Origin of the sequence: Arthrobacter sp. 9AX, assembly GCF_902506095.1 — a bacterium.
Taxonomy (GTDB): Bacteria; Actinomycetota; Actinomycetes; order Actinomycetales; family Micrococcaceae; genus Arthrobacter.
Genome location: NZ_LR733293.1, coordinates 284272 through 341942, shown reverse-complemented (window position 1 = coordinate 341942; position 57671 = coordinate 284272). Strand labels below are relative to the sequence as shown.

General features: G+C 62.1%; 49 protein-coding genes and 4 pseudogenes (2 of these 53 only partly in view). 26 read left to right on the top strand and 27 right to left on the bottom strand.

Features of this window, described 5'->3' with window-relative positions; genetic code table 11:
- Positions 1-494 carry the 3' portion of a YceI family protein gene (locus BACI348_RS01565; RefSeq protein WP_159823644.1) on the top strand. The gene continues 52 nt to the left of window position 1, outside the view, so 494 of the gene's 546 nt are visible here — the last part of the coding sequence; its start codon lies off the left edge, out of view; the stop codon is at positions 492-494.
- Between the two features lie 428 nt (positions 495-922).
- Positions 923-1051, top strand: a pseudogene (locus BACI348_RS21055) (hypothetical protein); the annotation flags it as partial.
- A 28-nt stretch (positions 1052-1079) separates the two neighbouring features.
- Here BACI348_RS21055 and BACI348_RS01560 read toward each other — a convergent pair.
- The 4 genes from BACI348_RS01560 to BACI348_RS20970 form a co-directional block, all read right to left on the bottom strand.
- Positions 1080-2231, bottom strand: coding sequence for a GGDEF domain-containing protein (locus BACI348_RS01560; RefSeq protein WP_159823643.1), 1152 nt, complete (start codon positions 2229-2231; stop codon positions 1080-1082).
- Between the two features lie 543 nt (positions 2232-2774).
- Positions 2775-3887, bottom strand: coding sequence for a LacI family DNA-binding transcriptional regulator (locus BACI348_RS01555; protein ID WP_159823642.1), 1113 nt, complete (start codon positions 3885-3887; stop codon positions 2775-2777).
- 16 nt (positions 3888-3903) lie between these two features.
- Positions 3904-4911, bottom strand: a complete 1008-nt coding sequence (locus BACI348_RS01550) for a hydroxyacid dehydrogenase (protein ID WP_159823641.1) — start codon at positions 4909-4911, stop codon at positions 3904-3906.
- 44 nt (positions 4912-4955) lie between these two features.
- Positions 4956-6506, bottom strand: coding sequence for an acyltransferase (locus tag BACI348_RS20970; protein WP_201298353.1), 1551 nt, complete (start codon positions 6504-6506; stop codon positions 4956-4958).
- Between the two features lie 391 nt (positions 6507-6897).
- Here BACI348_RS20970 and BACI348_RS01540 point away from each other — a divergent pair, with 391 nt between their 5' ends.
- From BACI348_RS01540 to BACI348_RS01510, 7 genes are all read left to right on the top strand, one after another.
- Positions 6898-7779 (top strand): sugar phosphate isomerase/epimerase family protein, encoded by an 882-nt coding sequence (locus BACI348_RS01540; RefSeq protein WP_159823639.1) that lies wholly within the window; start codon positions 6898-6900, stop codon positions 7777-7779.
- Between the two features lie 99 nt (positions 7780-7878).
- Entirely contained in the window at positions 7879-9315 is a 1437-nt protein-coding gene (locus BACI348_RS01535) for an ABC transporter substrate-binding protein (RefSeq protein ID WP_159823638.1), read from the top strand.
- Between the two features lie 131 nt (positions 9316-9446).
- Positions 9447-10280 carry a carbohydrate ABC transporter permease gene (locus BACI348_RS01530; protein ID WP_159823637.1) on the top strand — a complete coding sequence of 278 codons (834 nt, stop codon included), beginning with the start codon at positions 9447-9449 and terminating at the stop codon, positions 10278-10280.
- A complete protein-coding gene (locus BACI348_RS01525) occupies positions 10270-11151 on the top strand; it encodes a carbohydrate ABC transporter permease (protein WP_159823636.1) in 882 nt (293 codons plus the stop codon). The genes BACI348_RS01530 and BACI348_RS01525 overlap by 11 nt, the downstream gene beginning before the upstream one ends.
- A gap of 51 nt (positions 11152-11202) precedes the next feature.
- Positions 11203-12771, top strand: coding sequence for an ADP-ribosylglycohydrolase family protein (locus BACI348_RS01520; RefSeq protein WP_159823635.1), 1569 nt, complete (start codon positions 11203-11205; stop codon positions 12769-12771).
- Between the two features lie 55 nt (positions 12772-12826).
- Entirely contained in the window at positions 12827-13345 is a 519-nt protein-coding gene (locus BACI348_RS20870) for a LacI family DNA-binding transcriptional regulator (protein WP_159829683.1), read from the top strand.
- A 168-nt stretch (positions 13346-13513) separates the two neighbouring features.
- Entirely contained in the window at positions 13514-14557 is a 1044-nt protein-coding gene (locus tag BACI348_RS01510; protein WP_159823634.1) for an AraC family transcriptional regulator, read from the top strand.
- A gap of 2336 nt (positions 14558-16893) precedes the next feature.
- On the opposite strand, the gene BACI348_RS20965 is transcribed toward BACI348_RS01510, so the two are convergent.
- The 5 genes and pseudogenes from BACI348_RS20965 to BACI348_RS01490 form a co-directional block, all read right to left on the bottom strand.
- On the bottom strand, positions 16894-17049 hold the full coding sequence (locus BACI348_RS20965; RefSeq protein ID WP_328699901.1) for a hypothetical protein: 156 nt from the start codon (positions 17047-17049) through the stop codon (positions 16894-16896).
- A 203-nt stretch (positions 17050-17252) separates the two neighbouring features.
- Positions 17253-17735, bottom strand: coding sequence for a FadR/GntR family transcriptional regulator (locus BACI348_RS01500; RefSeq protein ID WP_236557666.1), 483 nt, complete (start codon positions 17733-17735; stop codon positions 17253-17255).
- 15 nt (positions 17736-17750) lie between these two features.
- Positions 17751-17978: pseudogene (locus BACI348_RS21050) on the bottom strand (winged helix-turn-helix domain-containing protein); the annotation flags it as partial.
- Positions 17979-18428: 450 nt separating this feature from the next.
- Positions 18429-19790 carry an ABC transporter substrate-binding protein gene (locus tag BACI348_RS01495; protein WP_442858520.1) on the bottom strand — a complete coding sequence of 454 codons (1362 nt, stop codon included), beginning with the start codon at positions 19788-19790 and terminating at the stop codon, positions 18429-18431.
- Positions 19791-20110: 320 nt separating this feature from the next.
- On the bottom strand, positions 20111-20791 hold the full coding sequence (locus tag BACI348_RS01490; protein WP_236557341.1) for a GntR family transcriptional regulator: 681 nt from the start codon (positions 20789-20791) through the stop codon (positions 20111-20113).
- A 109-nt stretch (positions 20792-20900) separates the two neighbouring features.
- On the opposite strand from BACI348_RS01490, the gene BACI348_RS01485 reads away from it, so the two are divergent.
- The 4 genes and pseudogenes from BACI348_RS01485 to BACI348_RS01470 form a co-directional block, all read left to right on the top strand.
- Entirely contained in the window at positions 20901-21827 is a 927-nt protein-coding gene (locus tag BACI348_RS01485; RefSeq protein ID WP_159823631.1) for a dihydrodipicolinate synthase family protein, read from the top strand.
- Positions 21824-22774, top strand: a complete 951-nt coding sequence (locus BACI348_RS01480) for a hydroxyacid dehydrogenase (RefSeq protein ID WP_268892323.1) — start codon at positions 21824-21826, stop codon at positions 22772-22774. Before BACI348_RS01485 ends, BACI348_RS01480 begins: the two co-directional genes overlap by 4 nt.
- A 26-nt stretch (positions 22775-22800) precedes the next feature.
- Positions 22801-23859, top strand: coding sequence for an Ldh family oxidoreductase (locus BACI348_RS01475; protein ID WP_159823629.1), 1059 nt, complete (start codon positions 22801-22803; stop codon positions 23857-23859).
- A gap of 274 nt (positions 23860-24133) precedes the next feature.
- A pseudogene (locus BACI348_RS01470) lies at positions 24134-24970 on the top strand (IS110 family RNA-guided transposase); the annotation flags it as partial.
- Between the two features lie 555 nt (positions 24971-25525).
- On the opposite strand, the gene BACI348_RS01465 reads toward BACI348_RS01470, so the two are convergent.
- Positions 25526-26608 carry a hypothetical protein gene (locus BACI348_RS01465; RefSeq protein ID WP_201298351.1) on the bottom strand — a complete coding sequence of 361 codons (1083 nt, stop codon included), beginning with the start codon at positions 26606-26608 and terminating at the stop codon, positions 25526-25528.
- Positions 26609-26693: 85 nt separating this feature from the next.
- Between BACI348_RS01465 and BACI348_RS01460 the strand changes: the two genes are divergently transcribed.
- Positions 26694-27308 carry a TetR/AcrR family transcriptional regulator gene (locus tag BACI348_RS01460; RefSeq protein ID WP_159823628.1) on the top strand — a complete coding sequence of 205 codons (615 nt, stop codon included), beginning with the start codon at positions 26694-26696 and terminating at the stop codon, positions 27306-27308.
- A gap of 73 nt (positions 27309-27381) precedes the next feature.
- Here the strand turns inward: BACI348_RS01460 and BACI348_RS01455 are convergent, their stop codons facing one another.
- Positions 27382-28056 (bottom strand): TetR/AcrR family transcriptional regulator, encoded by a 675-nt coding sequence (locus BACI348_RS01455; protein WP_159823627.1) that lies wholly within the window; start codon positions 28054-28056, stop codon positions 27382-27384.
- Positions 28057-28150: 94 nt separating this feature from the next.
- On the opposite strand from BACI348_RS01455, the gene BACI348_RS01450 reads away from it, so the two are divergent.
- From BACI348_RS01450 to BACI348_RS01435, 4 genes are read left to right on the top strand one after another with little or no spacing between them, the layout of a single operon-like run.
- On the top strand, positions 28151-28648 hold the full coding sequence (locus BACI348_RS01450; RefSeq protein ID WP_159823626.1) for a 2Fe-2S iron-sulfur cluster-binding protein: 498 nt from the start codon (positions 28151-28153) through the stop codon (positions 28646-28648).
- Positions 28648-29637 carry an FAD binding domain-containing protein gene (locus BACI348_RS01445; protein WP_159823625.1) on the top strand — a complete coding sequence of 330 codons (990 nt, stop codon included), beginning with the start codon at positions 28648-28650 and terminating at the stop codon, positions 29635-29637. The genes BACI348_RS01450 and BACI348_RS01445 overlap by 1 nt, the downstream gene beginning before the upstream one ends.
- Positions 29634-31904 carry a xanthine dehydrogenase family protein molybdopterin-binding subunit gene (locus tag BACI348_RS01440; protein WP_159823624.1) on the top strand — a complete coding sequence of 757 codons (2271 nt, stop codon included), beginning with the start codon at positions 29634-29636 and terminating at the stop codon, positions 31902-31904. Before BACI348_RS01445 ends, BACI348_RS01440 begins: the two co-directional genes overlap by 4 nt.
- 19 nt (positions 31905-31923) lie before the next feature.
- Positions 31924-33006, top strand: coding sequence for an XdhC family protein (locus BACI348_RS01435; RefSeq protein WP_159823623.1), 1083 nt, complete (start codon positions 31924-31926; stop codon positions 33004-33006).
- A gap of 92 nt (positions 33007-33098) precedes the next feature.
- Here the strand turns inward: BACI348_RS01435 and BACI348_RS01430 are convergent, their stop codons facing one another.
- The 8 genes from BACI348_RS01430 to BACI348_RS01395 form a co-directional block, all read right to left on the bottom strand.
- Positions 33099-34592 carry a CoA-acylating methylmalonate-semialdehyde dehydrogenase gene (locus tag BACI348_RS01430; RefSeq protein ID WP_159823622.1) on the bottom strand — a complete coding sequence of 498 codons (1494 nt, stop codon included), beginning with the start codon at positions 34590-34592 and terminating at the stop codon, positions 33099-33101.
- 2 nt (positions 34593-34594) lie between these two features.
- Positions 34595-35620, bottom strand: coding sequence for a Gfo/Idh/MocA family protein (locus tag BACI348_RS01425; protein WP_159823621.1), 1026 nt, complete (start codon positions 35618-35620; stop codon positions 34595-34597).
- Positions 35617-36504 (bottom strand): sugar phosphate isomerase/epimerase family protein, encoded by an 888-nt coding sequence (locus BACI348_RS01420; RefSeq protein ID WP_159823620.1) that lies wholly within the window; start codon positions 36502-36504, stop codon positions 35617-35619. Before BACI348_RS01420 ends, BACI348_RS01425 begins: the two co-directional genes overlap by 4 nt.
- Entirely contained in the window at positions 36501-37286 is a 786-nt protein-coding gene (locus BACI348_RS01415) for an SDR family oxidoreductase (RefSeq protein WP_159823619.1), read from the bottom strand. The genes BACI348_RS01420 and BACI348_RS01415 overlap by 4 nt, the downstream gene beginning before the upstream one ends.
- Positions 37287-37290: 4 nt before the next feature.
- Complete coding sequence (gene iolG, locus BACI348_RS01410; RefSeq protein ID WP_159823618.1) at positions 37291-38304, bottom strand: inositol 2-dehydrogenase; 1014 nt, start codon at positions 38302-38304, stop codon at positions 37291-37293.
- On the bottom strand, positions 38294-39346 hold the full coding sequence (locus tag BACI348_RS01405; RefSeq protein ID WP_159823617.1) for a Gfo/Idh/MocA family protein: 1053 nt from the start codon (positions 39344-39346) through the stop codon (positions 38294-38296). The genes iolG and BACI348_RS01405 overlap by 11 nt, the downstream gene beginning before the upstream one ends.
- Complete coding sequence (locus tag BACI348_RS01400) at positions 39343-40275, bottom strand: hydroxyacid dehydrogenase (RefSeq protein ID WP_159823616.1); 933 nt, start codon at positions 40273-40275, stop codon at positions 39343-39345. Before BACI348_RS01400 ends, BACI348_RS01405 begins: the two co-directional genes overlap by 4 nt.
- Positions 40276-40345: 70 nt before the next feature.
- On the bottom strand, positions 40346-41359 hold the full coding sequence (locus tag BACI348_RS01395) for a LacI family DNA-binding transcriptional regulator (protein ID WP_159823615.1): 1014 nt from the start codon (positions 41357-41359) through the stop codon (positions 40346-40348).
- A 343-nt stretch (positions 41360-41702) separates the two neighbouring features.
- On the opposite strand from BACI348_RS01395, the gene BACI348_RS01390 reads away from it, so the two are divergent.
- Positions 41703-41915, top strand: coding sequence for a hypothetical protein (locus tag BACI348_RS01390; RefSeq protein ID WP_159823614.1), 213 nt, complete (start codon positions 41703-41705; stop codon positions 41913-41915).
- On the opposite strand, the gene BACI348_RS01385 is transcribed toward BACI348_RS01390, so the two are convergent.
- The 8 genes from BACI348_RS01385 to BACI348_RS01350 all read right to left on the bottom strand — a co-directional run bounded on the left by BACI348_RS01385 (position 41912) and on the right by BACI348_RS01350 (position 51341).
- A complete protein-coding gene (locus BACI348_RS01385) occupies positions 41912-42928 on the bottom strand; it encodes a LacI family DNA-binding transcriptional regulator (RefSeq protein WP_159823613.1) in 1017 nt (338 codons plus the stop codon). The genes BACI348_RS01390 and BACI348_RS01385 overlap by 4 nt on opposite strands.
- A gap of 3 nt (positions 42929-42931) precedes the next feature.
- Entirely contained in the window at positions 42932-44143 is a 1212-nt protein-coding gene (locus BACI348_RS01380; RefSeq protein WP_159823612.1) for a Gfo/Idh/MocA family protein, read from the bottom strand.
- Positions 44140-44946 carry an HpcH/HpaI aldolase family protein gene (locus tag BACI348_RS01375; RefSeq protein WP_159823611.1) on the bottom strand — a complete coding sequence of 269 codons (807 nt, stop codon included), beginning with the start codon at positions 44944-44946 and terminating at the stop codon, positions 44140-44142. Before BACI348_RS01375 ends, BACI348_RS01380 begins: the two co-directional genes overlap by 4 nt.
- Positions 44943-46883: a 3D-(3,5/4)-trihydroxycyclohexane-1,2-dione acylhydrolase (decyclizing) gene (iolD, locus tag BACI348_RS01370; protein WP_236557336.1), complete on the bottom strand. Its 1941-nt coding sequence runs from the start codon at positions 46881-46883 to the stop codon at positions 44943-44945. Before iolD ends, BACI348_RS01375 begins: the two co-directional genes overlap by 4 nt.
- A 20-nt stretch (positions 46884-46903) precedes the next feature.
- Complete coding sequence (locus BACI348_RS01365; protein ID WP_159823609.1) at positions 46904-48334, bottom strand: aldehyde dehydrogenase family protein; 1431 nt, start codon at positions 48332-48334, stop codon at positions 46904-46906.
- Positions 48335-48347: 13 nt separating this feature from the next.
- The gene (locus BACI348_RS01360; RefSeq protein ID WP_159823608.1) at positions 48348-49262 is read right to left on the bottom strand and encodes an ATP-binding cassette domain-containing protein; all 915 of its coding nucleotides are present in this window, start codon (positions 49260-49262) and stop codon (positions 48348-48350) included.
- A gap of 14 nt (positions 49263-49276) precedes the next feature.
- Positions 49277-50332, bottom strand: coding sequence for an ABC transporter permease (locus BACI348_RS01355; protein ID WP_159823607.1), 1056 nt, complete (start codon positions 50330-50332; stop codon positions 49277-49279).
- Positions 50333-50396: 64 nt separating this feature from the next.
- Complete coding sequence (locus tag BACI348_RS01350; RefSeq protein ID WP_159829679.1) at positions 50397-51341, bottom strand: substrate-binding domain-containing protein; 945 nt, start codon at positions 51339-51341, stop codon at positions 50397-50399.
- 164 nt (positions 51342-51505) lie between these two features.
- Here BACI348_RS01350 and BACI348_RS01345 point away from each other — a divergent pair, with 164 nt between their 5' ends.
- From BACI348_RS01345 to BACI348_RS01320, 7 genes and pseudogenes are all read left to right on the top strand, one after another.
- Positions 51506-51778, top strand: a complete 273-nt coding sequence (locus tag BACI348_RS01345) for a hypothetical protein (protein WP_159823606.1) — start codon at positions 51506-51508, stop codon at positions 51776-51778.
- 307 nt (positions 51779-52085) lie between these two features.
- A pseudogene (locus BACI348_RS20555) lies at positions 52086-52262 on the top strand (recombinase family protein); the annotation flags it as partial.
- Positions 52263-52837: 575 nt separating this feature from the next.
- On the top strand, positions 52838-53056 hold the full coding sequence (locus tag BACI348_RS01340) for a helix-turn-helix domain-containing protein (RefSeq protein ID WP_159823605.1): 219 nt from the start codon (positions 52838-52840) through the stop codon (positions 53054-53056).
- Positions 53057-53753: 697 nt separating this feature from the next.
- Positions 53754-54782, top strand: a complete 1029-nt coding sequence (locus tag BACI348_RS01335) for a UDP-glucuronic acid decarboxylase family protein (RefSeq protein ID WP_159823604.1) — start codon at positions 53754-53756, stop codon at positions 54780-54782.
- A 63-nt stretch (positions 54783-54845) separates the two neighbouring features.
- A complete protein-coding gene (locus BACI348_RS01330; protein WP_159823603.1) occupies positions 54846-56165 on the top strand; it encodes a UDP-glucose dehydrogenase family protein in 1320 nt (439 codons plus the stop codon).
- Between the two features lie 27 nt (positions 56166-56192).
- The gene (galE, locus tag BACI348_RS01325) at positions 56193-57236 is read left to right on the top strand and encodes a UDP-glucose 4-epimerase GalE (RefSeq protein ID WP_159823602.1); all 1044 of its coding nucleotides are present in this window, start codon (positions 56193-56195) and stop codon (positions 57234-57236) included.
- On the top strand, positions 57233-57671 hold the beginning of the coding sequence (locus tag BACI348_RS01320; RefSeq protein WP_159823601.1) for a glycosyltransferase family 2 protein. Its footprint extends 1433 nt past the window's final position; only the first 439 of its 1872 coding nucleotides appear in the window; it begins with the start codon at positions 57233-57235; the stop codon falls past the right edge of the window. Before galE ends, BACI348_RS01320 begins: the two co-directional genes overlap by 4 nt.

The window sequence follows — 57671 nt, the reverse complement described above, 5'->3', positions numbered from 1 at the left end:
ACAGTGAGATTGCATTCACGGTCCGGCACGCAGGCATCAGCAAGGTACGAGGCCGCTTCCTCGAAGCTTCCGCCGAGGCCCGAATTGGGGACTCTCTGGCCGACGCTTCGCTGCATGCCACTGTCAAAACATCCAGTTTCGATTCCGGTGACGCCAACCGCGACGCTCACGTGAAGGGACCGGACTTTTTCGATGTGGAGAAATATCCGGAGATAACATTCCGCGCCACATCCATAGAAGGCGACGGTGAGGACTATACGCTGACCGGTGATCTCACCATCAAGGGAGTAACCAGGCCAGTGGAACTGGAAGTAGAGTTCGCTGGTGTGGCTGTGGACCCTTTCGGCGCCACACGCGCAGGCGCCTCGGCCGAAGCCGAGATTAGCCGTAAGGACTTCGGCCTGACTTGGAACGCGGTACTGGAGGCCGGCGGTGTGCTGGTCAGCGACAAGGTGAGGATCAATATCGAAGCAGCGCTGGTCAAGCAGTCCTGACGGGTTTCACCGCCTATTCCAGAACGCCGATAATGAAGATTCTGTAAAGCTCGGAGCAGGGGAGGGTTCTTGTCGACGGACTCGAAGCAAAGGGCGGTCTCCAACAGCTCTCTCGATCCCGAGGAATCGCCAGGGGAAGAGTTGTTATCGAACGAAAATCGACAGAGTCCATCGGAGTTCGCTACCGAGCTCTGACGGAAAAGGGCGGCGGTGCTGCTTTCCTACATTTGCATGACCTCGGGGCGCTGCAGATGGCACGGGCCACGACAGCTGAGACTGGCCAAAGGTCAGCTGTAGGTGCTGCCGTGCTGCGGTGCTGGCGTGAGATTCGGTAGTGCGCGGCGGGTGAGTCATGCCCGCCATTACATTGCTGGTTAAGTGGCGGGGCATAGAAACCAGCGATGTGAACTACAGATTGGTGGCGAGACGTTGGGCGCGGGCTCTTCGCTGGCGGCGCCGTCTCGGGGACGATCCTTTCGTTCGAACTGGAACTGCTGTGGCCGGGCCTGATGGGAGTAGACGGCGAGGTGATCGGCCTGCTTTTCCCTTATTCGTAACGGCGCTGCAGCGGGTGGGTCGTGAAAGCTAAGGTTTCCTGTCGCTGTGGGCGGCACGGTTTCTGCCCAGTGCTTTGGCCGTGTACATGGCCTCGTCAGCAGCACCAATGAGCGCGTCCACATCGGAGGCCCCGTTCCCATACGTTGTAATCCCGTAGCTCACGGTGGGCATTCCTACTCCGGCGTCGGCGGGGAAGGCAGCCAGGCGCCGGCTGATCTCCTCTACCGACAGCTGCGCCCGGTCCCGACCAGCTCCCGGAAGGAGGAGAATAAACTCTTCACCGCCATAGCGCCCGACAAGGTCTGTGGGACGGACCGTGGCCGTGCACGCTTCCGCGAACCGTTGCAGCGCGAGGTCTCCTGCAGCGTGGCCATAGGTGTCGTTGACCGTCTTGAAGTGGTCGAGGTCGGCCAGGATCAGGGCCCCGCTGTGTGGGGTCAGGCTGTGGTCGGCCAGCCGTTCGGCGGCCAGGTCCATGAAGGCCTTGCGGTTCAACAGGCCAGTGAGATCATCGCGGGAGGCCGCGACACGCAGGGTCCGGGTCTGCTGCTCGCTGCTGAGTGCGGCCATGCTGAATGAAACGACGACCAACAGGATCATGGTCACGAGAGTGGTCACGGCGGAACCGAAGACGGTCACAAAGATTGGCCCGTTCCGGCCCTCAATGATGAATGCCAGGAAACGGAAGAAGTAGAAGACGGCCAGGCCGCCGGCGGCCGCGACCATCGGGATCCGCATGCGGGAATAGCTTCGATCCAGGCGCCAGAGCTCGAGTGATGCCAGCCCGATGCTGATGCTCATGGTTGCCAGGAACACGGGACCGCCAGCCCACGTGTTGGTGGCCGGATTGTCCGGGACGGCGGCGATCAGCGTGACAGCGGGAAGACCTACGGAGGGCCACTTGCGCGGCGGCAGCGTCCTAAGGGAGCGTGCACCGGTCCACACTGCCACCGCTCCCAGCACGAGCAGCACATTGCCCAGCGGGTTTGCCCAGATCTGATGCGCGGTCCCATTCAGCAGGAAACACGCCGACCCGGTGAGGAAGAACAGCAGCGCAACGCACCACCAGCCACTGTAAGGGGATCGGGTGACCCTGTAGGCAGAGAAGTAGAACAGGACTACCAGAACCAGCGCCATCAGGCCAAAGGCAATCCGAAGGGTCGTGGTATCCAAAACCATGTTCCGGTGAAGTCCCCTCCAAGAAACCCGAAATGCCGCTGGTCCAAGTATCGCATTTGGGCCACTGCCGCGCGTCAAGCAGTATCAGCCCAGACCGGAGAACATCATCATCCCCATGGCCAACCGCATGCTCTCAGTCATGGGCACCTGCGCCGAATCCGAACGCTCCTTCAGTTGGGAACGCCGGAGGGAAAATTTCACTCTAGCCAAAGCAACGGGGCGCTGACAAAGGCCGGAAGAAGACACTGGCAAAAGGGCGGCCGAGTGGTCAAGCGCATCCGCAGGGGTGTTCCGAACGTTGTCCTTGCCCGTGATTACGGGATCAGCATGCGCATCTGCCTACCAGTACCTGCGCCAAGAAGCCGGAGTGAGAGTTCACAAGCCGGGGCCGCCTTCATGCCGAATCCGGACGTCGCCTAGATTGGTGGAAGGTCCTTGCCGGCGTTCTGTCTTGATCGGCACTGGGGAAGAGAGTCACGCATCTGACTAAGGAATGGCGCATTCCCGGTCGAGAACGGGCGGTGTACACATTCCCGTGGAGGGCTATTGTTGGGCAGCCGTCGGGCTGATCGCGTGCCCGGGGGCCAAGGCGCTCCCTGTTCCCACGGTGCTCTCACGTGCGATCAGGTTCGGTTCGAACCAGATGTGCCGGTGTTCGTGCTCCGGCTGTTTGAGTTTCTGGAGCAGCAGGTCCACGGCTGTTTCTCCTATCAGCCGGGCCGGTTGTCGGATTGAGGACAGCGGTACCACGGCAGATTGGGCAAAATCGATGTCGTCATATCCGATGAGCGCTATATCTCCGGGAATGCTCAGCCCACGTTCTTGAAGAAGTGACTGCATGACTCCTATTGCCAGAAGATCGTTTGTGCAGAACAGGGCGTCGGGCCTTTCCTGCCGTTCGCGACCCATAATGCGGTTGCCGATTTCCCGGCCGGCAATCACGCTTTGGTCGGACGTAGCGAAGACCTCCAGCGCCGCGCCAGCGACTTCGTCTACTGCCTTTTTGCTCCCGTTGAGTCGGTCTTCCACGCCCCGGAGCGCGACGGGGCCGCCTATGAATCCGAGTCTTCGTCGGCCGAGGTCGAGCAGGTGCTTGGTTGCGAGGTATCCCCCCGCAATGTTATCCATCGACACGGAGCTGTACGGCGTTCCGTATTCCGGCCTTCCCACGACGACTGCAGTTATTCCACGCCGTTTTAGCTGTTCGATCCTGCCGGTGATGTCCCCTACGGGTGCGATCAAGAGTCCCTGGACGCGTTGTTCTTCGAAGAGGTCGATGTAACGGGACTGCCTTTGTTCGTTGTGGTCGCTGTTTCCTACGATCACTGCGCTGCCGTGTGCAAGGGCGCGGTCTTCAGCCCCGCGGGCCATGGCTGTGTAGAACGGATTGTCGGCGTCCTGGACGATGAGACCGATTGTGGTGCTGTACCCTGCACGGAGTTGCCAAGCGGCAGCGTTACGTACATACCCCAGATGCTCAATCGACTCCATAACGCGTTTGCGGGTCGCTTCCGAGGTCCTTCCCCAGTCGTTTAGGACGTTCGACACGGTGGTCACCGAAACGCCAGCATGCTTGGCGACATCCTTGATGCGCACGCCGCCGCCATTTTCCCGAACAGGCGCGTCGGTCTGCCATCCGTCTGATGGTGTCGGCATGCCGGGCCTCCTTTGATCAGGCGTTGGTTCGGTAGCGTTCACGGGTCACCTCATACATGAGCGGCTCGCCGTGAAGCAGCCTGCGGATTTCGTCGACGGCGCGCTGGCCGATTCTATGCAATTCGATTCCTCGTGATCCAGCCACGTGTGGGGTCAGCACCACGTTCTCCAGTGTCCAGAGGGGTGATTCCGGTGCGGGTATTTCGGGGTCAGTGACGTCGAGAACTGCTCGGATGCGCCCGGCGACGAGTTCGTCAAGCAGCGTGTCCTGGTTGACGACTGCGCCGCGGGCGGTATTGATCAACACCGCCTGATCGCGGAGCAGCGACAGCTGTTCGGCGCCGATCATGCCCCTGGTTTCCGGGAGCAGCGGAGCATGGATGGAGACCAGCTTTGAAGAGCTAAGGAGTTCAGGAAGATCCATCTTTTTGGCGCCTAAAGCCGCGGCTGCGTCTGCGTCCAGATAAGGGTCGTATACGGCGATGGCCAGGTCGAAGGGCTGGAGTAATTCGATCACTCGGCGGCCGATGTTTGACGCGCTGATGATGCCTACCTGCGGTCCGTAGTTGCCGGCTTCGGCCAGGATGTCGTCTACATCGATTGCTTTACGGGCCGCGCGGTAGGTGTGCTCTGTAGCGCGCACGCCTTTGAGTTCGAGCAGGATCATCGCCAGGGTGTATTCGGCGACGGGAAGCGCGTTTGCTTCTGCTTGGGAAGAGATTCTGATGTCTCGATCGTAGACGGTGTCCTTGACGATGGGTCGTACCGTTCCAGCTGCGTGAACAATGGCCTGCAGCTTCGGCGCGAGGTTCAGGATGCTCTCATCAAGCATCCCGGATCCGGTTCCGGTCAGTATGACGTCGGCGTCTGCGAGTATTTCCGCTAGGTCTTCCGACTGGGGATCCGGTGACGCCGGCACATCCGAAACGTTCCCGAGAGTGTTCAATTGCTGACGTATGGGGACCGGCAGGGTGCGCGCGGCGTGGTCCTCGGTCATTGCTATGACGATGTTGAAGTCCTGCATTTCGCATATTTCCGTTTCTGTCGCGGGGCGGGATTCTGAGGCCTTTAGGGGCGCCCGGCCAGGGGCGAAGCGGGTTCGGGGCGATGGATCCCGCGGGGCCGGTAGCCGAGCGCGTCGCTGATCCCAAGATAGTCAGCCAGAAGCCAGGTAATTGACAACCACATTTCTGTTCCCAGCAGGCCCGGGGTCCGAGTCGGACCGTACCCTTGCTGCAATGTGAAGCTGAAGCCCGCGCCGTCGTTCCAGGACCCTAGTACTCGTTCGAGCTGCTCCTTTGCCCAGGCGTCCGCATCCCGCCTGCGATGTCCGGTTTGCTTCGCCGCCAGCCATAGTGGATGGATGACGTCGAGAACATTGCAAGCCGTCCCTTGTCCCGGCCCAAAATAGTTCGCGTCTGCTGAGTGGGTCAGCACGCTGTCGATCGTACGCTCTGCGTACGGGAGGGGTACGCCGAACTGGGCATAGGTGCCGCGGGTGAGCCGATAAGTCCCGTTAACGGATTCGAGCAGCCCCGTTGAACTGTCTCTTTGGCCCCAGAGGCCGGTAACAGGATCGCAGTGCAAGGTCAGCCAGCCGAAGAGAAACTCCAGTTCCCCTGCGAGCGCAAAGTTCTTCTGATCCAGATACAGGGCGGTGCCTAGGGCGTCTACCCACGCGCCGGAACGCCAGCTTTCGCCTTCCCAGGGCAATCGTGCGAGCGAGTCCTTCAGAGTAAGGCACGTCATATCCTGGAACGATCGGATCGGGTGCTGAAACTGCGACCCCAGCAGGTCGAGCGCATAGCCGGTCGACAGGATGTTGTAATTGACAGCTGCGTGACCGTCGAGTGTTGGAAGGGCGGAAGCGGCTTCGCCTTCCAGGTGCCATTCAGGGGTGAGCCCCGTCTGCGGATCCTGGCCGGCGCGCAAGACGTCAATGAGCTTCTCGGGAGAAATCTGAGGAGGTGCCGAGCCCCGCAGGATGTCGTACAGCTCAACCGCATCGCCCCAGGCCCGCACGGTGGGCTGAGCTCCGGGGATGTCAACGAAACTTCCGCAGTTTCCAGCCTCAGGGTTCCAGCAACGACCCACCAGCTGGTCTGCCTGCTCGCGGGCCCTTTCTGCCAGTGCATGCAGGCGCGTTCCTAAATCTTGCCGAGCTGCCGTTCCCGTCCCCCGCCGGTCCCGCAGGCGTTTGGCGGGGTTTCCAGCCACGATCGACCACTCCGGAACGTCCTTGGTCACCACGGACCCGGCGCCGATGATGCTGTGAGCGCCGATGGTGACGCCATCGACGACCACGACGTGGGAGCCCACCCAGACGTCGTCACCGATGACGACACCCTTGGATGTAAGGGGCTGTTGGTAGATCGGGGAGTCGACCGACATGGCGTGGTTAAACCCGAGAATCGATGTGTGGGCACCCACCCGGACGCCGTCTCCCAAGATGACGTTGCCGCGGAGTTCAGAAAAAGGGTTCAGGGTGCAATCGGCACCGAGCTGAAGTTCGCCCCACAAACAGACGTGCGCAGCCACATATGACCGGGCTCCAAGTATGAATTGGTCAGCGTATACGGCCGCGAGGGGCGAGATGAACGATCCATCCGCGAACACCATCTCACCCCTGGACATCAGGCACGACTGCCAGTGTCGCTGTTCATCCTGCTCGTCCTGAGTCGCTGTCTCCCAGAAGGGACTGACTCCCAAGTCGTATCGCGTGAAGGCTGGTGAGGTGTTCTGCTGCCGTGGGGACATCCTTGCTCCAATTTCATTAATCAAGGCCAGCGGTCGCACCTGACCGCAATGGAATCAGGCTAGCAGGGTTTATCGATACATCACAGGTCGAATACCCGTTGACAAGGCGCCAACCGCTCAAATAGAGTGGCGCCAATCACGTAGATGCATCGATAAACCGGCGGAGTCTGGTTTATCGATACATCAGGAAATCTTTCCTCTCGCAAAGGCGCAGCCCTCCGACTCGCGCCGGGAGGGCGCCCAAGGAGACCCCATGGCTTTCAAAATCGCCGCGTTCAGCGACGACCTGTCCTCGGTATTCAGTGAGGCGGCCGAGCTAGGAGCCCGGGCCGGCATCCAGGGCCTGGCGGTCCGGAACGTCGCGGGCCGCCCCGTGACTTCCCTTACCGATAGTGAAATTCGGCAGGTCGCCAGGGCAGCTGCCGACGCCGGGCTGGCGATATCGTGCATCGGTTCGCAGTTCGGCCGGAACCACTACCTGGATCACGAGGACTCCCCCCGCAAGGCGGCTGCGTTGCTGCAGGACGCCCTCAACTGTGCTGAAATCCTCGAGACCCGGTACGTCCGGATCTTCGCACCCTGGCTGTACGGAATGGATCCCTTGGAGACCTGGGCTATCAGGCCGGACCTTGGGAGGAGCCTGGACCGGATGACGGAATGGTTTGCGCCGGCGGTGGCACTGGCGGAACAATCCGGAATCACGCTTATGGTCGAGTTGGAGGGGGCGAGCTACGTCGGCCAGGTCGAAGAAGCCCGGCAGCTGATCAACACAGTCGACTCCCCTGCTCTGGCGCTTTGCTGGGATGTCTGCAACGGATGGTGGTCGGGCGAAGATCCGCTGCTTCAGGGTTGGCCGTCCGCCCGTGGTCTACCCATCGTGGACGTCCAGGCCAAGGATGTACGCCACCAGCCACACGACACCTTCCGGCCCATGTTCAGCCAGGTAGTGCTGGGCCAGGGCGACATCCCTTACGCGCGCATCATCAGGAACCTGGCCGAAGCAGGATACAGCGGCTGGTTCACGGCGGAGCGGGTCTATCACCCGCGGAAACCCGAAGAGGATCTGTCCCTGCAACATGACACCTTGGCCGATATAGCGAGCCTGCACCAACTGCTCCGGGAAGCCTACACCTAACCCTTCTCGCAGCAGCTGACAACGGCCGCACTGGCCACCCCACCCATCCCGCTCGTCTGTAACGCAGCAGAGAGAGCATCAACGCAACAGGAGTACGCAATGACGCAACACCCATCTTTCCCCCAGGCCACTGAAACCACCGGAAATTCCATCAAAGGGTTGAACACGCCGATGTCCCGACGTGGCCTGCTTAAACTCAGCGGCCTCAGCGTCGCCGCAGTGACCGGCTCCTCGGTCCTCGCCGGCTGCAGCACAGGCTCGGGATCCGGCAGCGGAGGCGGCAAGGAAATCACCGTGATGATCTCGCAAAGCCCCACAGCCCCGGAAGGACAGAAGCGCATTCTGGACCTGATGCGCCGCAAGTTCGAGGCCGCCCATCCCGGTAACACCGTGAAGTTCGACGTCGTTCAACTGGGTTCCGCTGTCTCAAGCGCAGTCGTCAACACTGCTGCCACCAAAGAGGGCCCCGATATTTTCGAGATTGGTCCGAACGGGCTGCCCACCGGGGCGGCAACAGGCGTATTCACGCCGATTTCTGATAGCGAGTGGTCCGATCTGGGCGGCAAAGACAGGTATCTTCCCTCCATGCTTGCTGTGACGGGCAAAGACAACACGGACCATGTCGCCATTCCCTACTACGCCTCCACAATGGCCATGTACTACAACAAAAAGATGTTCGCGGACGCTGGCGTCGCCGCAGCACCGACCACCTGGGACGACTTTGTAGAAACCGGTCAGAAGCTCTCCGACGCCAGCCAGGGACGCTTCGGCGTTGGCGAGGCCGGGGCGGAGCCCTCCCACGCCTGGCATGTCATCTGGCTGCTGACAACCCAGCTCGGCGGCCGCTTGATCAGTGCAGACGGCAGGACGGCGCAGCTGAACACCCCCGAAGTTATGCAAGCCGTCGGTTTCTGGCTGGATTGGATCGCGAAATACAAGATCGTCAACCCGAAGGATGCCACCAACAGCTCCGCGCAGCAGATCCAACAGTTCGTCCAGAAGCAGAATGCGATGTTCCCGTGCGGCTTTACCCAAGCCATCAGCAGCATGCCCGGCTCACCGGTCGAAAACGAGTGGGCGCTTGCCGGAAACCCGACAGTCCCCTATGGCCAGCAGCAGCTACAGGGCGGGGCAAAGCCTGTCCAGTCTTACCTGGGCGGGGCCACGTGGGCTATCTCGAAATTCAGCAAAAACCGGGATCTGGCCCTTGGCCTGGCCAAGATCATGGGCGAACCTGACGTCCAGCAGCTGACGTGGAAAGAAGTGGGCGGCCTGCCCACAACAAACGAAACCTTCACCGCACACCCCGAAACCAGGGAAGGCGATTGGAAAGTCATCTATGACGCTGCCGCCGGAGCTCAAGCAACCCCGTGGTCCCCGTCGTTCGGGCAGGTTTCTCCGCTGCTGGCAGCGGCCGTGAAGCCCAGCTTCTCAGAGCTCGCAGCCACCGGCACCTACAGCGCTGATCAGCTGAAGGTGCAACTGGATACCGCGAATGAAAAATTGAAGGCTGCCCTGAACAGCGAGAAGCGCTAATGTCCCCACAGGCTTTACAGGCCCCACCTGCGGCCGGTCTGCCGCCGCGGCGGCCGGCTACGCCACCCCGACGTCGCCGGTCCGCGTCGGGAAGGGTGCCCTTCTGGCTCATGGCGCCTAGCTTCGCGCTCATGACTGTGGTCAGTTACATCCCGCTGCTGCTGGCTGTAGTCATCAGCGTCACCGCCCTGAGCATTTTCACAATCGGCGACGTCTGGCAGGCCGGCCTGGTCGGACTAACCAACTATCTGGACGTCCTAAACCCGTCTGGTCCGCTTTCGGTCCTTGGTCCGCTGCGCAACAGTGTCCTGTTCACCGTCATCACAACCCTGGTGGCGGTGCCGCTGGGCGTCGCCGCAGCAGTGCTCGTGAATCAGCAGTTCCCCGGCCGGGCCCTGCTGCGGACCGTGATGCTCATACCCTTCATCCTGCCGGACTTCGTGACCGCCCTGATTTGGCGCTTGATCTTCCAGTCAGGCACCGGGGCAGCGGACCAAGTGCTGCGCTTCCTGGGCATAGGGGCGGACTACAACCTCTGGCTGATCGGACCCAATGCGTTCTGGGCACTGACGATCGCCAGTGTCTGGTCTGCGTGGCCGTTCGTGTACATCATGGCACTGGCCGCATTGCAGGCGGTGCCGGCCGAATATTACGACGCCGCGGAAGTCGACGGAGCCGGCCGGCTCCGTCGATTCTGGTCGATCACCCTGCCGGCGATCAAGCCCACCCTCGTTCTGGCCCTTTGCCTGTCGGTGATTAACCAGTTCAACAGCTTCACACTGCCCTTCGTCCTGCTGGGGCACCCTCCGGCCGAAGAAGCCAACGTTCTCCCGGTCGAAATCTACACAACGTCGTTCACCGCAAATGACTACGGGCACGCTTCGGCCATAGCAGTGGTCAACCTGCTCGTGCTCCTCATTCCGATCGCGTACTACCTGAAGAAAGCCCGCAGCGATGAGAACTGACATCCGACCCAGCAAGCCAGGTGTAAGAAACCGGGGACCGGCCAAGTGGATCCTGTACCTCTGCGGCGGAGCCTTCGCCCTCGTCGTACTCCTTCCCGTGGCCTACATGTTCCTCGTAGCCCTGCAGCCCATTGAAGTTGCCGGGTCCACTCTGGCCCCGGACCGGCTGAGCCCGAGGTCTTTCATTGATGTTTGGAGCGCCATCGATCTGGCAAGCTACCTTGCCAACAGCCTCGTCATCGCCACTATCACCGCTTTGGCCTCATCGCTGGTCGGTTTCGGCGCAGCGTACGTCCTCGCCCGCTTCAAGTTCCGGTTCCGGAACTTCCTGCGGCTCTCCCTGCTCGCTTGCTACACCACGCCAGGAATCGTCCTCCTCATCCCCCTCTACGTCATCTACGTCCAGATCCAGAACGCTGTGAGTGTCCAGATCATCGGATCCCATGCACTGCTGATCCTGACATACATGTCGTTCAGCCTTCCCTACACGATCTGGATGCTCAGCGGCTATCTCACCACCCTGCCCGCCGACGTCGAAGAAGCCGCCGCAATCGATGGAGCAACGCGCTTCCAAACCCTCGTCCGGATCATCCTCCCGCTCACCCTCCCGGCCCTCGTCGTGACCGCCATCTTCTCCTTCGTTCTGGCATGGAACGATGTCCTCTTCGCCAGCGTGCTGACCAAGAACGACACACGGACAGTCGGCATCGGCATGCAGCTCTTCGTCAGCACCGCCGCGGATGGAGGCCTTCCGCAATGGAACAACTTGATGGCGGCCGGCATCATCACCGCGGTCCCGGCGGTCGTCCTTTTCATCATCATCCAGCGCTACCTCATCAGCGGACTCACCGCAGGGTCCGTCAAAGGCTAGCCCCGCTGTCCCCGGTCTTCCGCAGACCCACCACCACAGGAGAACCAGACAATGCTTGACGTTTCTACGGCCACCACGCCGCTCATTTTTGACTACCGGGAGAAGATCCTGGGCTGCTGGCTAGGAAAGGCCGTTGGAGGCTCACTTGGACAATCCTTTGAAGGCCTCCCCGGACCGATAACCGCAGACTTCTACACACCCGTCCCCACAACGATGGTCCCGAACGACGACCTTGACATGCAGGTCGTCTATGCCTCGGTCCTGAGCCAAATGGAGCACCCGACAATAGACCGTCATGTCATCGCACAAGCCTGGCGGGACCACATCCGCTTCCCGTGGTGCGAATACGGCGTGGCAAAAAGGAACCTCGCAGAAGGGCTCGTGCCTCCCCACACGGGATCCTTTGACAACTGGTACACCTGCGGTGAAGGTGCCGTAATCCGTTCTGAGCTGTGGGCCTGCCTGGCTCCCGGTGAACCGGAACGGGCCGCCGCCTACGCGTATGAGGATTCCTGCTTCGACCACGCCGGAGACGGGATCTGGGCCGCCGTCTTCATGGCCGCCCTGCAGTCGCAGGCCTTCACGGAGACCCGGCCCGATGTCCTCCTGGACACGGCGTCCGCCCTGATCCCCATCAGCAGCGGCATCCGCCAGGTGGTTCACGACACAAGGGTGTGGGTTTCCCAGGGCCACAGCTGGGAAACGGTGATGGATAAGATCGTTGACAAGTACGGCAACGGCGACTTCATGGACACCCGCATTAACACCGGCTTCGTCATATTGGGATGGCTCGCCTCTCAGGGTGACTTCGAAAAAGCCATTCTCATAACCAACGGTTGCGGTGCAGACACGGACAGCTCCACAGCGTCCGTCGGGGCACTCATGGCCATCATCGATCCTGACTCGATCCCTGCCCGGTGGCTTGCTCCCATTGGACGTGAACTGGTCCTTAACAAAGAGGTTGTGGGCATCGACGCCCCCGCATCACTGGACGACTTTTCCGACCAAGTTGCAGCGTTGCGGGACGCCCTCGCAGGACAATGGCCTACCAAGTACGAGGACGACACCTTCAACGCCGACGAATACGCGATACCGGTGACTGTGGGCTGGGGCTCTCCCTATGGCCAGGTCTGGGGCCAGCGCGACATCTCATCGCTGCCCCTCGAAGGCTCCGCCGAACCTCCGATGCCGTCTAACAGCACCGAAATATCCCTTCCTGGCACCTGGACCCGGTGGCCGCGGGAAGAGTTCAAGGACCTGATCCTGTTCATCAGGTACAACATCCACCTTGACCACGCCGTCGAAGGGCGACTGATGTTCAACTGCTCCGAAGACATCAGAGTCTGGCTCGACGGCGAATACTGCTTCGGCGCACAGCCCTCGATGATCATGCCCACCCAGCACCGGCCCCCGGCCGGATCAGGTACCGACGTCTCTCTCTCCGCCGGCAGCCACTCGCTGCTCGTAGCCGTCCGAAAACCACCAAGGGAACGCGAGACCGCCGAATGGATCGTCGCACTGGCCGAGCACCCGGGCTTGGAATGGGTACCGAACGCGTTCCGTCCCCGCCGCTCCCCCAGCGCGTCGGCCCCTGAAAAGCCCTCAACTACTAGTAGGTGACACTGACTTAAGGTAACCACCGGACGTGGCCACAACTCGTGTGAAAGGTAATGAAATGTCCGATCCATGCCGAATGGTGGACGTTGCCGCAGCCGCAGCGGTTTCAGTCAGCACTGTTTCCAACGCAATCAACGCACCCCACTTAGTTAAGCCGGAAACTCTGGCCAGAGTTCGGGATGTAATAACTGAGCTGGGATATGAGCGCAATGAACAAGCGTTTTTACTGCGCCGTGGAACGTACAAAATGCAGGGGTCCGGACAAAGGCTTGCCGCCACGAAAACGTCATCGCCGGCGATTCCTCCGAGCCCGCAAGCGCGCTGCACCAGCGACGCTCCCTCCGCACCCGCCAATGGCGACGATCAAAAGGTCGTACCGCCACAATGGTCAGATGTCCCGCCGGGAAGCCACATACGCCTGGTTGGCCCTGGATCATCTAGTACGGGAGCCATCATCGACGAATACATGCCGGATGGATCCTGTTTCTGGGTTTGGCTGGACCACGGACAGGGACGAAAACTAATCCATCGAGCCGACGACGTTACGATCCTATTAGCCGAGCAAGAGACAAACTGAGCCCTGACATTTGTATGGGCGAGGATCCCCATTTGAGTCTCAGGTCGTGAGGTTGCGGACTCCCCAACCTGTACGTGACTCCTCATTCTGTTTGATTGATGCTGAAGTTACACTGCAGATGTTCGCAATTTGAATCTTAATTTGCTACAGCCGGGAGGTCCCAATCTTATGCAAGACCCGCCGTATGCCAGCCTGGATGCTGGCCCTCGGGGTGCGTCTCTTGACCGGATCAGACGCTATAGTGTTCCCGACGGGCTGACCCCCGAGGAAAAATTCGAACACTGGCGCACTTGGTACGGCAGCGCCATCGATACTCCGGTACGGTTGGAAAAAACCGAGAATCCAATACGCCCGGGTTTTAATCCAACCGCCTTAAGCCTGGACGGTCCCGGGTTCAGCCTTGTTGATGTCAACAATGAACCGGCCGCTTGCTATTGGAAGGGCGATACGTCTTCCGGGCACTGGCTGGTGCATTTCAGAACTTCGTGCGCTGGATTCAGCTTCTCGGGGCGCTCCGAAGAAGTTTCTCCTGGCGCAGTCAGGTTTCTTGATCTTTCTTCCCCCGGCAACTTCCATGCGCCGACCGGCCTAAGCGCTGTGCGGATCCAACTCGATCGGTCCCTGCTGGGTTTAGACGGCAAGTTCATGAAGCGGTTGGAGGGATTGGCCGACATCAGCGAGCATCCTTTGGTGCGGGGGTTGATTCTTCCTGTCTTGTCCGGCTGGCAGCGGACTGGCATGGACCAGGAGATGTCCCGTCTCCAGCCGGTCGTCAGGTCCATGATGACTGCCCTTGCCAGCTCGCTACTCGAAGCGCCTGCCGGGGACGGCGACCTGCAACCGGCGCGTATCGCGGCGGTCAAGAAGTTCATACACAATAACTTCAGAAACCGGGCCCTTGATGTGGACGGGGTTGCGGCCTCCTCGTTCCTTTCACGGCGTGCCCTTTACTACCTCTTCGAAAAGGAAGAGTTCCAAGTCAGCGGATACATCCGCGCGCTGAGGACCTTGGCGGCCCTCGAGCTGCTCACCGACGCGAGCCACTGGAAACGTTCTCCGGCGGACGTAGCGGACGCCAGCGGGTTCACAAGCCTGCGTGCCATGCGGCGAGCCGTCAGGGATGCAACCGGTTCCTCCCTTGGGGATGTGCAGGAGAACCCGGACGTAGTGCGAATTCGAGCCGCTGAACTAAGAAAACAGATAGGGATCTAGAACCGAGGCGTATCACCCGGCCCGGCAAAATGTTCTGCGCGCTTGTACTCGCTATCCGCGGTCTCCGCCTTGGTGTCCGGCGTCTGGTGCGAATTCCCGTCCAGCATTCATTCACAGGGAGTCCCCTGTTCAGTTCTTCGAATCGCCAAGCCGCTGCCAGCAGAATGTCTTTCTGAGTGGCTTACGGTGTCTTCCGGAGAATTGCCCGATCTGGTTTCGTGTCTTGGATCGCGCGGGAATTGGACCCGACGGGAATTAACCACTGTCAGCGATGGTCGAATAGTGAGCCATTTCGTGGGCTTGGCATCCAGCGGTCGTTGCAACACCTAAGCGATGTAGAAGTTGCCATTGGCAGAGACGAAAAGGTCAAGAAGACACTCCCATCCCGCTCCGGAGGCCGACGGTCATCTCCGCCGGGTTCCTCCCGGAGTCGGAACGGATCACGATCGCAGACCTGCTGCAGAGCGGCCGGAGTATCTGTGCCATTGCCAGGTAGCTCGGACCGCTCAACGAAGTGCCGAGCGCAGACGGAGCGGGAAAATCTCCGGCAACCCGGCACCGCGCGAAATTGTAAAGGAACACTTGGAGCAACGCTGGAGCCCCCTTCAGGCAAGCAACCGTTATTAGGGCTGAATTCGCCGGACGACCAGAGAGGCAGGTGGTGCCTGAGACCGTGTAACGGACAACCCGGTTTATTGTCCTCGCGCATTTAGCGGGCACCGCGGTGCCGAGAATCTCCGCAACCGGCTGGCAGGCACGCTGGGCGCCCTTCCGGCCTTTCTCCGGCGTTCCCTTACGTTGGATCAGGGCTCTGAAATGGCCTGCCATCAAATTTCACCCGGCGCACACGCGAGATCCTAGGTACGCAGAGCCCTGTAGAACGTCTAGCTAGACTGTCGTCATCCGCGGTAGAACCATAAATTGGTGCAACAAATGCTGGATTTCGCCGCCGTCACAATGGCTCACTTTTCGACCATCACCGACAACTACGTCCTGTCTTGTCTTTAAAAAATGGGTGATGGAGGCACGTGCCCGGGCTTATCGTTGCCGAACAGTATGCCTATGCACAAAATGGCCCGCATAACGTAAAAGACTGCACGAAAGGCCCATCCACCACGCGGTCGCCCCCGACGGCCACCCTTAGGATTTCTACGAAGCCAGTCCGCAGTGTCACCGATGCTAGAGACCGAAAACAAAACACTGCAGTAAATTTCCGGCGTCATAGGAGGTCCGGACGATGCGTCTCAATTCACCGGCGTTGCTTAAAGCCGCCGCCTGGTCTCATCGAGCCAATTTGCGGGGAGCGCGGCCTCGAAAACGGGGTCCATCGATGACATCGCGGACGCAGCTACTGGATTCCGTCATATTAGGCCACGGAGAGCGGGCCCGTTTTATCTCGTGTCACGGGAGACAGGCCGCGTTTGATCGACGAGGATGCGATCGTGGCATCGAATCCGTCAGGCAGCACGCCACAGAGGATCGTGAACACGTTGGCTTTGTCACCAAGCAGAGGCCGACATCCTTCACGGCGGCCGCGAACTCCGACATCCTCCATGAAATCGCCGAGGAACGCGAGTACTTGCGCGTGGTCAAGCCGGCAGACGGTCGCAACCCAATTGGCCAACAGATGTCACGGCGCCCTAAGGGTTTGTTACGCCTCACGTTAGTTCAGGAGAAACGAAATTAGACCGCTGAATTCCTTGCAAGCTCGGCAGGACCCTGGCCGAAGTCTGTACTCCCCCATCTCTGACTACAGAGTGGTGGTCCTTGCCGTGATGTACCCGAATGTCTTTCCACACCAGACCTCCAATCCCGTCAACGAGGAGGCAGCGCATCTCGTCCAAGAAATGGTCGACGACAGGCAACACACAGCCGTTATCTTTTATGACCCGTTCTCTATGGACGGAAGCGGGAAGCCTACACAACATCGCCCGTCAGGAGGAAATGGGAGGGGCCAAGAGGAACTTAGACGCCGAAAGGCAGCAAAGGGTTGGCAAGGGACTCGTAGTGAAGCAATCCAGGCTGTGGTGAGCGATCTGGCTCGTCTCCGGCGAGAAACCAGGATCGCGACAACGGAAGATGCCAGCGGCCCAGGAGTCCTATTGGCAAGGGGTTCTTGTGAACAGCACACGACGTAAATTGACGCCCAAATAGCGTGTAATGCGTGGCGTGAAACCGCAACGGCCCCAAAGCAATTCCATGGGTGTCCTTCTAAGGGCGGTGCTGAGTAGATAGCGCTCTGCGAAAGTTTGAGCTGAATCTGGACTCTAACTTCCGACGAAGGATACCCCCGGCCAAATGACCAGCGGGATCCTTCGTCTTTTCGGCGCGGTGACCTACAACTGGGTGGCTGTGAGTGCCTGGTCGTAGATGGCCAGGGCTTGGGCTACTTCTTCGGGGGTGACGACGGCGGGAGGCACGACGTGGAGGCGGTTGTCGGCGAGGAAAGACAGCAGGTCCAGTCGCAGGAGTTCGGCCTTGAGCCTGCCCATGTACTCGGAGGTTACCGGTGGCGGGTTTCCCGGTCCGAGACAAGTTCAAGGGCCCAGAAAACACCACGGCCGCGGACTTCACCCAGTCGCCTGTGGCTGCTATCGCGGCGCCGGTGTTGTCGTGGTAGGAACGATACCGAATGACCTTCTCGCGACCGGTGTGCAGGCGGGCCACGCGCATGGCGTTTTCGTTGGCGTCTGGGTCACTCGTTGCGGGAGAGTCGATTGCGGGTGCCGGCCAGGTGCAGTCGCATGGCAGCTCGGGCCGAGTCAACGTCGCCATCAGCAATAGCCTCGGCAATGGTTTCATGCTCCCGGCAGATGACCTCATCCGGCCCAATGTGATTTGTCTGGTCAAGGGGTGGCAGCCGATGGGCAGGATATGCGATCATAGCCGGTCCAAAAGATTCAAGCAGTTCGCCATAAAGTCTGTTGCCAGTTGCCCGGGAAATCTGCCGGTGGAAGTCGAAGTCCGCCTGCAGCAACTGACTCGTCTGCGCAGGAATGCGTCGCAACGCCGCGGCCGCCCTGATTATGCTGTCAGCTTCAGCATCGGAGCGTCCCGCCGCGGCAAGCCCGGCTGCCTCAACCTCGACGCCCAGTCGGAGCCCGATTAGTTCAGCGATATCGTCGGGCTTGTTCGCGACGGACGGCTTGATTCCGGCACGGTGATCAGGGGGGACCATGAGCACGAATGATCCCTTTCCCTGATGGCTTTCAACCAGGCCTGCCGCCTGAAGCCGGGAACCTGCTTCCCGCACCACAGTTCTACTGACCCCAAAGCGCGTTACGAGGGCGCTCTCAGACGGCATTTTCATCCCAGGCCTCAGGACCCCGGATCGGATGTCGGCCATGAGTACTTCGACTAGCTGTTGGGCAAGGTTCAGCCTGGGCCGTCCGCTGAGTCTGTTCTGGGTAGCCTCTGTCATTCCTAACTTCCAAAAGAGATCGTCGCGTGCACCGAGCTGAACCTTGATAAACCAACGGCAGAGCCCTACGCGGTCATGTCCCGCCCGCCGCTGCCCGAGCCACGAAGACCCGACAGGACCAACGTCGTCGGCGGCGTTGGAGCTGGCCCCGGAAACCCGGTTTACACGAAAGTATTAGACGAACTAGGCCGTGAGCCCGTTGTCAAGGGAGCCAACTGCACCTCCCCGCGTTGTAGCCAGCTCCTTCGCCCACACCGCGAGACGCGGTATCAAGTCGACGGGCACTACAGTGATTAAGACGCGGGCTGAGAGTCATCGTTGTGAACCTCCTCGGACAAGAACCACAACTTCAACGCACCAGTATGCCCCGATGACACGAAGTGCCCCGAACGGATTGTTTGGATCCTTTCGGGGCACGCGTGCGTGGCGCGCTACTTGCTGCAGATGAGGTTACTTGCTGATGGCAGCTGACATCTCGTTCACTGCTTTCTGGCCTGCTTCTTCCGGCGTCAGCCTGTTAAACAGGACCTCGGAGGAGTAGCGCTTGGCGATTTCCTGGATGGAGCCGGCACCCCTGGGCGGCGGGACCGGGGCCTCGCCGAGTTCGGGTTTGATTTGGTCGATGAATTTGATCACTTTGTTGTCGGCCGGCGTTAGCTTGCTGGAGATCGCTTCACGCACCTCTGAGTTGGGGTGCACTCCACGGTCCGCTAGTAGAATCTCCCCGGCCTTGACATCATTCGCGAGGAAGTTGATGAACTTCGCGACTTCCTCTGGGTGCTTGGTACGGGATGAAGCCGACCAGAACTGTGACGCTTTGTACCAAAGCTTCGCGTCCGAAGCCGCGCCGGTCTTGGACGGAAAGCGCAGTACTTCCAGCTCGCCCCCGACTGCCTTCTCTAAAGCCGGCAGCTGGTTGGACCACCACACGCCAAGGCCATTCTTGCCCTTGGCCAGTCCGCTTTGATCCAACGGCGTTGCCTCCTCCTCAACTATCTCGGAAGCGGTGGGAACCGCCTTCTTTTCACTCAGCTGCTTGAGGAACTCCCAGTATTTTGCAATGTCCCCCGGCTCGAAGCCAAGCTCACCATCCGAGGTGTAAAGAGACTTGCCGTTCTGTCGAAGCCAGACACCCAGCGCTATCTCATCGCTGGTGTAGGCGGCCGCCCCGTAGGTCCCCGCCGGCGACTTTTGCGTTACCTCCGCTGAGATCCGTTCAAAGTCATCCCACGTCCATGTCTTGTCATCGGGCATCGGCACGCCGGCTGCCTCGAACACCGCCGGGTTGGCGAGAATCGTACCCGCGTTTATCCCCGCCGCGATACCAGTCAGGCCGTCTTCGCTCTGCCCCGCCTTCAGCACCGCTTCGTCGAACTTGGAGGTGTCAATCTCGTACTTGGAGAGATCCAGCAGGGCGCCACGGCTGGAGTACTCAGTGATGTACTTTTCGTCCATCTGGATAATGTCCGGGGCATCATTGGCCGCTACCTGGGTCGCCAACTTGTCCCAGTACCCGCCCCAGTCGCCGTATTCAGGCTTGATCTTGATTTTGGGATTCTCTGCCTCAAAGGCGGCGATGGCGTCCTGGGTCAGCTGGGCCCGCTTGTCCCCACCCCACCAGGAAAACCTGAGCTCGACACTACCGTCGGCACTCTCTGCGGGGGCTCCCCCACCGCAGGCGCTCAAGGTCAAAACGCCCGCAATTGCTGCCGCGACGAAGCCACTTGTGCGGGTCCTGCGCAGGAAGACAGCGCCTGCTGGACTCGTTCTACCGGAATTGGCATGAGGGACAGGGCGGGAAAAGAGTGGCACTGTGTACTCCGATCTTCTTCGATCTTGCTGAATTGGGATAGTGCGGATGGGGATTGGGAAAGAAAAAGCCGCGCCTGTTGTGGCCGTCGTTGATGCCATTGTTGAGGAACTGCGGAAAGGGAACCGAAAGGTGGAACGGCATGTCTGAAGACCGAACTTGGTCTCTTCAACCCAACCGGAGGAACCGCTTTCTCAGATAGTACATGATATATGAGGGGCCTGGCCAGTGTTCCTCCCTGCGGCCCAAGAGATGCTCGATGCCGGCCACAAAGGCGTGAAGGGTGACCGTGGAGGAAGCGGGCCCCGCGCCCGCGGCAATCCTATGTTGAGGAAAATGAGGCCAGGGTTCGGTCGAAGAAGCCCTGTATATGCGCGCGGAGAAGCTCGGCTGCCCGGTCGCCGTCGCCATCCATTGCGGCATCGAGGACCGCTGCGTGTTCCTGCCACTCGATCTGCCATGTGGGGGAACCTGCCCAGCCCACCACGCTGATCAAGGCTGCCCGGTCCCTCACGTTTTCGAGGATGCTGATCAGGATCGGGTTTCCGCAGTGGGCGTACAGCTCAGCGTGAAGGCGTCGATTCAGGAGGCTCAGCGTTCCGCGGTCATCGGCCATTGCCGCTTCTTTGGCCTGGGCAAGAAGGTCTGCAGCCAGTTGGTGGCTTTGCTTGACGTTCTGATTCACGGAACGTCGGACTCCCTCCGGCTCGAGGAGCAACCGCACTTCATAGACCGATCGAATAAATTCTTCATCCACTATCGTCACTGAGGCACCCTTATAGGGGACGAAGGTAACCAGGCCCGACTGCGACAAGATCTTCAGTGCCTCCCGTACCGGCGTCTTTGACACTCCCATAGCCCGGGCAAGCTCGGTTTCAACCAGCGCCTGTCCAGGCGCCAGGCGCCTGGTAAGAATTGCGGTTCGGATTTCGGCAATAACCTGATCGATACGCGGTTGCGGTGCATCGAGCTTCCGGGCAATCGGGCCTGTTTCTTCAGCCAAGGCGGCACTTCCTTCGACGCGTAGACGGTTCCGACAATCCTACCGCGTTGACGATATGCTGCGCCGTATCTAGTATATGAGATATTACCGCCGAACGAAAAGGTCACTCATGGATCTGCATCACCTGCGCACAGTCCTGGCCGGAATTGTCGCCATCCCCGTTACGCCATTCACCGAAGACGGCCTAGTTGATGGGCCGGCCTACAAGAGGGTCTTGGATAACATGGTCGACAACGGAATCGACGTTGTGACCCCCAACGGCAACACCAGCGAGTACTACGCCCTGAGCCCGGCCGAGACGCGCCAGGTCCTTGATGCGACCGTCGAAGCTGTGGGAACCAAAGCGAAAATCGTGGCAGGTGTCGGCGGACCCGTCCCCCAAGCGATCGAGGCCGCCGAGTATGCCCGGGCGGCAGGGGCCGACGCCATCATGATCCATCAGCCCGTGCATCCCTATGTAAGTCGTTCAGGCTGGGTTGACTATCATGTGGCAATCGCGTCTGCTGTTCCGGAACTCGGGGTCGTCACCTACCTGCGCAATCCCGTTATCGAAGGCAGTGACGTGAACAGCTTGGCCGATCGCGCCCCTAACCTCGTCGCCGTCAAGTACGCGGTCCCTGACCCTGTTCGTTTCGCCACGGTCATGCAGGGATGTCAGAGCAGGGGCATTGTGTGGATTGCAGGACTCGCTGAGAGCTCGGCGCCGGGCTACTTCGCATACGGCGCGACCGGGTTCACTTCCGGCCTTGTCAATCTCGCCCCAAAGCTGTCGCTGGACATGTTGGAGGCCCTTCGCTTGGGTGACCGGGACAGAGTCATGGAAATTTGGGCCATCATCCGTCCTTTTGAAGAACTGCGGGCCCGCCACAACTCCGAGAACAACGTCAGCGTCGTCAAGGAGGCCCTCGCGCAGTTGGGCCTGTGCAGTCGGGACGTCCGGCCCCCGATCTCTACCCTCAGTGAAGACGACCGCGCGTTGGTCCAGGGCTTCCTTGGTGCGCTTGTTGGCCGCGAGCTGACCAAGGCCGCCTCGTGACGCTACGTGTCCTGGTCCCCCAGAAGGTTGCTCACGAAGGTCTCGCCTTGCTTGAGGCGGCTGGCCATGTGGTCGTGGAACCGTCGGGCACGGACATCCCCACCCTGCGGAAATACATCAGCACCTGTCAGGCAGTCCTCACGCGCACGCTGCCCTTGCCCAGAGCGGTTTTGGAAGCTGCACCGGATCTAAAGGTGATCTCCCGCCACGGAGTCGGCGTCGACCATATTGATTTGAACTATTGCCGCGAGCAAAACATCATTGTCACCAATGCACCCGAAGCGAATGTTGTCGCGGTGGCCGAACACGCACTGATGCTTCTCCTCGCTCTGGCAAAAAACCTCATAGCCTGTGACAACGAACTGCGCCGCGGCAACTTCGAAGCACGCAACTCGCTATACGGCATCGAAGTGGCCAACAAAACCCTGGGTGTGGTTGGCCTCGGCAAAATTGGCCAGGCAGTGGCCGCCCGCGCTGCAATCGGCCTCGGCATGAACGTTGTGGGATTTGATCCCTATGTCGATGCAACAAATCTTGACCCTGCCATCAGGGTCGTGTCACTGGAAGATCTCTTGACCACGGCCGACGTCGTAAGCGTCCACGTGCCACTTACCACCGCAACCCGGGGGCTCTTCGATGCACAAAGGTTTGACCTCATGAAACCGGGCAGCTACTTCATTAACTGTTCCCGTGGCGAAGTAGTAAACGAAAAGGCCCTCGAGAATGCCCTCCTGTCGGGGAAGTTGCGGGGTGCTGGGCTGGATGTCTTCGAGGAAGAACCACTGCCGGTTGGCCACCCGCTTACGCACCTGACCAACGTCCTGCTTACCCCACACATGGCCGCCCACAACAACGAGTCAATGATCCGGATGGCTGTCCACGCAGCCCAGGGAATCATTGCCGTGGCAGAGGACCGTGAGCCACAGTGGCCGGTCATGCTTCCGTAGGACCAATCAAATGCGAAAGGGTAGAAATGCCTGAGAACGAAACCCACACCATCGACGCGGGAATTCTCACCAGCTTCTGCACCGATGTATTCACTGCGGCCGGAGTCCCGTTCGATGAGGCGTCAGTAATTGCCACGTCGTTGGTTGACGCCAACCTCATCGGCCTTGATTCCCACGGAGTCTCCCGTGTCACCGACTACCTTGCCCGCCTCGACCAAAACCTCGTGAATCCAAAAACAGACCTCACCGTCGTCGCTGAAACCGCGGGAACCGCGCTCCTTGACGCCAACAATGGCTGGGGCCAAGTCGCATCCGAAAAGGCAGTTGAGATTGCCATCGATAAGGCCCGTGCAGTAGGTACAGCCTGGGTTGGCGTGACCAACTCCAATCACAACGGAACCGCCGCGTACTGGACCAGGAAGATTGCAGAGGCCGGCATGATCGGCATCTCCGGTACGAACAGCTCCCCTGTCATGGCTCCATTCGGAGGCAAGGACGCCTCCCTGGGAACGAACCCGATCTCCATCGCCGTCCCCACGAAGAACGGCCCCCCAGTTGTCCTTGACATGGCCACAAGCGCTCAGGCCCGGGGAAAAATCATTGTCGCGGCAAAAAATGGCGAAACAATCCCTCTGGGATGGGCCCTCGATGCCAGCGGGCACCCGACAACAGACGCGAAAGACGCGCTGGACGGCACGCTCCTGCCGATGGCTGGACCGAAGGGATCGGGCCTGGCCATCATGGTGGACATACTCGCCGGAGTCCTGAACGGAGCCTCTTTCGGCGCTGACATGCCACGCATGTACGGCGATTCCGCCCCTCAACTGCTGGGGCACTTCTTCATAGCGCTGGATATTTCCGCGATGACTCCACTCAGCGCATTCCTGAACCGCATGACAATCCGGGAGCACCAAACACGGGACAGCACCCCCGCAACGGGGTACGAAAGCGTTCTGATGCCGGGCGATCTCGAAGCCCGAAAGAGAAATAACAACCTTCGCACAGGCCTGTTACTCAGCCCGTCCATCTTGGACGAGCTTCTCGCCACCGCCCGGTCAAGGGGAATCGAAACACAGCTGGTCTAGACGATATGGGTGAAGGAGTGGCGCCGCTGGTCGGGCCCCCTTCTGAAGGCCATTTTCGCCCGTTCCGGACCCGGGAGCGCCCTGTTCGATAGGGCTGACTTAAGAGGGTTCGGCGCTCCGGCTCCTTTACCGGGCGCTGATGGCCTCTATCAGAAGGGGCCCCTCGGGGGACTGTGTTCCAGAAGGCTGGAACCTCCTTTTCAAAGCAAGACGTGGGTTGCCTGCCACACTTGGCGGCAGGTAGAGCCACATTTGAAATTCGGAGGTTCCAGCTATGTTCGAGCGTACAAGCGTTGGCCTGGACGTCCTGCCCGAACTGCCGTAGCCTGCGCCTTGGACGGTCTGACCGGCGAACTTTTCCGGCATCGTTTGACGCCGGACCGGAATGAGATTCTTGCTTGGATCGTTTCGCTTCCTCCGCCGGCGAAGGTTGTTTACGAGGCCGGCCCGCCGGGTTTCGGGTTAGCCAGATTCCTGCTTTCCGCCGGGATCGATACAGGGGTCGCGGCCCCGTCGAAGCTTCAGCGCCCGTCCGGCGACCGGGTAAAGACCGATACCAGGGATGCCCTGCATCTGGCCCGGTTGCTCAAACTCGGCGAGATCACCGCGGTCCAGGTTCCCCCGGTGGAACAGGAAGCAGCCCGGGATCTGGTCCGTTCCCGTGAGGATGTCCGCGGGGAACCTCATGCGCTGCCGGCACCGGATCTCCAAGCTCTTGTTGCGTCAGGGCATCGTATATTCCGGCGGGCAGGCCTGGACTGGAACCCACGAACTATGGCTGCCCCGCCAGCACTTCGACGCCCCCGCGCGGCAACTGACCTATGAGTCATCGCTGGAAGCGATGCATGAGATCTCTGACCGCCGTGACCGCCTCGATCGGGCGATCACATCAATCGCCTACGCAAGCGAATACACCCCCGTTGTCCGGTCGCTGCAGTGCCTGCGCGGGATCTCCACGCTGACTGCGTTTGGTCTTGCGGTGGAGATTGGTGAATGGGACAGGTTTACCGGTTCAACGATTGGCGCCTATCTGGGCCTGGTCCCTACCGAGCATTCCTCTGGAGTGTCCCGGTCCCAGGGCTCAATCACGAAAAACGCTAACCACCGAGCCACTGCCTCCCTCCGACTAACAAAAGGAAGCCAGTCCCAGGACGCCCCCCGGGACTGGCTTCGCCATGCCCTTGACAACGGAATCTACATATCAGCTGTACTGCCTAAACAGGTTGGTTAGCGGATGATGATCTGTCGGTCTCCGATTGCGGGGTTGGGCCCGTGGTGATGTAGTGGTGCAGCGACGCCGAAGGGCGGTTTTGCGGGCTAACCCGGGGCGAAGAACGTTTGAATCCCACCCATGGCGGGGAATCCGGTGGAACCGTTCAAAGGCCAGCTTCTCGATCGAGCCTCAGAGCTTTGACTCAGCTAGGCACCAAGGTCCTGCCCAGCACGAGCACACCCCAACCTGACGAGCGGGCCCCTCCACAGCTTGACTGAACCTTCATTATCGGAAACAAAGCACGAGAGTGGAAGTAGCTGCGAGAACTCCCTTGTCCGTTCTCATTCCTGGGTTCGTTGGGCATGCTTCATTAGGTTGGGCATGCTTCATTAGCAGGGATGACCGTTGATGAGGCGGTCCCGCGTCGCGGTGGAGGGGCGAGCGGCAGCTCTGCTAGGCCACAGCACCGCGTTCGGCTGCACTGGGTGCGGCCGATTCGTGCTCGATGGTGGATTCCGGGACGTGCATGCTGGGCTGGGCACGGAAATGCCCCACGAGCGCGAGAACCACACCCCCCACTACCCAGGCGACCAAGGTCCACCATTGCTGCGCGGTGTTGGCGTCGGGGAAATAGCTCAGCGTCCGGATGAGCGCGCCGGACGCACCGGGAACCAGGTACTGGCCAATGGCACCCCACGGTTCCGCCAGGAACTGCCACGGCGTTGCTGCGGCGGCGAGCGGGTTGCCGATGAACATGGTCACTACCGCGCCCACCCCGATGCCGGCCCGGCCCAGGAGGGAGGTGCAGCCGATGATGAACGCGGATGTTGCCAGCATGGTGAGGCCCATGGCCAGGGCCGTGACCCAGAAATCGCCCAGCAGGTACTGGAACCAGGTCTGCATGATGAATGCCAGCACCAGTCCGGCAGCCACGGCGAACCCGGCGGCTGCCACCAACCGCCGGATCACCCCCACCACCAGCAGAGAAATGATGATGCCGCCCATCATGCCGCCGATGGCCAGCGGGAAGGATGCCGCGGCCAGCCCGGTACCGGCGGGATCGCTTGCAGACAAAGGTGCGACGGCGGTCACAGTCACCTTGGCTGTGGCCGGGTTGCCGCCCGCGGCCGTGATCAGCTGTGCCCGCTGGGCCTGCAGCTGGGTGGCCACCCCGTTGAGGATCTGGGCCGCCACGGCACTTCCGGCAGGAGCGGTGAGGACCTCAGGTGCGTCCGTGGGCGATGCACCCAGGACGATCGCACCGTACGTCTCGCGCTTCTTGATCTGGTCCACGGCGTCGGCGCGGTCGTCGGCGGCAACGAAGTCGAACGTTCCGCTCGCATTCGCCGCATTCTCGACAGCGGCCACCGACGCCGCCGGCCCCGTGATGCCGACCGGAAGGTTGCGGGTTTCAGCGGTCTTGCTGGGCCAGAGGAAGGCCAGGACGACGACGGCGAGCAGCACCGACGCAAGGACGCCGGTCAGGGCGGCAACAGGCCACTTGGTGTGCGGCGGTGGGGTGGTTATAGCGGCCATACGGCGTCCTTCCGAAGGTGAATACTGCGAGTGTACTTTAATTCCACGAATGAGGAAATCCTCGGATGTAGAGTAGCGTGGATGGGTGACCGAATCTGGACAGAACACACGTAAGCGGCCCACCGGCCGGCGGACCGGGGACAGTGGCACCCGGGATGCGATCCTGGACGCTGCCCGGGATCTCTTCGCGGACCTCGGTTTTGACGGTGCCTCCATCCGAGCCATCGCCGCTGCCGCTGGGGTGGATCCGGCGCTCATTCGTCACTTTTTCGGGGACAAGGAGACTCTCTTTGCTTCTACCGTGGCCGACCGGACTGCCATTCCCCAGCGGCTCGTGGACGCCCTGACCGGTGACCCCGCCCAGTTGGGCCGGCGCGTCACGGACACGTACCTGAAGCTGTGGGAGGATCCCGAAACCCAGCCCGTCCTCCAGGCTCTGGTGCGCTCCGCCACCACCTCGGACCGGGCTGCCGCCATGCTTCGCGAAGTGCTCGGCGCGCGCCTGCTCAGCCAGGAGATCCTCCCCGGGTTCGACGAGGACAGGATCCGGCGGCTGGCCATCTGCGCCTCACACCTGCTGGGAATCGCCGTCGCCCGTTACATCATCAAACTGCCCGCCATCAGCGCACTCCCCCGGGACGCCCTGATGGACGAGGTGGCCCCGACCATCCAGCGTTACCTCACGGGACAACACCAATAGACCAGCACCCTTGCCTTTCACTTTCCCGCGAGGAGGGACTCTGCGAAGTGTGGGCGCTCAAGACGCCCGAACGTTAACCGCCACGGCCCTCATGAGCGTGCCGGAGTGTGGGCAGCCCTGCGGCGAGGGCCATCAGCATCCGGACCAGGGCCGGCTGCAATGCCGGACGGGTGGCGGCGAGTTCGGGGTCCTGGGCGTAGACCTGGGCGAGAACGGAGGGTGGGTTGGCTGCCCGGTAGAGCAGGCCGGCCATCCCTGCGCCGGCGGCGACGAGCTCACTGCCTTCGCTCTCGGTTAGCCCTGTGGCACCCGCTAACGCGGCCCCTATCGCCGCGAAATGATCGTGCATCACGTGCTTGAACGTACGTGCGGCTGCAACGGAGATGTTGAGCTCGAGGCTGGTGGGCAGGTGGCTGAGCAGGTCGCAGAACAACGGGCGCTCCGTCATGGTTGCGGCAAGGGCGGTGACGGCAGCTTCCGTGCCGTGGGCGTGTTCGAGCCGAGCGGTGAGGGTCTGGGCGCACCGTTGCCATTCTTCGGTGAGGAGCTCAAGATAGATCTCCTCCCGCGTGCCGTAGTAGCGCGAGATGTTTGACTTCGCCAGGCCGACGGCGTCAGCAACCGCGCCGAGGCTGACGTTTCGCACACCGGACCCGGTGGCAAGGTTCCTGGCGGCGTGAAGGATCGCCTCGCGTCGCTGCTGTTTTTGCTCCGGCCGCCGGGCGCGGAGGAATGCCGACCGTGTCATGTCGGCATCAGCCTACGACAAACCCGATAAAAGAACACCATTCTCTTGTTAGAAGAACTGCGTCCTGTTAGCTTGTTGATGTGGGAGAGATCACATGACGGAGATCCAGATCAAACTCAACGGCTCGGTCGAGTACGTGGACGTCGAGCCCTGGGTGAGCCTGCTGGACCTGCTGCGGGACAGGTTGAAGGTGACTGGCCCGAAGAAGGGCTGCGACCAAGGTGCGTGCGGTGCGTGCACGGTGCTTGCCGATGGTCGCCGGATCAATGCCTGTCTGGCCTTGGCCATCTCCTACGACGGCAGCGAGATCACCACGATCGAAGGAGTCGCCCATCCGATCCAGGAGGCCTTCATCCGGCACGACGGATTTCAGTGTGGCTACTGCACGCCGGGCCAGATCTGCTCGGCTCTGGGAATGCTGGACGAGTACCGGTCAGGGATGCCCAGCGTGCTGACCGAAACGGAGCAGGTCCCTCCAGGCACGCCGACCGCGGATGAGATCAGGGAACGGATGAGCGGGAACGTCTGCCGTTGCGGTGCATACAACGGAATTGTTCAGGCGATCCAGGATGTCGCAGGGACGGAGAGCTGATGAAGCCCTTCACGTACGTCAAACCACCTGACTTCGAATCTGCGATCCCGGCCGGTGCCGCTCCTCGGACAAAGTACCTCGGAGGGGGAACCAACCTGGTCGACCTGATGCGTGAGGGCATTGAACTACCCGACCATGTCGTAGACATCACGGGCCTGCCCCTGGACGCCATCGAGGAGCTGCCCAACGGTGGACTCCGCATCGGGGCTCTCGTGCGGAACAGTACACTCGCCGCCGACCCGAGGATCCGGTCACGCTACCGGGTGTTGTCCGAGGCGATGTTGTCCGGCGCTTCGGGCCAGTTGCGCAACATGGCAACAGTGGGCGGCAACCTGCTCCAGCGGACCCGCTGCCCCTACTTCTACGACACCACAGCCGCATGCAACAAACGGCGACCGGGAAGCGGTTGCGATGCACTCGAAGGGTACAACCGCAATTGTGCTGTCCTCGGCGTCAGCGACAGCTGCATCGCCGCGCACCCTTCCGATATGTGCGTCGCCTTGGCGGCCCTCGAGGCCGTGATCCACGTCAACGGGCCAGCAGGGGTACGACGCATCGAGATTGCCGACCTGCATCTGTTGCCCGGAGACACCCCTGATCTCGAAAACAGCCTCGTGCCGGGAGACCTTATCACCGCCGTCGAGCTCCCACCGCCGCTCGGCGCCCGCTCGACCTACCGTAAAGTCCGGGACCGGTCGTCCTATGCGTTCGCTCTGGTCTCGGTTGCTGCCGCCTTGCAGGTGGAGGACCACAAGGTAACCGAGGTCCGGCTCGGATTGGGCGGCGTGGGCGCCAAGCCATGGCGGGCCAGGGAGGCTGAACGTCTTCTGCTCGGCGGCCCGGCCGATGAATCGGCGTATCGACGCGCAGCGGAAGCTGAGCTCGCGCCCGCAAGGGTGCACGCCGATAATGCGTTCAAGGTCAGGCTCGCCGAGGCTACGATCGTGGCCGTGCTGCGCGAACTGAGTCTTGCTGGAGTCAACCGATGACCCTCGACGACACTGTGCACACTGCGGAAGCCACCGGCGGGAAGTACGTTGGCCGTTCGATCCCACGCGTTGATGGCCCGGGGAAGACCACCGGCCAGGCCCGGTTCGCCGCCGAGCACTCGTACCCGGACCTGGCCTACGCTGCTCTTGTCTACGCCACCATCGCCCGCGGCCGGATCCTCGCCATCGAGACCTCTGAAGCGCAGGCAGTGGACGGCGTCGTCGCTGTTCTGACGCACAAGAACGCACCGCGCATGAAGCCCGCAGGCAATCTGAGCCCCTTCGACATCAGCTCCATCGCCATCAGCACGTCCGTAAACTACCTCGCCACCGACGAGGTGCACTGGAACGGACAGCCCATCGCCGTCGTCGTCGCCGAGACACCCGAGGTGGCAAACTACGCGGCATCCCTGGTCACAACGTCCTACGAGCAGTGGGGTGCGAAGGTCGACTTTGCCTCCGAGGTGCCCAATGCGGTCCCGGACAAGGGAATCCCGTTCATGACCGGCAAGGCCGACAAGGGCAACGCCCTGGGCGCACTGGCCACGGCCCCATTTACGGTGGATCTGGAGTTCAGCACACCGCAGTACAACCACAACGCACTCGAACCGCACGCGACAACTGCAGTATGGAACGGTGACAAGTTGACCGTTCATGAGGGCACCCAGAGCCTGACCGGAGTGCAGGGACAATTAGCGAAACGGTTCGGAGTCCCCAAGGACAACGTACGGGTCCTGTCCCCGTTCGTCGGCGGCGGTTTTGGGGGCAAGGCGCGGCCGTGGGCGGGCACTCTGCTGGCAGTGTTGGCGGCCCGCGCCACGGGACGCCCCATCCGCCTTGCACTGACACGGGAAGGTGTCTATCACACCGTGGGCGGACGAACTGCCAGCATCCAGCGGGTCGCGCTGGGCGCCGGGACCGACGGCCGTCTGGCGTCTATTGTGCACACGAGCGTGTCGAGGACCGGCAGAGTTGGCGGCATGCCCGAACGGATCACCGAAGTCTCCCACGAAATGTATGCGGCCCCGAACATCCACCTGCAGCAGAGCAGCGTGAAGCTCGATTTGGTGAGCAACACGTTCATGCGCGCACCCGGGGAAGCAATCGGCAGCTTCGGGCTTGAGTCGGCCATCGATGAACTTGCCTGGGAAATAGGCATGGACCCGATCGAGCTGCGGATGATCAACGAGCCGGACCGGGGCCCTGTCAGCGGGAAAGTCTTCACCCACCGCAAGCTTCGCGACGCCTACGCACTGGGCGCCGAACGGTTCGGCTGGAAAGAGCGGGAACCACGCGCCGGTGCGATGCGCGATGGCCGGTGGCTGGTCGGCATGGGGGTCGCCACCGCACACCACACGGCCATGCAACTAACCGCCAGCGTCGCGATCAGACTTAACGCCGACGGCACCGTAGTTGTTCGCTGCGCCATGCAGGAGATGGGCATGGGCGCACCAACTGTCCAAACCCAGGTTACAGCAGACGAACTCGGAGTACCGCTGGAATCCGTGCGGGTTGAATACGGGGATACCGACTTGCCTTGGGGTTCTCCCGCGTTTGGTTCGGTCCAGACCGCCAGCGTCACCTCCGCAGTGCTGGCCGCCTGCACCAAGCTCAAGCAAGCCGTCCTCATTCTGGCCCAAAGGCAGGCCGATTCGCGCTTGAAAGGCCGCAAGCTCGCGGAGCTGAAGGCCCACGACGGCGGCCTGTACTCTGGCGCCAAGGGACACAAATACACCGACATCCTCGCCGCCGCCGGCCGGGAGCATGTCGACGTTGCCTACAAGCCCAACATACCGGCGTTCCTCGCCCGCACCGTCCGCGACGTCGGATGGCGTCCCAAGGCCGCCACCGGCGCCCAGTTCTGCGAAGTCAGGGTCGACGCCGACACCGGCGAGGTCCGGATCTCGAGGTGGATGGGCGTGTTCGACGTCGGCACCGTCCTCAATGCGCGCACCGCCGAGAGCCAACTCCGCGGCGGCATCATCATGGGCATCGGCATGGCCCTGTCGGAGCACACCATTATCGACCACCGCACCGGCAGGATCGTCAACCCCAACTTGTCCGAATACCACGTCCCCGTCCACGCCGACGTGCCGCACATTGACGTCCACTTCCTCAACGAACCGGAACCACACTCTCCCCTGGGGCTACTCGGACTCGGAGAAATCGGCGTCACCGGCGTCCCGGCTGCCATCGCCAACGCGATTCGCCACGCCACAGGAAAGAGAGTCGTTGATCTGCCGATCACCCTGGACAAAGTTCTATGACTTCAAGCAGAAGGTCCGCATGTTAGAGCTGGCAGAACGACTCCTCCCCATCCTCCGCTCCGGAGAGAACGTCGCCGCCGTTTCGGTCACCCGGGTCCTCCGCAGCGCACCGCACGGTGTAGGGACCACAATGGCAGTTACGCAGAACGGGGCAATCGTCGGGTCGATCTCCGGCGGATGCGTCGAAAGCGACGCGTCGATGCTCGGCATCTCCGTGCTCCACGACGGAGTGGCACGGTGCGCCCGTTTCGGTTTCGATGATGCGGCCGGCCACGCCGCCGGACTCGCCTGCGGCGGAACCGTTGACGTCATCGCATACGCGATCAACGAGGACCATATAGCCCTGCTGGGTCGTGCCGTCGAAGGACAGCCAGTCTCCCTTGGAATCGTCACGTCAGGCCCTGAACGAGGGAAAGTCCTCCCCAATCCCGAGCTTTATGCGCCCAATGCCGTCACTCTCCGCAAAAACATACTCCTGCCCTCGGGATATGCTGCCGACGCAGCTGAACCAGGAGATCTGCTCGTGCTGTCGCGGTCTCCGCGACCCCGACTCATTATCCTTGGGGCGGGCGAACATGGTGCAGCGCTGTGCCGGCTCGCGACCGCTGCCGGCTACGCCGTCACCATATGCGACCCCTGGGCGCTGCTGGTGACCGCATCGAGATTTCCCGACGCCGACAGGCTCGTCGTCGCCTTCCCCGACGAATACCTGTCCTCACTGCGGGACGCGGACGTTGACGCCAGGACCGCGGTGTGCGTCCTGACCCACGACGAGCGGCTGGATATCCCTGCGCTGCGCATTGCACTGGGCATGCCCGTCGGGTTCGTTGGTGCCATGGGAGCGCGCTCGACAGTCGCCCGGCGCGCAAGACTGCTGACCGCGGAAGGCGTCTCCGAAGCTGATCTGGGCAGACTCCACTCTCCTCTCGGACTGGATCTGGGAGGGTCCTCACCTGAGGAAACGGCGTTATCCATCCTCGCTGAGATCACGGCTGTACGGCATGGCGGCACGGGACTGCCGCTGAAAAGTGCCCCCGGGCCGATGCATCGATTCGCAGCTGCGGTAGCTGTCACCCTGGAGGCTCCCGCACCGCGGTGCTAACCGTCGAACTGCGAGTGCATCGTTTGTGCCGGGCAGCGAACAGACAAAGCCGGGATGCCGCAGCAAGTTGCTGCAGCACCCCGGCTTGGTGCTTAGTTGGAGGGGAAGTTATAGGAGGCGCCGGAGGCGTGTTCCGCTTCGGGCCAGCGGGAGGTGATGACCTTGCCGCGGGTGTAGAAGGAAACGCCTTCGGGGCCGTAGATGTGCTTGTCCCCAAACAGTGAGGCCTTCCAGCCGCCAAAGGAGTAGTAAGCCACCGGAACGGGCAGCGGGACGTTGATGCCGATCATTCCCACGTCAACTGAGCGCTGGAACTTCCTGGCGGCAGCACCGGAGGAGGTGAAAATGGCAGTGCCATTGCCGTAGGGATTGGCGTTGATGAGCCTGATGCCCTCTTCCAGGTCCTCGACGCGGACCACGACAAGGACTGGACCGAAGATTTCCTCGGTGTAGGCGCTCATTTCCGTCTTGACGTGGTCAATCACGGTGGGACCGACCCAGAAGCCGTCTTCGTGGCCGGGGACCACGAGGTCGCGGCCGTCAACCACCATGGCTGCACCGGCCTTCTCTGCCTCGCTGATGGTCTTGACGATGAATTCCTTGGATTCAGGGCTGATGACCGGGCCCATTTCGGCGCCGGGCTCGGTGCCGTTGTTGACGTTCACGGCAACGGCACGTTCTTCGACCTTCTTGACCAGCAGGTCGGCGGCGTCCCCGACGGCGACGGCGACGGAGATGGCCATGCAACGCTGGCCTGCTGATCCGAACGCGGCGGCGGCGAGGTGGTCGGCGGCGTTGTCCAGGTCGGCGTCGGGCAGCACGATGGCGTGGTTCTTCGCCCCGCCCAGGGCCTGGACGCGTTTGCCGTGCTTGGTGGCGGTTTCCAGCACGTGCTTTGCCACGGGTGTGGAGCCGACGAAGGAAATCCCGTCCACGTCCGGGTGGCTGAGCAGACCGGAGACGACTTCGCGGTCGCCGTGCAGGACCTGGAATACGCCGTCGGGCAGGCCGGCTTCCTGGAAGAGCCTGGCCAGCAGCATCGCGGCTGAGGGTACCCGGTGGGAGGGCTTGAGGATGAAGGCGTTGCCGGTGGCGATGGCCATCGGCGCCATCCACAGGGGCACCATAACGGGGAAGTTGAACGGCGTAATGCCGGCGACCACTCCGATGGGCTCACGGAAGGAGAAGACGTCGATGCCCGTGGAGGCCTGATCGGAGTAGTCACCCTTGAGCAGCGTGGGGATGCCGCAGGCGTACTCGATGACCTCCAGGCCGCGACCGATTTCGCCCTTGGCGTCGGAGAGGACCTTACCGTGTTCGGCCGTGATCAGTGCTGCGAGTTCGTCCACGTGGGCGGCAACGAGCTCGCGGAACTTGAATAGCACGTTGGTGCGCTTGGACAGGGAGGTGTCGCCCCAGCTCTCGGCGGCTGCCTTGGCGATTGCGACCGTGTGCCCCAGGTCTTCCGGGGTGGCCAGGCGCAGCTCGGCAGTGATCTGGCCGGTGGCGGGGTTGTAGATCGGCTTGGTGTCGGTGCCGGTTCCTGCGGCTTCTTCGCCGCGGATGAAGTGGTTGATGACAGGCATTTCTATTGCTCCTGGGATAGGTGGTATTCGACGGTGTGGACGTCTGTGACCAAACGTGGGAGGCCGGAAGCGAGGGATTCATGCAGGGCCAACCGGACGGCGAGGTTTTCTTCGGTGAGGCTTTTGTGGACGAGTTCCTGTCCGGAGTTGCGTACCCAGGCGCTGAACCGTTCGATTTCGGTTTTGAACTGGTCGTCGCCGATTTCGAAGGATTCGGTGCGTCCGTCCCGGTAGGTGACTTTCCCGGAGGCGGTTTCCGACGGGTCGGGGTCGAATGCTTTATCGAGGGTGATCTGGCCCTCGGTGCCGATGATTTGGAACGTGTGCGTGCGCGGGCCTTCGAAACCGCAGTCGAAGGTTCCCAGGACGTCCCCGTAGTCCAGGATCGCCGCGACGGAGGTCTCGACGGGGTCAGTTCGGCTGGTCCCCTTGCCGTACACGCTGTGGGGGGCCCGTCCCATGACCATGTTCATGATGTCGATGGCGTAGCAGCCGACGTCGTTCAGTGCGCCGCCGTCCATGTCCTGTTGTAGCCGCACCTCGGACTTGGTGCGGTTCATGACGAAGTGGAAGCGGGCGTGCATGGAGACCAGCTGCCCGATTCTTCCCGAGTCGATGTACTCCCGGACCTTCTGGTGCTGTGGGTGGAAACGGTACATGAACGCTTCCATGAGGGTCACCCCGTTAGCCGCACAGGCTTGGCGAACGCGCTGATAATCCTCCAGGCTCGACACCATCGGCTTTTCACACAGGATGTCCTTGCCGGCCTCGGCTGCGGTGACGATCCAGTCCGCGTGCAGGCTGTTGGGAAACGGGATGTAGACGGCCTCGATGTTGGGATCGGCCAGGAGCGCCTCATGGGATTTGTAGGCGGTGGCGATACCAAACCGCTCCGCCACCTCCGCGGCGCGTCCGTTCGGGCTGCTGATGGCTGTCGCAACGGCGTTGCGCGCCTTCTGCATGGCCGGCAGGAAGCGGTCCTCTGCGATGCGGGCGGTGCTCAGGACGCCCCAGCGTACCGCTGTCATGGCGCCAGCTCCTGTTCCAGCGCGCGCAGGAACGCAACGGACTGGCGGACGTCGCCCACGGGCCCTTCCCCGGTGGGTTCGGTGCCGAGGATGGTGTCCTGTTCCATGGTGAACCAACCGGGGTAGCCCGCCTTGATCAGGTCCTTCACGATGGTGCCGATTCCGACGTCGCCTTGGCCCAGTGGGACGTACATTCCGGTTTTGACCCCGTCGGTGTAGGAGATCTCGCCGTTCTGCACCCGGGCGGCGACGGCCTTGCGGACGTCTTTGAGGTGGGTGTGGCCGATCCGGGAGGCGTACTCCCGGACGAGCTGGATCGGGTCGGTGCCGCCGATGAGCAGGTGCCCGGTGTCGAGGCACAGGTTCGCCGCAGTGTCGTTCAGGACTCTGTTGACGTCCGAGGTGCTCTCGATCATGGTTCCGACATGCGGGTGAACGACCGCCTGGATGCCCTTGTCGGCGGCGGCCTTGACGATGGCGTCGAGGTTCCGGCCGAACAGGTCCCAGCCGTCGCCGTCGAGTTCGTGGCGCTGGTCGTAGCCGGCGACGCCGGTCTCGGCGGCGAGAACCATGACGGAGGCTCCGGCGGCCTCGTACGCTTCGAGTTCGGCGGCGACGGCCGCCATCGGATCGTTGGCGGAATCGTGGAGGAGGACCGGAAAAAACCCGCCGATGGCCTGTAGGTTGTGGCGCTTTAGCACGTCGGCGCGTTCAGCGGCCTCTTCGGGCAGGAAACCTGCCGGTCCGAATTCGGTGGCGCTAATGCCCAGTGCGGTCATTTCGGAGAGGACTTTGTCCGCTCCCAGCTGGTGTCCCCACCCGGGTACTTCGCAGACACCCCAGGAGATGGGGGCTGCGGCGAGGCGGCTGGTGATGGTGCTCAATCTGATCCTCCGATGACTTGCTGGTCCCAGTCGATGACGGAACCGGTGACTACTCCGCTCCTTTGCGAGAGGAGAAAGACTACGAATTCTGCGATTTCGTCGACCTGCCCGAGTTTGCCCATGGGCATGGACGCGTTCGCTTTTTCCAGCCAGTCATCGCCGGCGCCGTGAAAGCGTTTCTGGGTCTCAGCTTCACCGTCGGTTGCGGTCCATCCGATGTCCAGGCCGTTGATCCGGATCTTGTCCCAGCGGTGGGCGTGGGCGGCGTTGCGGGTCAGGCCGGCCAGTCCTGCCTTCGCCGCAACGTAGGGTGCCAGGTAGGGCTGGCCGCCCAGTTCGGCGATGGAGATGATGTTGACGATGCTCCCGGGCGCTCCCCTGTCGCGCAGGTGCTTGATGGTTTCGGACATGATGAAGAACGGGGATTTCAGGTTCACCGCGATGTGGGCGTCGAAGAGCTCCGGCGAGGTGTCCAGCATGGTGCCGCGGGTGGTGAGTCCGGCAGCGTTCACAGTGCAGTCGAGGCTTCCGAACGCATCTATGGTTTCCAGTACTGAGTTGCGCGCCTGTTCGACGTCGGTGAGGTCGGCCTTGATGTAGCGGCTCTCAGTCCCGGCCTTGCGCAGTTCCGCTGCGATCGTTTCCCCGGCATCGGCGTTGCGGCCGGTGACTGCGACCCCGGCTGCTCCTTCGGCTGCGGCGCGCAGGGCTATGCCTGCACCGAGTCCCTGGGTGCCTCCGCTGATGAGGACGACTTTGTCTTTGAGCAATGGGTTGTTCACCTGGTTAATCCTTTCCGATTTTGACGACGCGGCCTGAGCGCGCGGATTCTTCTGCAGCGTTGGCCAGGACCAGAGCTTCGAGCCCGTCTTCGAAGCCGGGGCTGCAGGCGATGCCCTGGCGGATGGACTGAACGAAGCCTTCCAGTTCCCGCCGGTAGGCTTCGGCGTAGCGCTCGAGGAAGAAGTGCAGGTAGGGATCTGCTCCTTCGGCGCCGGCTGCCGTGTATTTCCGGACGCTGGTTGGTGTCAGGTTCCCGGCCGTGAGCATCCCGTCGCTGCCGAAGGCTTCCAGGCGCTGGTCATGGCCGAAGGCGCTGTGGCGGGAGTTGATGATGGTGATTTGTTCGCCGCGGGCACCGCGGAGGTTGATGACAACAGAGTCGAAGTCGCCCAATTCTTCGATGTAGTCGCAGAAGAGGTTGGAGCCGGTCGCGGAGACCTCGACGATGTCAGGGACGAAGAACCTGGCCATGTCCAGGTCGTGGATGCTCTGGTCCCGGAAGATGCCGCCGGAGCCGGCGATGTAGGACGCCGGGGCCGGTGCGGGGTCGCGGCTGATGATGGTCAGCTGTTCCAGCCGGCCGATTTCACCTGCCTGCACACGGGCCTGAACTGATGCGAAGTTGGGGTCGAAGCGGCGGTTGAAGCCGAGCATCAGCGGGGTGTTGCTGCCGCGGAGGTTGTCCCGACAGGCCAGGACCCTGTCGATGTCAAGGTCAATGGGCTTTTCGCACAAGGCAGCGACACCTCGGGCAGCGGCGCGGGAAATCAGGTCAACGTGCGTGTTGGTGGGTGAACCGACGATGATGGCGTCCAGGTCGTCCTCGGCGAAAACCTCATCGGCGGTGGCAACTGCACGGGCGCCAGTGCCCTCGGCGAGCTTCTGCGCACCCTCGATAAAGGGGTCAGCGATGAGCACCAGCTCAAGCTCCGGGTTGGCGAGGATGTTGCGGGCGTGGACTTGGCCGATGCGCCCTGATCCGAACAAGGCAACTTTGAGCGGTCGTTCACTGGACATGGGAGAGGTTCCTTCCTTGGGTACCGCCGGGCAGGGAATTGCCGGACGGGGTGGCGTTGCTGACGGCGACGGTGATGCCGCCGCCGTTCATGGACTGCACGAGTGCTTCGGCGACGCGCAGGGCGTTCAGACCGTCTTGGGCAGTGGCGAGGGGCGCCCGGCGGCCGGAGGCGATCGCATCCACCCAAGCCTGTGCCTGGAGCCGGTAGGCGTTGTTGAAGACGGGAATCCAGTCCTCCGCGTAACCCTGGGAGCGCCCCAGTGCACGGTTCGCTATCGGTCCTTGGTGCGGCGCGAGTTCGATGCTGCCGAGTTCACCGATGATCTCGCACCGGACGTCATAGCCGTAGCGTGCGTTGAGGAACACGTCGACAGTGCTTAGCACTCCGTTGGCGGCCCGGAGAAGGAAGACCTGGGGATCCTGACGGGACGGGTCAAGGCCGGTGCTGCGGGGAGCATGCCAGCTGACGGATTCGATCGGAGAATCGAGCAGCCAGGACGTGGTGTCGATGTCGTGAACACCCGAGTTGGTAATGGTGGCCGCTGAATCGCCGCCGGGGTAGGACCGTACGTTCCGGTGCGAGCTGCGGGTCAGCAGGGGCTGGCCGATCGACCCTTCGCGCAACTGCTGTTTGAGGTCCTGGTACGCGGGATGGAACCTGCGCATGAAGCCCACGGAGATGAGCGGGACACCACGGTTCAGGGACTCTTCCCGGGCGATCAGCTCTTCACATTCGGCAACGGTGGGAGCCAGCGGTTTCTCGCAGAGGACCGGCTTTTTGTGATCCAGGCAGGTGCTGACCTGAGCGGTATGGGCGCTGTCGGGTGATGCGATCAGGACTGCATCGACGAACGGTGAAGCGATGAGCTCTTCTGCCGACCGAAAGCTTCGTGCACCCGTTTCCGCGGCGACCGCCTGTGCACGGTCATATGCGGCATCGGCAACTGCGCTGACAGTAACGCCGGCGACGCTGCTGCGAAGGATGCGGGCGTGTTCAGCCCCCATGGCCCCGACTCCAATGATGCCGACCCGGACAGTCATGGTGCCGCCACCGCCGCTGGTGCCCGGCCGGCGAGAACGTCGACGGCACCTTGGGCTGCGTCACGGACGGTGTGAGCCATTCCCTGCTCAGTGAACCCCATCAGGTGGGGTGTCAGAACGACGCTGTCCAAGTCAAAGACGGGGTGGTGGACGGGGGGTTCGGGGTCGAACACGTCCAGTCCCAGACCACCCAGATGCCCGGTGGCGAGGGCGGAGTGGGCTGCGTCAAGGTCAACGAGTCCTCCCCTGCTGCAGTTGATCAGGACGGCCCCGCGCGGCATTGCGGCGATCCGCTCGGCGTTGATGAGGTTCCGGTTCTCGGCGGTCAGCGGCACATGCAGCGTCACAAAGTCACTGTCGGCCAAGAGGTCCTCCACGGAGTTGCGGCAGATCTCTGCCGGAACGTCAGCGAAAGGATCGTAGGCCAGGACTTTCAGGTCAAAGGCTTCGGCGATGCGGGCCACGCGCCGCCCGATGCGGCCGTACCCGATAATGCCCAGCGTGAAGCCTTCGAGGTCACCCACCCGCACCGAGGAGCGCTCGGCCCAACGGCCTTCCCGGACCAGGGATGTGAGGGGCGAAAGCTTCTTCACGAGTGCGAGCAGGTGGGAGAACACGCCCTCCGCAACGGATGCGGTGTTGCTGCCGGGGGTGATGACAACGGGGATCCCCCGCCGGTTGGCTTCTGCAACATCAACGAGGTCGGTTCCCACGCCGGTGCGGGCGATAACTTTCAGGGCCGGCATGCGGTCCAGAAGTTCACGGTCGACCTTGTAGGCTGCCCGAACGATGGCAGCATCAGCGCGAGCGAGGTCCGCTTCCGTCGGGTCCTGAATGAGTTGCTGGTTCGCGGCCAGAACCGGCTCGACCAGGTTGGCGTCGACGCTGCCGAGCGCTACGACTGTTTGCGTGGTGGTGAGTGAAGGCATCGTCGTCCTTGGGATGGTGTCGGGTAATCAGCAAGGGCACTGGGGCCGTGCTGCGGGGATGGGTTGGTGGCTAGATCCCGATGAGGCTGGATCTGCGGACCACAAGGTGCGGGGTTATGGGCTGGTGGACGAACCCGTTGCCTTCTCCGTGGATGCGCTGCAGGAGCGTGTTGGCTCCTGCGATGCCGATGGCAGAGCTGTCCGGGTCCACGGTGGTAAGTCCCAGTCTCGGCATAGCGGTGAGGGTGATGTTGTCGTATCCGGTAACAGCGATCTCAAGTCCGCGCTCGTCCGCGGCGGTCATGGCGCCCAGGGCTGCGAGGTCATTGATGCAGGCCAGCGCCGTGGGCCGGGTCCCTCGTGCCCCCAAAGCCCTGTGGGCTGCGACATAACCGGATTCCTGGGAAAAATCAGCTTCGATGACGCGGATGTTTCGGGCCAGGCCCTGGCTTTGCATGGCCGCCGTGTATCCGTGCACCCGGGCCTGGCCCACCGAACCGCCCAGGCCTCCCAAATGTGCGATGTGTTCGTGGCCCTGATCCAAAAGGTGTTCCACGACCATACCCAGCCCCTGGGCATCATCGCTGCGGACGACGTCGGCGGTGTCGATGTAGTCGGGGCCTCCTCCGGCGAAGACAACTGCACCGCCTGCAACCACCCGGCTGAAGGGCGCTTTGTCCGGGATGCTGCCAACCACGAGAAGACCGGCAACGCACAGGTCACGGAACGCCTGGAGAATGGACAGATCCACTCCACTGTCCGATTTTGAGGCCGTAACGGCGCTGAAGAGCACGGTATGTCCGGAGTCTTCGAGTACCGGCCGGGCCGCGTCGACAACGTCAAAGGCCCATGGGTTGTGGAGGTCGCTGACCAGGACGCCGATGGTGCCGTTATCGCGGGTGGCAAGGGACCGGGCAGCGAGGTTCAGTTCAAAACCGAGCTCCTCCACCACCTGTAGTACACGCTGGCGCCGGAGATCGCTGACACGGGGCGAATCACGCAATACGAGGGAGACCAGGGACTTGGAAACCCCGGCCCGCTCCGCGACGTCGCGGATGGTGGGTCGGCGCAAGGATTCAGCCATCGTCACACCACGCCCCGGGTAAGGCCGTGGATCGGCGAGTTGCGCTGTGCCACAGGAATCTCCTTCGATGTTGTTGCTGCCACTTCCGAGACCAGAGTTCGGTCAACAATGTGAGCCAAATCTCGAAGTGGAACGGTCCAACGATAAATGAACCGCTTCGCAACTGTCAATGGACCGGTCCATCAGAGTGTGCTTTCATTCTTATCACCCCGTTTTGGTGACTTTGACCAGGAGCACGCTGACGTTCTCACCCAACGCCCAATCCAGCGCATGGTGCTGGGAGACCCCGGCTAAGACGGGTCAGGCGGATAGCCGTGCCGGAGACGGCGGGACCGGCCGCCGAATGCATCGCCAGCATGACTGGCTGCCGGTCCTGGGCCAGGAAGTACAGATCAAGCTTGACGGCTCAGTCGTCAGGACCGGACTGGTCGACGGTGTGACGAACGACGGCGCCATTATCTGGATTGCCGCTCACGGGGCGACGCCGCGGGCCATGTTTGAACGTGCCAGGGGGTTCAGTGTCTGGATTGACTACAAGTGGGATTCCAGCGGTTAGCCCATGCCGTGCCGGCTCGAGTCCCGCACCACAAGGTGGGGAGGGATCGCGTCGTGGAAGAAGCCTTCTTCCGGTTCTTTGTCTGTGACCCGTCGCAGCAAGGTCCGGGCGCCCAGTACGCCTAGTGTCTGGCTGTCAGGGTCAACAGTCGTTAGGGAAAGACGGGGCATGGAGACAATGGCGATGTTGTCGTAGCCGGTGATGGCGACGTCGTAGTTCACTTCATCCGCCGCCGTCATGGCGCCCAGGGCGGCGAGGTCGTTGACGCACACGAGGGCGGTGGGCCGGTGGGTGGTGTCCAGGGCGCTTTGAGCGGCCGTGTAGCCTGATTCGGTTGAATAGGTGGCAGGGTAGACAAGGATCTCCGCGTCGAGGCCGTGCCGGTGCATCGCTGCCCGGTAGCCGGATTCGCGTTCACGCGCGGCAGAGCCTCCTTGGCCGCCCAAATGGGCAATACGCCGGTGGCCTTGTTCCACAAGGTGGTCGACGACCATCTCGATTCCTGAGGCGTCATCGCTTCGCACCACGTCGGCGTTTTCTATGTCGGGGCCGCCGCCGGCGAAGACGACGGGGCCGCCGCCCGCGGCGTGGTGGAGGGGCTGGGTGTCGGGTACGGATCCGACCACCAGCAGCCCGGATACGCGCAGGTCGCGGTATGCCTGAAGGGTCGAGGTGTCCACTGCCCCGGTCCTGGAGGACGACGCCGCGCTGAACAGCACCGTGTGGTCGGCGTCCTCCAGGACATTGCGGGCGGCGTCCGCGACGTCGAATGCCCACGGGTTGTGCAGGTCGCTGACGAGGACGCCGACCGTTTTGTTGTCCCGGGTGGCCAGGGAGCGGGCCGCGAGGTTCATCTCGTAGCCCATTTCGTCGATGGCAGCCCGTACCAGGGCGCGGCGTTCCTCGCTGACTTTGGGCGAGTTGCGCAGCACGAGCGACACCAGGGACTTCGAAACGCCTGCGCGTTCGGCGACATCCCTGATGGTCGGTCGTCCTTCTGATACGGCTGGCATAGGCTACGCTCTGGCCGCCGTCGTGCCGTGCAGTTCTTCGATCTTTTGCCAGAGCCCGCTGTCGGCGGAGGATTCGGCCGCCGTGACGATGGCTGCAGCGGAGGCGGCGTCGTGGATGTTGGAGTTGAGCTGTTCCCCGCCGGCAACTGCCACAAGGAACTTCTTGGCTTCGATGACTTTCAGATCATCGAAGCCCATCGAATTTCCGGGTCCGGGCTGGAACCGTGAGTAGTCGCCGTACTTCGGGCTCGCGTTGACGGTGGTGTAGCCCTGCTCGTCGTTGTTGCGGCCCAGGCAGACCTTCAGTTCATTCATCCGCTCAAAGTCCCACTTAAGGGATCCTTCGGTGCCGTAGACCTCGATCTGGTAGCCGCACTCGGGACCGACAGCAACGCGCGATGCTTCGACGGTACCGACGGCGCCGGCACCGGCGGCGGACGAACCAAACCGCACCAGGGCGGCGGCGTAGTCCTCGTTTTCTACGTTGCCCATCTCGCCGCCTTCGATCACCGCGAAGTGCGTTCCGGTCCCCATGGGGACCTTCGGCCTCTGCGTGTACACAGTATTGGTCAGGGCCGTGATCTCTGAGATCGGGCCTACAACATACTGGCACAGATCAGCGGCGTGGCTGAACAAATCCGCCAGCACGCCAGTACCGGCGAGTTTGCGGTCGAACCGCCATGACAGCGCGCCGTTCGGCTCCGAGGCGTAGCCGGAGAAGAAGACCGCCCGTACATTGGTGATCCTGCCAAGCCTGCCCTCAGTTACGAGGCGCCGGGCGTGCTCGACGGAGGGGGCATGCCGGTAGTTGTAGCCAATGGATGTCACCACCCCGGCGGCGGTGGCAGCGTCCCGGACTGCATTGGTTTCGTCGGCGCCGCGGCCAACGGGCTTTTCAATCCAGAAATGCTTGCCGGCTTTTGCCGCCGCGATTCCAATTTCGGCGTGCAGAAAGTTCGGTGCGCAGATGGAGACGACGTCAACATCGGGATGAGCGAGGACTTCCCGATAGTCGGCGGTTCCTTGTTCGAAGCCCAGCACGTCCCGGGCGAATTCGATCCGGCTGGGTTCGGTGTCGGCGGCTATGACCAGTCGCGTGTTGAGGCCCAGTTCCGGGTAGACGTAGGGAACGGAGGAGTACGCGCGGGCGTGCAGCTTACCCATCCATCCGACGCTGATCAGGCCGACGCCGATGGTCTTGGATGTGGTGGTCATGCGAGGGCCTTTCTGGGGTCTTCGAGATTTGAGGTGCGGGCCTTGTCGAAGGATTGACGAAGGGCTGCTGCCAGCAGGGTCGAATCAGACCCGATGGCCACAAAGCGGAAACCTTCTTCCACGTAGTTCGCCGCGGCGCTTCCATCAAGTGCGAGGATCCCGGCAGCTTTTCCGTGCCGTTCGGCCGCAGCGAGAACTTTTTGCAGTGCTTCCCTGTACAGGGGGCTGTTGAACTGCCGGGGAACCCCCAGAGCGGCGGACAGGTCCAGTGGTCCGACAAAGAGAACGTCGACGGACTCGAGGGAGGCCAGGGCGTCGACGTCCTCCAGTGCGGAGAGTGTTTCTACCTGGACGATCCCGAGTGTTTCCTGCTGATCTGCAGCCAGGGGGCTGGCGTCCATGCCCCATCGGCAAGCCCTGTTGTAGGTGGCGACGCCCCGGTCGCCGTAGGGCGGGTAGTGCAGGTGTACCAGCGCGTCGCTGGCTTCCTGGTAACTGTTCAGCCGCGGGAGCATGACGCCGGCGGCGCCTTGGTCCAGGGCGCGTCCGATGCGGATGCGTTCTGCGCTCTCTACCCGGACGAGGGTCGGTACACCGTAGGATGCGGCGGCCAGTACAGCGGGGCCGACGACGCTTTCGGTGCCTGCCCCGTGCTCAAGGTCTACCAGGACCCAGTCGGCGCCGGCGGCGGCGCAGACCTCAACGGCCGTCTGGGATGCCAGCCCGACGAAGGTGCCCACGGTGGTTTCCCCGGCACGGAGGCGTGCTCTCAGGGTGCCCCGGTCCAGGGGTCCGGCGCTCATCCGAACCACCGCTGGCGGCCGCGGGCTTCTTCGTACTCTGCGCGCAGGGTACGGACCCATTCATGCTCGGACACTTCTGCAGGGGCGACGTCCCACCAGACATCCCCGCCGGGGAGGTCGACGTGCGGGACCGTCGGTACGACGATCACGACGGGTCCACGTGTGCTCCGGGTCGAGTCCAGTGCCGCCCGCACTTCCTGGGCGGTGGATGCCCGCAATGCTGTGGCGCCCAGTCCCTCGGCGATCTGGCGCAGATCAACCTTCAGGTAGTCGCCTTCCAGACGGGGCGCGGCGCCTTCTGGTTCGGTGATCGGTCCGCCATTCTCGCGGTAGCGGAATTCGTTGCCGAACTCGCGGCCGCTGCGGTTCATCTGGAGCCGGTGGATCACCTGGTAGCCGTGGTTTTCCGAAACGATCACCGTTATGTCCAGGCCTTCCTGGGCGGCAGTGAGGATTTCCGTGGGGGCCATAAGGTAGGTGCCGTCACCGATGAAGGTGACCACACGGTTTCCGGTATCCCCCTCGGCCAGTCGCACGCCCATGCCTGCGGCGATTTCGTAGCCCATGCAGGAGAACCCGAATTCGAGGTGGCAGTTGCGGCCGTCCGTGGCATCCCAGACCTTCTGCAGGTCACCGGGGGGGCCTCCTGCTGCGGCGATGATGGTGTCACCGGAGCGGGCGTGTTCCTGGAGGAGTCCAATCAGCTGGGGCTGGGTGAGCACGGCCCCGGTTTCCGGGGCGTGCGGGTGGTCTTCGGGCCGGAAGGGCTGATCTGCATCCAGCCATTGGCTGCGGATGGGAGCCCACGCATCCTTTGCTGTCTGGACTGTGTCACGCCAGGACTCTGAGGTGCTGTGACCCTGGAGGGATTCGGCCAGGGCCTCCAGCGCCAGGCGGGCGTCGGCGAGAATGCCGGTGGCTCCCTGCTTCCGGGTGTCGGCGTCGACAACATTGACGGAGGCGAAGCGGACGTCGGGTGACTCGAAGATGGATTGTGATCCAGTGGCGAAGTCTGTCAGGCGGGTCCCGACGCTGATAACGAGGTCGGCCTGTTTGACGAGCTTGTTGGAGGCGAAGTTTCCTTCCAGGCCGACGCCGCCGACCTGCCACCACTCGTTCTTTGTTACGGCGCCCTTGCCCCCGAAGGTCTCAACGACCGGCAGGCCGATCTGGTTTGCCAGTGCCTCCAGGGCTGCGTGGGCGTCGGAGTAGTGGATGCCGCCGCCGGCGATCAGGACCGGCCGTTCGGCGTTTCGGATCAGCTGCGCGACGTCGCTGATTTCCTGGGGATCGGGCAGCGGGCGGCGGATTTTCCAGTCACGCGGTTCGAAAAACTCGGCGGGGAAGTCGTAGGCGTGTGACTGCACGTCCTGCGGCAGGGAGAGTACAACCGCGCCCGCGTCCGTGGGGCTGGTGAGCACGCGCATGGCCTGCGGCAACGCTGTCAGCAGCTGCTCCGGGCGGTTGATGCGGTCAAAGAATCGGGAGACGGGACGGAAGGAATCGTTGACCGTGAGATCGGCTTCCGTGGGGTGTTCGAGCTGCTGGAGTACCGGTCCCTGGTGCCGGGTGGCGTAGGTGTCCCCGGGCAGCAGGAGCAGGGGGATGCGGTTGACCGTGGCGAGACCGGCGGCGGTGACCAGGTTCAGTGCGCCGGGTCCGACGGATGCGGTGACGGCAAGGACAGCCTGGCGGCGGGACGCCTTGGCGTATGCGGTGGCGATGTGGGCCAGGTACTGCTCGTGGCGGCCCTGGATGAAAGGGAGCTCGTCTGAGTACTGGTCAAGTGCCTGGCCGAGGCCTGCGACGTTGCCGTGCCCGAAAATACCCAACGCGGCCGGGATGAGGCGGCGGCGCCTGCCGTCGGCAACGCTGTGCTGCGCGGCGAGGTACTTAACGATCGCCTGTGAGACCGTGAGGCGGATGGTGCTGGTCATTGTGTTTCCCGTCATTGTTATTACCAGGGACGTCCGTGAAGGACGACCGTTTTCTCTTCGGTCATCTCGTGAACCGCGGAACGGATGCCTTCTTTGCCGATGCCGCTTCCCTTCAAACCCCCGTATGGCATGAGGTCTGCCCGCCAGAGCGGGGTCCAGTTGATGTGGACGTTGCCGGCGTCCAGCTGGCGCATGGCGCGGACCGCTCCTGCAATGTCGGAAGTGAAGATGCCGGCTCCCAGCCCGTAGGGGTTGTCATTCGCCAGCGCCAGCGCGGACTCGAGGTCTGCCGCGGCGGACACAGCCACTGCTGGACCGAACAGTTCCTCCCGGCTGAAGGGGCTGGAGGGGTCGACGCCGGCCACGACGCTGGGCTGCAGGACTGCACCTGCGCGTTCACCGCCGGTCAGGACGCGGGCTCCGCCGTCGCGGGCCGCGGCGATGGAACCTTCTACGCGCTCGGCCTCGGCTGCAGAGATGAGGGAGCCGAGGCGGGTGGAGTCCTTTGCCGGGTCACCCACTTCAATCGCCTGGACCTTCGGTACCAGGGCGTCCAGGAAATCTGCTTCGATCTTGCGGTCCACCAGGACCCGCTGTACCGAGATGCACACCTGGCCTGCGTTGATGAACCCGCCGGCGGCGACCGCGGCCGCGGCGAGTTCGATGTCGGCGTCCGGGAGGATGATGACCGGGCACGACGCTCCCAGTTCGAGGGAGAGCTTCTTGACCCCGGCGATTGAGGCGATCCGGGTGCCGGTCGCTGTCGACCCGGTGAAGGACACCTTGCGGACCCGGGGGTCGCTGACCAGGACGTCGCCGAGGTCTCCTCCCCTGCCCGTCACGACGGACAGGGCTTCCGGGGCCAGCCCGGCGTCAACGAAGCATTCAGCGAGCTTGAGCGCCGTCAGAGGTGTGGATCGTGCGGGCTTGAGGACGACGGAATTGCCGGCGGCCAGGGCCGGTGCGATTTTGTGAAGTACCAGCAGCGCAGGGTAGTTGAACGGCGTAATGGCCACGACGATGCCACAGGGCTGCCGGAGGGTGAATCCGATTTTTTCGAATCCGGTTCCCGGGTTGGCGTCCAAGGGCAACGTATCGCCGTACAGCTGCGTGCCTTCGTAAGCGGCGAGACGGATGATGGAACCGGCACGTCCCGCTTCACCTCGGGCTTCGCTGATCGGTTTGCCGGTTTCGGCGGAGATGGTCCGGGCGATGTCTTCCGCACGCTCGTCAGCGAGGGCGGCGGCGCGGAGGAGAATATCCGACCGGACGTGGCCGGGGAGATTCCGCTGGATCTTCGCCCCGATTTCGGCCCGGTCCAGGGCGGCCTGGGCGTCCTGGACGGTGGCGACGGGAACAACGTCGATGACGTGGTTGTCAAAGGGTGAGCGGACTTCTTCTTCGCGTCCGTTCGAGGAACCCTGCCAGGTGCCTGATAAAAGCATCTTCATGGCTTTCTCTTTCTTATCGGGTGTGGACGCTCTCGGCCTGGACAGCTGCAGCTTCAGCCTGAACCTCGTGAAGGGTTTCGGTGTGTCCGCCGAGGGATTCCAGTTCGTGGGCGAGCTCGGCGAGTTCGGCGCCGCCGGCCATCTGCGCAGTGAGTTCTTCGAGCGTGATGTCCTTCTTCTCGTAGTAACCGATGGACTTACCGCGTTTGAGCAGGAGGAACCGGTCCCCCACCGGGAAGGCGTGGTGTGGATTGTGGGTGATGAAGACAACGCCCAGGCCGCGGTCGCGGGCCTGCAGGATGTAGCGCAGGACGACGCCTGACTGCTTGACGCCGAGGGCCGCCGTCGGCTCATCCAGGATCAGTACCTTGGCACCGAAATAGACGGCGCGGGCGATCGCGACACACTGGCGCTCACCGCCGGACAGCTGGCCAATGGGTTGTTCCACATCCCGGAGGTCGATACCCATTTCCGCGAGTTCCTTCTTTGTGATGTCCTTCATCCGCTGGACGTCCAGGCGCTTGAACGGGCCGAAACCGGTGGTCAGCTCGGAGCCGAGGAAGAAGTTCCGCCAGATGGGCATCAGCGGCACGACGGCGAGGTCCTGATAGACCGTGGCGATCCCGGCATCGAGGGCGTCGCGGGGGGAGCTGAATTTCCGCTCCTCCCCCATAATGTTCAAGGTTCCTTCATCATGCTGGTGCAGGCCGGCGATGATCTTGATCAGCGTGGATTTGCCGGCGCCGTTATCGCCCAGGACGCAGGTGACGCGGCCGTTGTCGACAGCCATGGTCACGTCGCGCAGTGCGACGATGTTCCCGTAGTGCTTTCCTACTGTGTCGAGGGAGAGCAGGTGGACGGGGGTGTGGGTGAGAGGGTCCCGTTCATTCTGGAGCAGCGTCTTTTGGTCGATTTGCTTGGCGTTCATTGGTCCGGCTCCTTCTACTTGAGCTCTGCTCGGCGCTTGACGATCAGGTTGACGATGGTGGCCAGCAGCAGCATGAGGCCGAGGAAGAACTTGAACCAGTCGGGGTTCCACTGGGCGTAGATGATGCCCTTGTTCGCCATGCCGAAGATAAAGGCACCGATGGCGCCGCCGATGGCGGAGCCGTAGCCGCCGGTTAGGAGGCAGCCGCCGATGACAGCGGCAATGATGTAGAGGAATTCATTGCCAATGCCTTCACCGGATTGCACCGCGTCGAAGGCGAACAGGTTGTGCATGCCAAGTACCCAGCCACAAAAGCCAACAGCCATGAAGAGGCCGATCTTGGTCTTGGTCACCGGGACACCCACTGCGCGGGCTGCGTTCGCGTCGCCGCCGGCGGCGAAGATCCAGTTTCCGACCCTGGTACGGAGCAGGACCCAGGAGGCGAGGAGGACCATGGCGATCCAGTAGAAGACGGTTATTTTGACTTCGATTCCGGCGATGGTGACTGCTGAGGCGAAGACTGCACGGGCGGAGGCAAAGCCGTCCAGGTTGGCGATGGAGGGGGTCGAGACGCTTCCACCGATAAGACGGGTGAGGGCCAGGTTGAGTCCGGTCAGCATCAGGAATGTGGCCAGGGTGACGATGAAGCTGGGAAGTTTGGTCCTGGCCAGGATCCAGCCGTTGACGAAGCCGATGGCCAGGGAAACGGCGAGGGCAAGGCCAACGCCCACCCAGACGTTGAAGGAGAAGTACCAGGAGAAGAGTGAGGCTGTGATGGCTGAGCTGATCACGGCAACACCTGTGGAGAGGTCAAACTCTCCGCCGATCATCAGCAGTGCCACACCGACGGCCATGATGCCGATGGTGGAGGAACCGTACAGCACCGTCGCGAACGAGCTGGGCTGCAGGAATGTGGGGGCAACGATTGAAAAGAAGACGAACAGGACGACGGCTCCGACGAGTGCCCCGACTTCGGGGCGCCCCAGCAGCGATTGCAGTGGGCTGCGACGTCCGATTCGCTCGTCAATTACCGGCGCACGGTGTGACGGCAGGGTTGCTGTGCTTGCCATGAAGAAAACTCCTTGTTGGTCGGGCTGCGCGGCTGCAGTGCCGCGCAGCCCGGTTCCTTTGGATCTAGCGGATGCCCTGTTGGGCGAATTTGAGTACGTCGGATGCGTTGGACTTGTCCACGATGGCCGGGCCGGTCAGGACGGGCTGGCCGCCGCCGATCCTGAAGCCGCCCACTTTGTTCTGCCAGATCGCATCAATCGATCCGTAGCCCTGCAGGTAAGGCTGCTGGTCCACGGTGAACAGGACCTTTCCGTCCACAATGTCCTGGGCAAGCTCGCCGTTGAGGTCGAAGCTTGCGACCTTCGCCGAGCTCCCGGCGTCCGCGATTGACTTGAGCACCGTGAGCGTGAACGGTGCACCAAGCCCGATGATGACGTCGGCGTCTTTCGTGGTCTGCAGCTTCGCAGTTGCTGTGGACTGCACCGACGTCATGTCCTGGCCGTTGACGTACAGGATTTCGGTGTTCGGGACCTTTTCCTTGACGCCCCCGCAGCGCTGCTCGAGAGCGACGTTGCCCTGCTCCTGGATGACACAAATCGGGTGCTTCAAGCCCTGTGAGACCAGCTGTGCACCCACAGCTTCACCGGCCAGCTTCTCATCCGAACCGAAGTGTGTGAAGGCGCCAAGCTTGGCCGAGACATCCGAACCCGAGTTCAGTGTGACCACCGGGATTCCCGCATCGACCGCCTTCTTCAAGGCATCCTTCAGCGCGTCCGGCTTGGCGAGGGTAACGGCGATCCCGTCAACCTTCTGATCGATGGCCTGCTGTACCAGCTGCGCCTGGCGGCCGGCGTCAGCGTCACTGGTGTAAAGGATCTCAACATTGTCTTTGGCTGCGGCCGCTTCAGCACCTTTGCGGACAATGTCCCAAAAGGTATCACCGGCAGCGGCGTGGGTGATCAACGCAACCTTGAGCCGAGGGGTGGAAGCAACCTGGCCGCCGCTGCCCCCAGCCGCAGTGTCAGCAGGCTTGCCTCCCTGAGCGGAACATGCGGTAAGGGCCAGCATCGGAACAAGGGCCAGCGTAGCCAGGCCCCTCGTCCATGTCTTTTTGAGCACAACATCTCCTTTGATTCATGTGCGGTCCAGGCTCTGCTAACGGAGCTCTATGAATGTGACCTGCGTCTCGAAGTGGACCGGTCCAAAACTAACACGGCCTAAATATGGTGTCAATGGACCGGTCCATCATGGTGCCCGTACGTAGTTGCGCGCCCGTACGGGCGGCCGCGTTGGCGGAGCGCGGTCAGCGGCGCACTGCTGACCAGGTCCATACCGGCGAGGCCCGCGACGATACCTGCCGCAGTAAAGGCGGAAGCGGGGAGTTGATGGCGGCAACACCGCCGTCGAACAACCAGGGCACCGGCGGCGACAACCGACGCCCACGTGATAACGGTGAGGAGGTCGGCCCGGAGCATTCGCCGCCGGTACTCGGAAACAAATGGTAAGGCCGGCTCACGGAAGCCCTTGGAAGCCGGAGGGGTCGGCAACAACTGCGTCTTCATGCTTCAAAGATGCGGGGATTCAGTAAGCTGTGGAACAGGTCCTTGATCCGCTATGACTAGCAACAAGCCAGGGCGCGGGGCTCCTCTTGGAGCATTCATGAAGTCAACATGATGCCGTCTGTCGCTGAAGTGGATTTCTACTGATCTAAGAGAAAGTACACCCCAACCCAACGCTGTGATACCGGGGTCTTGACCTCCTGTAGTACACATCTAGAACTCATCCTCACAGGTGGAGGGGTTGGAGGTTGCAGTGGTCGGACAGAGGATCGAGTACGTGCACATGAGCTCGCTGGATCAGAACGAGAAGCGTCAGCTTGAAGGCCAGGTTCTGGATCGGGTCTTTATGGACAAGGCTTCCGGCAGGGACACTGCCAGGCCACAGCGCGATGGGAGATGGGTCGTGCTCACACTATTGCTTTCGCTGGCCTGGACGCCCCGCCGGCAACGCCTGTGGGCGGCGGCACCGGAAGGTGCTAAACAGAAGCTATCTTTCGCGGCTTACACAGTCCACTAAGTGAATGCCCCCGATTTTGAGAACGAAACATCGGCCAGCCCTCAGAGGCTCAAGTTGATGAAAGGTTCACTATCGGTTCCTGATGGAGTTGCGGGAGTGCGCTGGGCCGGTTTCTTGCCGTCAATGGTGGCGTTCTCCCAGCCTCCGGAAGTCTCAACTGCGAGGCGTGGCAGGTCGCGTCCGTAACAAAGTCGTGTTCACGGTGTTGCCTTGGATGGGTAGAAGGACTTGCTGGCTGCCACCGGGGTACACCAGGACGTGCTGCCCGAAAGCGATTGCCCCGGGCGTCGTGTCCAGTGACTGGGCAATGTGTTGCTTCCCAGCTGTGAGGATGGACACCGCGTCGTTCTCGCGCTCATTTTCACAGCTGACGTACAGGTGAAATTGCAGCGGGAACCCCACTTTGGCGTCTAAGGTTTCAGAAAGGTCGACGCTCGGCTCAGCGATTGGTTCACCTGAATTATCGCTGTGTGTGCAAGGAGCCGACCATGAACGCGGATAAACGTGAGTCCTTTCTCACCGTCGCCGAAGTCGCTGGTGCGATGAGGGTATCCACCGCAACGGTGTATCGCCTGGTGAAAGTCCGAGAGATTCCTGCTGTTCGGTTCGGCCGCTCCTACCGAATCTCCGAGAGAGAAGTTGGCGACTACATCGCCCGCGCGAGCCTTGAGACGGACGGACAGCCCGAGCATTCGGACGACACTTAGGACGGACGGCCAGCCAGAGCATTCGGACGCCTCTTGCGGCCATCGTGGACGCGTCGTAATTCCGTAACTCCAGTCGCTACGCGGCTGATGGCTGCCCGACCGTTGTACTCTTCGGCTCCGCCTGAGCTGGTCAATTCTGCGTCCATGTTCGAGGCAGTCTTCGCGTTCTTGGCGGGCATAGGCGGTGGGGCCGCGGCGTCTGCTGCGGTACGTGGTGCGCGCCCATAACATCCTCTCCCTTAAGCCTCTCAGGTGACTCTGCGGCGTCATCAGCGACCGGACTGCCGCTCTGTTTTGGCCCCGGGCGGCCTCTTGAAGGTTAAACCTTCCAATTCTGGATCGTTTCATGAAGGAGGCCCCGTTCGCGTTCTTCGTCATCCGTCCCATCCGTAACACACTTGGTTTCGCTGCGATGACGGAAACGAGTAGGAACCAAGTATTTGTATGTCCTTCACGTAAATTGATGCCCTTTTTCAGGATCAAAAGCAGGTACCGCCTTTTATGGCCACCGTTGCATCTTGTCGCCTAGCTTGTGTCTTACCAACACGTTCTCAGCTGTTGGTTCCCGCTTTGGAGATCAGGACCATTCCTGGCCGCCAGGCAAGACAAAGCCGAATGCGGGAGTAGTTGGAGCGAGCATCCACTGCCGCTACTGCTTTACTCAACGACGAAATCCACAACCTGATTAGGGGTAAACATGCGTGTCCTAATAACCGGTGGAGCGGGATTCCTCGGCTCCCATTTATGCGAAGCACTATTGCTGCGCGGCGATACCGTTGTCTGTGCCGACGACCTTTCGACAGGCCGGCTCAGCAATATCGCGGCGTTCACTGACAATCCAAAATTCACCTTTCTGCAGGTCGACGTCAGCACCGGCCTTACCGTTCCGGGACACCTGGATGCGGTGGCGCACCTCGCCAGTCCGGCCTCGCCGCCGGATTATCACCGTCTCCCGCTGGAAACGCTGGCCGTAGGAAGCCGCGGTACCGAGAATGCACTAAGGGTAGCGGAGGAGAATGCCGCCAGGTTCGTCCTCGCGTCCACCAGCGAGATTTATGGAGACCCTACAGTCCACCCGCAAAACGAACAGTACTGGGGAAACGTCAGCTCAATCGGTCCCCGCAGCGTTTACGACGAGGCGAAACGCTTTGCGGAGGCCCTCGCCATGGCGTACTCCCGCAGTCGGGGAGTGAACGTGGGTATCGTGAGGATCTTCAACACCTTCGGTCCCCGGATGCGGGCAGAGGACGGACGCGTCGTCTCAAGCTTCATAGCACAGGCGCTGAACGGTGACCCCCTAACTATCTACGGCGACGGGCAGCAGACGCGCAGCTTCTGCTACGTGGACGACCTCATCCGCGGCATCGTGGCAATGATTGACAGCAGCGAATCGGGACCTGTCAACCTCGGAAACCCTATCGAGCGAACCGTTCAGGAGCTTGCCGAGATGGTCCTTGACATCACAGGGTCCGAATCAGCCATCGAGTTCCATCAGCGGCCGGTCGACGACCCCGCCCGTCGCCGGCCCGACATCAAACTTGCCCGGGACCTGTTGGGCTGGCAACCCCGAGTTTCTACCGAGGAGGGTCTGCAGCACCTCGTCGACTACTTCCGCTCCCATGCCGGCGAAGTCTCCGCGGCGGCCGGAAGCATCTCCGGGGCCCAGTTCGAGGGGGGCCCAGCACTTTCACCGCAGGAACCTTCAGCCCTGGCCCTGCCCGCCTGAAACTGCCCGTTCAGCTCGTGGATGCGGGCCAAAACCGCATTCCCAAAAAATTGAGGAGGAAGCATGCGCATCACAGTTATTGGAACAGGATATTTGGGAGCCGTTCACGCGGCCGGCATGGCAGAACTGGGACACGACGTCCTGGGGGTGGACGTCGATGCAGGCAAGATTGACAGGCTCACCCAGGGCGTCGCACCGTTCTATGAGCCCGGATTCCCTGAACTGCTTCGCGCAAATCTTGACGCGGGCCGGTTACGGTTTTCAACATCCCTGAAGGAAGCAGCGGAGTTCGGTGAGGTCCATTTCATCTGCGTCGGTACCCCGCAACGGCCAGGCTCAACCTCTGCCGACATGAAGTTCGTCGACGCGGTCATCGAGGGCATGGCCCCACATCTGCACCAGCCCTGCCTCATAGTGGGAAAATCCACCGTGCCGGTAGGAACTGCTCACCGTCTCAGTTCCATGGTGGCTCAACTCGCGCCGGTCGGGGAACAGGCCGAAGTAGCCTGGAACCCGGAGTTCCTGCGGGAAGGCTTCGCTGTCAATGACACGCTGCATCCGGACCGTCTCGTGGTGGGGGTGTCCTCGTCCGAGGCAGAGGCAACGCTGCGGGCTGTGTACGACCGGATTCTCGAAGCAGGCACGCCGTACATTGTGACGGACGTGGCCACCGCGGAACTGGTGAAAGTCTCGGCGAACGCGTTCCTCGCCACCAAGATTTCGTTTATCAATGCCATCTCCGAAGTGTGCGAGGCAGCCGGGGCCGACATCATTCCCCTCGCCAAAGCCCTCGGGCACGACGCGCGGATCGGCAACCGCTTCCTGGCCCCCGGTGTCGGCTTCGGCGGAGGATGCCTGCCCAAGGACATCCGTGCCTTCCTGGCCCGCGCCGAGGAACTGGGTGTCGATGAATCCCTGGCATTCCTGAAAAACATCGATGCCATCAACGTCAATCGGCGGCGCAGTGCACTGACCCTGGCCCGCGGGATGCTGGGCGGCTCGCTAAGCAACAAACGGATCGCCGTCCTGGGAGCTGCCTTCAAGCCCAACAGCGACGACGTGCGGGATTCACCTGCCCTGAGCGTCGCCAACGCGCTCCAGGTGCAAGGTGCTGATGTACGGGTTCACGATCCCGAAGCCATTGAGAACGCCCGCGCAGCCTATCCGCTGCTCAACTACACGACAGATGTGCAGAAGACCTTTGAAGGGTCCGAGCTTGTCATCCATCTCACCGAATGGCAGGAATACCGGGATCTCGACCCGCTGCACCTGTCAGCACTGGTCTCCGCCCCGCACATCCTGGACGCCCGAAACACGCTCGACATCGATCTGTGGCGCTCGGCGGGGTGGACCGTCCGGGCCATGGGCCGCCCGGCGAGGTAAACCCGAAGGCTTGAAGGAGAACACACCATGACAAAACCGACAGCACTTGTCACAGGCGGAGCTGGTTTCATCGGCAGCCATTGCTGCCTGGACCTTATCCTCAACGGCTACAACGTCGTCGTGATTGACAACTTCGTCAACAGTTCCATCACGGCGATCGAGCAGATAGAACACATCACGGGCGGCAGCATCACGGTCTACGCCATCGACGTGGCCGACAAGGATGCCGTGGACGCAGTCCTGGCCGAGCAACCGGTCGACGTCGTTATTCATTTCGCCGCCTATAAGGCGGTCGGTGACTCAATGAACCGCCCCCTGGAGTACTACACGAACAACGTAGCCGGACTGCTCAACCTCCTCAACGCCATGGGGGACGCAGGAATAAAGCACCTGATCTTTTCCTCGTCATGTTCCATTTATGGGGATGCTCTGGAACTTCCCCTCACCGAAGACTCGCCGGCCGGCCCAACCAACCCTTATGCACAAAGTAAATGGATGTGCGAAAAGATCCTGGTTGACCTGTGCAGCCGTTTCCCGGACTGGTCAGTCACCGCGCTGCGCTACTTCAATCCCGCCGGCGCCCACGAGAGTGGTGCAATCGGCGAAGATCCTGCAGGCATCCCAACGAACATCGTGCCATTCCTGACCCAGCTCGCGGCAGGGCGCCATGAATCAGTCCAAGTGTTCGGTTCGGACTACGCCACGCCTGATGGAACCGCCGTCAGGGACTACATTCACGTCATGGACGTCGTTGAGGGCCACAGGCTGGCGCTCGAGGTTGGCCCGGTACCCGGATTCCGGCGATACAACCTGGGCACCGGCGTCGGAACATCGGTCCTGGAACTGATCCGTGAGTTCGAAACCGTCACCGGCCAAGCCATCCCCTATCAGATCGTTGAACGCCGGCCTGGAGACGTACCCGAACTGGTTGCTTCCCCTGCCTTGGCCCAGGCTGACCTGGGCTGGACCGCACGCCGTACCCTGACCGACATGTGCCGGGACGCCTGGAACTTCCAGGAAAAGCACCCCCGCGGATACAAGGACATCCTGAGTCTCAAGGAGACCTCATGACCATAGAACCAACCACCATCTTCACGCCAGCGACTTCAGCTTCAACCGAGCAGTACCTCACAGACAGGGCAAGACGCAGGAAACCCGGTGACGCCGGACCAAGCACCCTAGTAGCCGTTACGGACCACGGGCCGGTCCTCTCCGGCCGGCGGGCACCGCGGCTGGCCACTAATCCGGACTTGTATGTGCGGGTCCTCTCCCCCGGGCGGCGGGATCTGATCGCCGCACTCACCCTCGGATGGGGCATCGCGTTCGTTGCTTTCTGGATGTGGTGGCTGCAGCCAGAACACAACGTGGGTTGGCCTGGCCTGATTCTGAATTCGGTCCTGCTGTTCTATTTGTCGTACCTGCCCAGCTACTTCCTCATCGCTGTTAACCGGCTTCGGCAAATAAATCCAGCGTTGCCCGTCCCCGATCTGCGGACCGCCTTTGTGG

Excerpts from the sequence above, each read along its gene's own strand:
- BACI348_RS01560 (WP_159823643.1), bottom strand. The coding sequence starts at position 2,231 with ATGGTTTTGGATACCACGACCCTTCGGATTGCCTTTGGCCTGATGGCG.
- BACI348_RS01555 (WP_159823642.1), bottom strand. The coding sequence starts at position 3,887 with ATGCCGACACCATCAGACGGATGGCAGACCGACGCGCCTGTTCGGGAA.
- BACI348_RS01550 (WP_159823641.1), bottom strand. The coding sequence starts at position 4,911 with ATGCAGGACTTCAACATCGTCATAGCAATGACCGAGGACCACGCCGCG.
- BACI348_RS20970 (WP_201298353.1), bottom strand. The coding sequence starts at position 6,506 with ATGGTGTTCGCGGATGGATCGTTCATCTCGCCCCTCGCGGCCGTATAC.
- BACI348_RS01540 (WP_159823639.1), top strand. The coding sequence starts at position 6,898 with ATGGCTTTCAAAATCGCCGCGTTCAGCGACGACCTGTCCTCGGTATTC.
- BACI348_RS01535 (WP_159823638.1), top strand. The coding sequence starts at position 7,879 with ATGACGCAACACCCATCTTTCCCCCAGGCCACTGAAACCACCGGAAAT.
- BACI348_RS01530 (WP_159823637.1), top strand. The coding sequence starts at position 9,447 with ATGACTGTGGTCAGTTACATCCCGCTGCTGCTGGCTGTAGTCATCAGC.
- BACI348_RS01525 (WP_159823636.1), top strand. The coding sequence starts at position 10,270 with ATGAGAACTGACATCCGACCCAGCAAGCCAGGTGTAAGAAACCGGGGA.
- BACI348_RS01520 (WP_159823635.1), top strand. The coding sequence starts at position 11,203 with ATGCTTGACGTTTCTACGGCCACCACGCCGCTCATTTTTGACTACCGG.
- BACI348_RS20870 (WP_159829683.1), top strand. The coding sequence starts at position 12,827 with ATGTCCGATCCATGCCGAATGGTGGACGTTGCCGCAGCCGCAGCGGTT.
- BACI348_RS01510 (WP_159823634.1), top strand. The coding sequence starts at position 13,514 with ATGCAAGACCCGCCGTATGCCAGCCTGGATGCTGGCCCTCGGGGTGCG.
- BACI348_RS20965 (WP_328699901.1), bottom strand. The coding sequence starts at position 17,049 with ATGGGCAGGCTCAAGGCCGAACTCCTGCGACTGGACCTGCTGTCTTTC.
- BACI348_RS01500 (WP_236557666.1), bottom strand. The coding sequence starts at position 17,735 with ATGGTCCCCCCTGATCACCGTGCCGGAATCAAGCCGTCCGTCGCGAAC.
- BACI348_RS01485 (WP_159823631.1), top strand. The coding sequence starts at position 20,901 with ATGGATCTGCATCACCTGCGCACAGTCCTGGCCGGAATTGTCGCCATC.
- BACI348_RS01475 (WP_159823629.1), top strand. The coding sequence starts at position 22,801 with ATGCCTGAGAACGAAACCCACACCATCGACGCGGGAATTCTCACCAGC.
- BACI348_RS01465 (WP_201298351.1), bottom strand. The coding sequence starts at position 26,608 with ATGGCCGCTATAACCACCCCACCGCCGCACACCAAGTGGCCTGTTGCC.
- BACI348_RS01455 (WP_159823627.1), bottom strand. The coding sequence starts at position 28,056 with ATGACACGGTCGGCATTCCTCCGCGCCCGGCGGCCGGAGCAAAAACAG.
- BACI348_RS01450 (WP_159823626.1), top strand. The coding sequence starts at position 28,151 with ATGACGGAGATCCAGATCAAACTCAACGGCTCGGTCGAGTACGTGGAC.
- BACI348_RS01445 (WP_159823625.1), top strand. The coding sequence starts at position 28,648 with ATGAAGCCCTTCACGTACGTCAAACCACCTGACTTCGAATCTGCGATC.
- BACI348_RS01440 (WP_159823624.1), top strand. The coding sequence starts at position 29,634 with ATGACCCTCGACGACACTGTGCACACTGCGGAAGCCACCGGCGGGAAG.
- BACI348_RS01435 (WP_159823623.1), top strand. The coding sequence starts at position 31,924 with ATGTTAGAGCTGGCAGAACGACTCCTCCCCATCCTCCGCTCCGGAGAG.
- BACI348_RS01430 (WP_159823622.1), bottom strand. The coding sequence starts at position 34,592 with ATGCCTGTCATCAACCACTTCATCCGCGGCGAAGAAGCCGCAGGAACC.
- BACI348_RS01425 (WP_159823621.1), bottom strand. The coding sequence starts at position 35,620 with ATGACAGCGGTACGCTGGGGCGTCCTGAGCACCGCCCGCATCGCAGAG.
- iolG (WP_159823618.1), bottom strand. The coding sequence starts at position 38,304 with ATGTCCAGTGAACGACCGCTCAAAGTTGCCTTGTTCGGATCAGGGCGC.
- BACI348_RS01405 (WP_159823617.1), bottom strand. The coding sequence starts at position 39,346 with ATGACTGTCCGGGTCGGCATCATTGGAGTCGGGGCCATGGGGGCTGAA.
- BACI348_RS01400 (WP_159823616.1), bottom strand. The coding sequence starts at position 40,275 with ATGCCTTCACTCACCACCACGCAAACAGTCGTAGCGCTCGGCAGCGTC.
- BACI348_RS01395 (WP_159823615.1), bottom strand. The coding sequence starts at position 41,359 with ATGGCTGAATCCTTGCGCCGACCCACCATCCGCGACGTCGCGGAGCGG.
- BACI348_RS01390 (WP_159823614.1), top strand. The coding sequence starts at position 41,703 with ATGCATCGCCAGCATGACTGGCTGCCGGTCCTGGGCCAGGAAGTACAG.
- BACI348_RS01385 (WP_159823613.1), bottom strand. The coding sequence starts at position 42,928 with ATGCCAGCCGTATCAGAAGGACGACCGACCATCAGGGATGTCGCCGAA.
- BACI348_RS01380 (WP_159823612.1), bottom strand. The coding sequence starts at position 44,143 with ATGACCACCACATCCAAGACCATCGGCGTCGGCCTGATCAGCGTCGGA.
- BACI348_RS01375 (WP_159823611.1), bottom strand. The coding sequence starts at position 44,946 with ATGAGCGCCGGACCCCTGGACCGGGGCACCCTGAGAGCACGCCTCCGT.
- iolD (WP_236557336.1), bottom strand. The coding sequence starts at position 46,883 with ATGACCAGCACCATCCGCCTCACGGTCTCACAGGCGATCGTTAAGTAC.
- BACI348_RS01365 (WP_159823609.1), bottom strand. The coding sequence starts at position 48,334 with ATGAAGATGCTTTTATCAGGCACCTGGCAGGGTTCCTCGAACGGACGC.
- BACI348_RS01360 (WP_159823608.1), bottom strand. The coding sequence starts at position 49,262 with ATGAACGCCAAGCAAATCGACCAAAAGACGCTGCTCCAGAATGAACGG.
- BACI348_RS01355 (WP_159823607.1), bottom strand. The coding sequence starts at position 50,332 with ATGGCAAGCACAGCAACCCTGCCGTCACACCGTGCGCCGGTAATTGAC.
- BACI348_RS01350 (WP_159829679.1), bottom strand. The coding sequence starts at position 51,341 with ATGCTGGCCCTTACCGCATGTTCCGCTCAGGGAGGCAAGCCTGCTGAC.
- BACI348_RS01345 (WP_159823606.1), top strand. The coding sequence starts at position 51,506 with ATGGACCGGTCCATCATGGTGCCCGTACGTAGTTGCGCGCCCGTACGG.
- BACI348_RS01340 (WP_159823605.1), top strand. The coding sequence starts at position 52,838 with ATGAACGCGGATAAACGTGAGTCCTTTCTCACCGTCGCCGAAGTCGCT.
- BACI348_RS01335 (WP_159823604.1), top strand. The coding sequence starts at position 53,754 with ATGCGTGTCCTAATAACCGGTGGAGCGGGATTCCTCGGCTCCCATTTA.
- BACI348_RS01330 (WP_159823603.1), top strand. The coding sequence starts at position 54,846 with ATGCGCATCACAGTTATTGGAACAGGATATTTGGGAGCCGTTCACGCG.
- galE (WP_159823602.1), top strand. The coding sequence starts at position 56,193 with ATGACAAAACCGACAGCACTTGTCACAGGCGGAGCTGGTTTCATCGGC.